The organism is Prosthecobacter sp., assembly GCF_044373815.1.
GTDB lineage: Bacteria > Verrucomicrobiota > Verrucomicrobiia > Verrucomicrobiales > Verrucomicrobiaceae > Prosthecobacter.
In genome coordinates this window covers 1-49,957 of the sequence record NZ_JBIPNG010000002.1, presented here as the reverse complement: position 1 = coordinate 49,957, position 49,957 = coordinate 1, and the positions used below count along the sequence as shown (strand labels likewise).

The window sequence follows — 49,957 nt, the reverse complement described above, 5'->3', positions numbered from 1 at the left end:
GCAGCGCCCGGTTTCGCGCGGGTACATTCTCTTCGAGCTGGTGCTGGCGCTGACGATTTTTGCCATCGCGGTGCTGGGGCTGGCGAAGTCGCTGAACCAGGCGCTGGAGACGGCGAACCTGCTGAAACGTGACCAGCTCATCCGCATCGGCATGCGCAACGTTTTCGAAGAGCTGCGGAACAAACCGCTGGCCAAGATGAGCACCACCATCGCGGACACGACCTACGGCATCACCTATACGACCAGCACGGAAGCCTTGTCCTTGAAGACCACCAGCGGCGGCGTTTTGAGCGACATGTACAAACTCACCATCCACGCGACTTCGTCTTTCGACGGTGTGCCGCAGGAGGACACCCTCGACGTCTATGTTTACAAGCCCGCCCAGCCCTAGACGGAGCTCCGCCTTCACGCTGATCGAGGTGGTGATCGGCATCACGATCCTTTCGATGATCACGGCCACGCTGTTTGCGATCATCCGCGGCTCGGTGCGCGGGGCATCGGAGATCGAGCACATTCAGCGTGAGAGTGATTCCATGAACCGGTACATTGAACTGTGCCGGCGCACGTTTGCCACGCTGCCGAGCACGGCGACGCTGGCATTGAAACTGGTGCAAGGCACGGACCCGGTGATTCAGGAACTGACGATCACGGGCTCGCCGGACTGCTTTCCGTTTGGCAACAATCCGATCACCTCCAAGGACACCATCCTGAGCCTGCGCCCCTATCCGGATGCCGCCGTGGTGGACGACAACCAAAAACCGCTGAACAACCTGAGCCTCTCGCGTGAGGACTTGATCCCGCAGACCGGGGACATGAAGTCCGGCATTCAACAGTCCACGACGGGAATCTATGCGCCGGACACGGAGGGGCGGTACTGGATGCCGCTGCTGCCGGATGTGGTGTCGTTCAAATGGCGCTTCTATGTGGAGAAAGAGGAGACGTGGTATGAGGAGTGGAGCAAGTCGAAATGGCCGGACCTCATCGAAGGCCAGCTGGTGATGAAGAACCGGACGCTGCCGGTGCGCATGGTTTTCAGCCTGCCGGTGCTGACACTCGTCGCAGGCAAGGCCCCGGCGAACACTGGAAGCACCAACAATCAGCAGGGGGGCAATAATGGCCAGGGCGGCCAAGGGCAAGGTCAGGGAGGTGGCGGCGGACGTGGTGGCCAGGGAGGCGGCGGTGGTCCTGGAGGAGGTGGGGGTGGTCGCGGCGGTCCTGGCGGTGGTGGTGGACCGGGCGGAGGCGGGCCTCCCGGTGGAGGTGGCGGAGGGCCTCCCGGCGGCGGTGGACCCGGAGGAGGGCCACCACCCGGTGGCGGAGGAGGAGGCGCCGGGCCATGAGGACACCTGTACACGCAACTTTTTGCAGCGCTCGTCCGGCTTCGGCTCAGGGTTCTGCGCTCATGCTGATGATCTGGGCCATCCTGCTCATGTCCGTCACGGTCATGGGGGTGGTGGAGTACATCACCTACAGTGCGGAGGAATCCAAACAGGCGGCGTATGATTTCCGTGCCCTGCACCTTGCGGAGAGCGGTATCGCCGTGGGTCTGCACCCCAGTACTCGGCGGGGTGACATCGTGATGAAGCAGAAGGTGGGGCCTGACAGCGGCTTTGATGTGGTGATCAACTACGAAGGAGCGCGGCTTCCGATCAACTATATCACGGATGAGCGGCTGCGTGAGGCGATCTACAATCTCTTCATCTACTGGCAGCTCAATGCGGAAGACGCCGGTGTGGCGGCGGATTCGCTGGCGGACTGGGTGGACAATGACAGTACTCAGCGCGCCAACGGTGCGGAGGCCGAGTATTACAAGAGCCTGGGCATCTATGATGCGCCGCGCAATCAGGGCTTCATCCGAGTGGAGGAAATGATCCTGGTGCGTGGCATGGATGCAGTAGACCGCAAAAAACCGGACTGGCGCAATTTCTTCAGCATCTACGGCGAAGGCCAGATCGACCTGCGCACGGTTTTCAAGGATGTGCTGCTGGCCATTACCGGGGCTTCAGAAAACGATGTGCAGCGCTTTATCAGCGAACGGGATGGTGGTGATGGCATTCCGGGGACTGAGGATGATCGGCGCATCCGTGCGCCGGAAGCTTACCAGATTCTCGGCCTCAACGGGGACCGGCTGAACGAGGTGAGCGGCATCGTCAATGACAGCGACACGACGCTGCGCCGCATCACCAGCATCGGCTGGGTCGGGACGAAGCGCTCGAAAATCATCCTTGTCACCCGGCGCGATCAGACGACGGGGGCGGTGACCTATCTCGGAAGGATTGAGGAGTAAAACGACTCGACAACCAGAGCATCACCGGACATTCGATAATCGTCATTCAATCACGCAACTTCCCACGCAATCGCGCGTTCTACCCAGCCCTTCACGAATGTCACTCGCCGCCACTACCCTGCTCCTCCCCGCCCCTGATGCCTCCTGGCGTGTGTGGAAGCCGCGCGCGACCTCAAGTGCTGAGACGGTGGAAAGCCCGGCCGAGGCTAAGCATGTGAGCAAACCGCTGCTGATCGGACTGCCCGCCTCGGCGTGCCGGACGATCGGGCTGATCCTGCCGCAGACGGATGCCGACCTGCTGGAGCAGATCATTTCCACCCAACTGGAACGCCGCGGCTTCAAGCTGGAGCAGGACGCCGTGGGCAGAAACTACCGCTGGCATCTGCTGGGCCAGAACGGCGGGCTTGCGATCGTGAGTGTGGACATCCTGGCGGAGCCATTCCCGGAAGCCCTCGCCGCCTCCCACGCCAGCGACTACACCGCCGCGCTGAGGCTGGCGCAGCTGCCTGCCGGCCATATCGTCATCATTGAAGAACAGGGAGATCTGGTGCTGGCGGCCAGTCATCAGGGCAAGCTGTACCACAGCCACATTTTCGCCAAGGCACCGGGTGCTGAAGAGGCGCTGACGCTGGAGATCACCCTGGCACGGCTGACTTTGGAATCCGAACTCGGGCCGGGCACTATCGACGGGGTGGCGCTGGTGGGAGCGAATTTTGACAAGGGGCTCACCACGCGCCTGAGCTCCATTTTGGACCTGCCGGTGCGTGTGCTCGCGGACCTGCCGCCCAATGGGGCTCTGGAAACCCGCACTTGGACCAAGATGCTGCCCTCAGGAGTGCGGACGGCGATCAGCACCAGCACCCAGCGCTCCAAGATTATCCGTGCGCTCGTGCTGGGGGGCATGCTGTATGCGTCGCTGGCATTCCTGGGCTTTGCTTATTTGCATTTTCAGGAAAACCGTGCGGAAAAACTGGCTGAAGAGGTGGAGCTCACGAGCGAGCCAGCGGCGGCGGTGCGCAAGGCCAATGAACGCTGGAAGGTTCTGGCACCGGCCATCGAGCCGCAGCGGTATCCGCTGTTTCTGCTGGGTGAGATCAATCGCATCATGCCGGGCAGCGGGATCGTCATTCGCAAGTTTGAAGTGAAGGGCAAGGAGATCGACATCCGTGGTGAAGCACGGGATGCGCAGCTCGCGTTTCAGTTCATCGAAGACTTCAAAAAGAACCGCATCCTGAGCCGTTATGAATGGACGAATCCCCGGCCGGAAGTCAAAGGCACCACGGCCTCCTTCCGCGCCCAGGGCAAGCTGCCGTAACGCACCCGTTTCCAAATTCCATGGCACTCGCCCTCACCCAACGTGAAAAGAAACTGCTCGGAGCCTGCATTGGCGCGCTGGTGCTGATGGCTACGTTCATCATGCTGAAGCAGTTTCTGGACCGCCGCACGGCGGTGCTGGCGCGCATCACCTCGCTGGAAAATGAGAAGAAGGAGAACAGCCACTGGATGGATGACCGGGAGTTTTGGGACAAGCGCTCGGCCTGGATGGAGCAGCACATGCCCACCACGGAGAGCCTGGGCACTGCGCAGGCCAAACTGCTGGAAGAGATTCAGAATGTGGCCCTCGACTACCAGCTGCAGGTGCAAAAGCAGCAGCTGCTGCCGGATGCCGCCGACAGCAAGACGAACGCCTCCGTGTATCGTGAAGTGGCCGTCGAAGTGCGGCTGCGCGGTGATCAAACCACGCTGCTGGGCTGGCTGGCCAGTTTGCAGTCGCCGGAAAAGTTTCAAGCCATCAAGCAGCTTGAGCTGGAGATCGACGCCAAGGCTAAAGAAAAGACCCCCCAGGCCTTGTGCAACCTAGTCCTGGCGCGCTGGTTCAAACCTGAAGCCGGATTCCAGCCATGAAAACCCTTTTCACCACTCTGCTGATGCTGAGCGCGGCACTGAGCCTGCGCGCCCAGTCGATCGTACCAGCGGCGCCTGCGGATGCGCCGCTCACGACTTCGGATCTGCTGGCACTGCCCGGTGACGAACTCCTGACGCCGGAGCAGCCCGTGGCCGCACCTGCGGCCCCCGCAGCACCCGCCGGACCGGTGGATCCCGACCTGCCGCAGCCTTTTGATGCGACATCCTTGAGCGCGATCATTCAGAACTCCCCGTTCACCCGCATCGTCAGCATCTCTGATTCCCTCGTGCTCACCGGGATGGCCTACGTGAATGGCAAACCAGTCGTGACCATCTTTGACAAGAACGAGAAGCAGTCCCTGGTCGTCAGCGAAGAACCCAATCTCAAAGGCTGGAAACTGATTGAAGCACTGCCCACCAGCAACATTGAGCGCGCCCAGGCCAAGATTGCCATCGGCGGGGAAACCTTCAGCATCCGGCACAGCGTGCTGGACAAAAACGACCTGACGAAGGGCAAAAGTGACAAGGGCGACAGAGGCCCGCGCAGTGATTCCTCCGGCGGAGACCGGCTCAACCGCGGCAACCGCGGCCCCAGCGAGGAAGACCGAAAAAAATACGAAAGTCTCTCCGACAAAGCCAAGGAAAAGTTCCGCGATGCCATGCGTGAAAAGTTCAGCGATGAAAAGTTCCGCAACGCTCCTGAGGAGGAGCGCCGCAATGCCATCCGCACCATGTTTGAAAAGATCCAAAAAGATGACGGCGGGGGCAAATAACACGCCCCGCTGAAGCCCACACCTGCCACTCACGCCACATCCCTTTCGCATGCATCGTTGTCTTCCTGCCCTCACCACGCTTCTGTTTGCCATCTCCGCCGTTGTGCGCGGGCAGAGCATCGTTCCACCAGCCCCACCTCCGACGCCCGCAGTCCCTGCGGCAGCCCCGACGGAAAAGCCTGCGGCCACGGCCACGACCACAACAACAACCACGACCACCACACCGCCCCCCCTTCCCGCACCCGTTGCAACGCCTGCACCCGTGGTTCCCGCTGCAGACGGCACAGCCCCCCCAGCGCCACCCGACGGTATGCGCCCTCCCGGCGGCGGACCTCCCGGAGGCGGCTTCCCAAGTGGTGGACGTAGCGGTTTTGGCCGCCGTGGCGGCGGCTTCGGTGCACCGGGTGGTGGTTTTGGAGGTCCTGGAGGCATGAATGCCGACGGTGCCGGTGGAGCAGCGGGAGAAGCCGAGGCCTTTGTGATCACCGGAGACAACGTCATGATGCAGTTTGCCAACAATCCCGTGGCCGACCTTCTGGCGATCTATGAAAAGCTCACGGGCTACACGCTGATCAAGGACACCAACATCTTTGAAGGGGCGACCATCAGCCTCGTCACCCCCAAGCAGGTTCCCAAGGCCGAAGCCATCAAGCTCATTGAGGCCTCACTGCTCGCCAATGGCTACGCCATCGTCGCCGAACCTGGCAGCAACAGCGCCAAGATCCTGCCAGCACGCAATCAAAGCGCGAATGCCGTCCAGTTCTCCCATGGGGTGCGGTTTTACACCAGCGCCAAGGACATTCCCGACGGTGAGAGCATCGTGTCCTACTTCATGAAGCTGGACTACCTCGCGCCTGAGGACGCGGCCACCATGTTTTCCGGCCACGTCGGTTTGGGTGCTTATGGTCGCATCACCCCGGTCACATCCCCGCCCGGACTGCTGATCACGGAAAGCGCGACGATCGTCAAACAGCTCATCGGCATTCGTGAAGCCATTGATCTCGGTGACACCGGCTCCACGCTGGTCACGAAATTCATTCCCATCAAATTTGCCGATGCGGCCGTGATCGCCCAGATCATCCAGGCCACCTTGAATGCGCAGGCGCAGGAAAAGGAAACGAAAGGCGTGAACACCATCCGTGGCTCTGCTGCCAGTGATGGACGGGAAAAAGGCGGCGACAACAACGCCCCAAGGCCGCCCTCGTCAGCACCAAACAGTTCGTCACAATCATCAAATTTTAATGCGCTGAATCCCCAGCCCAGCACGCAGGTGGTCGCAGACACGCGCTTGAACCAGATTCTCGTCGTCGCCGCGCCGCAGGACTACACCTACGTCGCCAGCCTCATTGCTGAATTTGACAAGCCGCTGGACAGTACGGAGCCGTATGAGCGCAAGCTCAAGTATGCTGCCGCCCTGGATGTCTTGAGTGCGCTGGTGGACCGGCTGCAGGAGGTGAACACTGGCTCCACCCAGCTGCCCGGCGGTGGCAGCATCCAGCAGCAGCGCCAGCAAGTGCTGGCCACGAACAGCAGCCAGCTCCTCGGCGGCCGCACGACTCAGGGCACACGGGGTGGTGTGGTGGGCAACACCGCCTCCTCATCAAGCGGCTCTGACACCGCCAGTGCGTCCACTGGAACCACTGGCACCACATCGGCAGCAGGCAGCACCGGAGGCTCACGTGCTGACGTCGTTTCCGGTCCCACGGAAAACAATGCCCCAGTGTCTGTGCTTGTCGGCAAGTCCCGCATTGTCGCAGACCCGATGTCAAACACCATCATCGTCATTGGCCGGCAGGAAGAGATCAGCAAAGTCGATGCGCTGCTCGACAAACTCGACCGCAAGCCCTCCCAGGTCTACCTCGCCACCGTCATTGGCGAACTGACTCTCACCGACACGATGACCACCGGGGTGGATTACATCTCATCTCTGACCAACAAGAACTTCAGCGCCAGTAGCATCACCAACCGCACGGACATCCTTGGCACGACGGGCGGCGCGGGACGCGCCATCAATGACTTGCGCAACAATGCGATTACCGCGCCCTTCGGTCCCACCTCAGGCCTGAACCTCTATGGAGCCGCCGGCAGCGGTCTGGGGATCTTCCTCAACGCGCTGCAGACCAACAGCAATTTCAAAGTCCTCTCCAGGCCCTCCATTTTTGCCCTGAACAACAAGAAGGCCGTCATCTCTTCGGGTCGCAAAGTACCCTATCCGGCGAGCACCGTCACCAATGCCGCCAACCTCAACGGCACGGTCACTTCCACCACCAGCTACCTTGATGTGGTTCTGAAGCTCGAGGTCGTGCCGCTGATCAACACCGATGGGGAGGTCACTCTCACCATTTCTCAAATCAACGACACTCTCATCGGCACCCAGCTCATCACTCCGAATTTGGTCCCAATCATCGGCACTGAGCAGCTCGTCACCTCAGTCACCATCCCGGACCGCAACACGATCGTGCTCGGCGGTCTGATCTCCGAGGAGAAAAACCTCGGCCAGAACGGCATCCCCTTCCTCGGCAAAATCCCCGGTCTGGGCAAGCTCTTCCGCACGGACACCAACAGTGTGACCCGCAAAGAGCTGATCGTATTCATTCAGCCGCAGGTCGTGACAGACACTGACAGCGTCCGTGAGACCTCGCTGAGCGAAGACATTCGCACCACGTCGGGGGCTCAGGCGGCCCAGCGCTTTCCACAAGTCCCGCCGCCGCCTGTGCCTGAGCCAGTGGAGGTTCCAGCCAAGAAAAAGAACCTCTTCCAGCGGATGTTCAGCCGCGATCCGAAGCCGCAATGATTTGGTGGGGTAAAACCAGCCAAGATCGAGACAGGACTCCTTGACCAGCGGGGCTCTTGACCTTTGACTGGGTGCCTTGCACTTCGAGATCAAAACCCTTCATCTCAACGAGCCTTTTCGCATCGCCCACGGCACCTCGGCCACACGCCAGGTGCTCCGTGTCTCGAATGGAGAGCTCGTCACAGAGGCCCCGTTTGTCCCCTACTATGGAGAAGATCCGGCGCTGACGCTGGCCATGCTCAATCAAGCCGTACTGCCGGAAGTACTGCCGCGCACAGCAGGACTGGCGCTCAATCTGCTACGCCACGACATCATCGGCCACCAGACGGGCCGGACGCTGGCAGCCTACGCCGAGTCAAAACTGGGCATGCCCGTGCATCACACTCCTCCCGGCTGCCGCTCCTTCAGTATTCCCGAGGATCTCGACGTCTTTGCGGACAAAGTTCGCGAGATCGCCACCCAATTTCCCGTGCTCAAACTCAAGCTCGGCTCCGGTGATCTAGGTCTGGACATTGCCATCGTCTCCGTCGCACGCTACGCAGCGCCGCATGCGAAACTGCTGCTGGATGTGAACGGTGGCTGGGACATGGCCGAGGCTCCGCTCATGATCGAGAAGGTCGCGGAATACAGTCCGACGCTGATCGAGCAGCCCATTCATCACCGTCTTGGTGTCGATGGCTGGGAAGAACTGCGGGCGCTGCTTCCTGGCAATCCCCCACCGATCTTCGCGGATGAAAGCGTGCAAACGGTGGAGGATGTCATCGCACTCGCGGATTTCGTGGATGGCGTGAACATCAAGCTCCTCAAGAGCGGCAGCTTTGATGCATCTGTGGCCATGATCGGGGCGGCGAGAGAGCAGGGCCTGCAAGTCCTGCTGGGCTGCATGATCGAAACCAGCCTGGGCACCACGGCAGCGGCGCATCTGGCCCCGTGGGCCGACTGGATCGACCTCGACGGGCATTTCTACGTGGCCGATGACGACTTCACGGGCATCACGTATGATGCCACCGGCAACCTCATCATGCCCAACCGACCCGGCATAGGCGCTGTCCCACGATGAACGTTTCTCTTTTACAATCCTCCGCCGAAAAACATCTCCCGGCTGCGCTCGACTTCCTGCGCCGTCTCGTGGCCATCAACAGCTTCACCTCCAATTCTGAAGGCGTGGATGAAGTGGCCCGGCTGACGGCAGCAGCTTTTGCACCGCTGGGTTTTGAGGCTGAACTTGCGCCCTGTGTCACTCCCGGCACCGGCCATCACCTCTTTCTCACGCATCGCGGTCAGGGTGGAGAACCCATCGTGCTCGTCACGCACTCAGACACGGTGTTTCCACCCGAGGAAGAACGGCTGAATGATTTCAAGTGGGATGAGCGCCCCGAGGAAGGTCGCATCTATGGGCCGGGCACCGTGGATAACAAAGGCGGCACCGCCTTGATCTGGCTCATCCTGCAAAGCCTGCGAGATGCGGCCCCCGATGTTTTCGAGCGCACGCACTGGCTCGTGGCGGCAAATGCGGCTGAAGAAATCATTGGTGATGATTTTGGCCGTGTCACCGCTGAACGCTGCGGAGGGAAGGCGCGCGCGGTGCTGGTGTTTGAAGGCGGGCCGGTGGATGAGCGCGGCTGGCACATTGTCACCTCGCGCAAAGGGCGCAGCACGTGGAGGCTCAGCGCCGAAGGCAAGGCCGCACATGCAGGCAGCAAGCACCATGAAGGCATCAACGCCATCGATGCGCTCGCCCGTGTGCTGCCGGACATCGCCGCGCTGACGAATGCGGAGGCTGAACGCACGGTGAACATCGGCATGGTTCAGGGTGGCACGGTTGTGAATCGCGTACCGCATGAAGCTGTCGCTGAGTGGGAATGCCGGGCTACGGAGCCTGCGGCATTGCAGCATGCGGATGATTTTTTTGCAGAACTCAGCGGTACGGCGGCCAACGGAGCGAAGCTCACGGCGGAACGCGTCGGCATCACCGCTGCATGGCCCGGGGGCGTGGAGTCTGAAGCTTTGTTTCACCTCTGGCATGAAGCCGCTGCGATGATGAATCTAGCGGCGGTCTCCGTGCCACGCGGTGGCTTGAGCGATGCGAATCACCTGTGGCAGCTCGCGCCGACGCTTGATGGCCTGGGTCCGTATGGCGGCAACGCCCACTGCTCTGAGCGCAGTGCTGACGGGAGCAAGCTGCCTGAGTATGTGGAGCCGGGTTCGTTTGTGCCGAAGGCTGTGATGAATGCGCTGGCGCTGGTGAAGCTTGTTACAGCCCCTTAGCCAGCGTCTTCACGCGCAGGAGAAACATGTCTGCCGTGATGTAGAGAGTGCTGTGGTCTGCGCCGCCGAAAGCGCAGTTTGCCGTGGCCTGGCCGGTGAGGATGCTGCCGAGGTGTTTGCCGTCTTTGCTGATGATCAGGACGCCGCCGGGGCCGGTGGTCCAGATGTTGCCATTGGCGTCCACCTTCATGCCATCGCAGCCGCCTTTGCGCTCGGCACTTTTGAGAGGCTGGGCATTGAAGAAGACACGGCCGTTCTTTGCGGTGCCATCGTCTTGGAGATCGTAAGCCATCACGCGGGTGTTCTTCGGATCAGACACAGCGACGTAGAGAGTCTTTTGGTCGGGGCTGAGCGCGATGCCGTTTGGGAAACGGAGGTCTGCGATCACGAGTGAGACTTTGCCAGCAGGAGTGACGGAGTAGATGCCGTGCTGTGGGAGCTCTGGGGCCTCGCCTTTCTTCAGGCCGTAAGGAGGATCGGTGAAGAAGATGGTGCCGCTTTTCGCAATGACGAGATCGTTCGGGCTGTTGAAGCGCTTGCCTTCATACTTCTCCGCCAGAGAGGTGAAGGTGCCGTCTTTTTCCAGACGTGCGATGCGGCGCTCGCCATGCTGGCAGAGGATGAGATTTCCCTGAGCATCGACATGGAGACCGTTCGAGCCCTGACCTTCTCCGCTGAGGCTGCCACTGGGTTTCAGCACGACCTTGGCTGCGGTGTCGCCTTCTTTCCAGCCGAAGACTGTGTTCTCGGGGACGTCTGAAAAGACGATGCCGCCATCCCGCCAGACAGGGCCTTCGGACCAGTTGAAGCCTGATGCGAGCACTTCGATTTTTGCGTTCGGTGCGATCAAGGCATCGAGAGCGGGATCGAGTTTTTCGATGGAGCCGTGGAATTCTGGGACGGGTTCAGCGGCGAATGCTGCCAGAGAGGTGGCAAGGAGCAGGGAGAGAGGGCGAAGAAGCATGAGAGTGGTTGGGTAGGAAGTCTTTTAAACGGGCTTGTACAACCAGAACATTTCTGACTTTGTGATTCAAGCCGATGTTATGGATCTTGCTCTGACTCGACCACCCAAGCCAAGTCTCAAGTCTGATATGAGCCTAATGACTGCGCAGTCCGAAGCGGAGCTGCTGGTCATCAACGGCTCCAACCACTGAGGTGTTAGTCCAAACTGTTCTGATCAATCTGCGTGACAACTCCCTTCGCAAATCGAATGACATACTCCCATCCGCCGAAACCTGAGTCAAAGCAGTAGGTCAGCGGGCTATCGGCTGCAGCATCTGCCGCGACTCCGTAACCGCTGATCGTCTTCGGATCTCCGAGAATCGCAAGAACCTGTGCACGGGAGAGTCCGACAAGCCTGACGTTTTTGAAGATCCGATGAGCGGCCTGGATAGCTTCTCCGCTGGAGGCATTGAGCACGGGTGCCGACAGGCGGTAGGTGGATCGAATCAAAACGCGATCTCTCTCATAGCCCTCGTAGGTGGGCGCATCCGCCCCCAATGCCAACTGGGTAAACACAAGAAGCAGTGCACTGAGTGTCGTTTTCATCGCAGGGTCTTCTTCCTGATTACGATTTCAGCGTTCGTTTCTTGGGCGAATCAAACTACAACGCCAGCCATGCACTCACCGCGCGGCTGTCTTCGAGGTGCGTTTGCCGAGGCAGATGAGGCTTTTGTCGGTGCGGATGAAGATCTGACCTTCGCTGAGTGCGGGGGAGGCGAAGATTTTTTCCTTGAGTTCGCTTTCGGCGAGGAGCTTGTAGGTTTTGTCGGGCTGGACGGTGCGGAGGATGCCGAAGTCGTTGATGAAAAAGACGTGGCCTTCGGCGCTGGTGAGGGAGGCGTGGTGCTCGCGCATGCGCTCCTCCCATTGGATCTCACCGGATTTCGCATCGAAGCAGTGGGCGACGCCGGAGTCTGAGACATTGAGGAGATGGCTGCCTTCGATGAGCGGTGATGGGACGTAGGAGACGCCTTTGTTGGTGCGCCAGACGATGTGGGTGTTGGTGACGTTGCCGCTGCCGTCGGGCTTGATGGCGAGGAGGTGATGCTCGGGGAAGCCGCCGGTCATGTAGAGGAGGCCGGTTTGTTCGCTGTAAACGAGTGAGGCGACGAACTGCTCAGTGGGGCCGTCGATGATCCAGAGCAGCTTGCCGGTGCGCGGATCATAGCTGGTGACGCACATCGTGCCAGAGAGGACCATCTGCGTGCGGCCGGCGATGTCGCGAATGAGCGGGACGCAGTAGCTGCGGGTGTTGTTGGGGCGGGCGATGCGCCACAGTTCCTTGCCGTCGGTTCGGGCGAGGGCGACGATGTAGCCGTCGCCATCGTGGTCGCAATTGACGATGACTTTGTCTTCAAAAACGATGGGGCTGGAGCAGAAGCCGTGCTTGCTGGAGAAGAGGCCGGGGCGCACCTGCCAGATTTGTTTGCCGCTGAAATCATGCGCGGAGATGACGACGGTGCCCTTTGGCACTTCGCCTTTGCCGATGACACGACCGGCATTCACGGCGCGCGTGGCGTCGGTCTCGGTGTTGTCGAGGAAGGCGGTGAATACGTGCTCGCCGTCTGTGGCGGGAGTGCTGGAGGCCTGGCTGTTGAGTTTGTGAATGCTCTCGATGGGTGCTTTGACCACCGTGGACTGCCAGAGCTGTTTTCCTGAAGCGCGATCGAGACAGAGCAGGACGCGCGATTCGTTTTCAGGCAATGCGGCGACGATGAAGACGCGATCCTGCCACACGATGGGCGAGGCGTGCCCACTGCCGGGAAGCTCCACCTTCCACGTGACATTGCCTTCTGCGGAGATCGGAAAGCCGGTGTCTTTGGAGGTGCCATCGAGACGCGGGCCGCGCCACTGCGGCCAGTCTTCGGCGGGGAGGAGCGAAGGGGTGAGAGCGAGGAGCAGGGAAAGCGTGCGAAGGGAGATCATGCAGGGTAAGGCAAACGGCGGGAAGTGGGGGGAGCTTGCGCGGATAAAACACCTCAGACTCTCGCCCTTCACTATTGCTCAGCTCTGACGCGCGCGGATATCCAGCAGTTGCTTCATCACGTGGTTGATCTTGCCGTTCCATTCGGTGGTGCCGAAGGCGTCGTGGAGGGTGCGGTAGAGGGTGTAGAGTTCGGCGTAGACGGCCTGGTTTTCGGGGATGGGGTAGTAGACCTTCTCACGGGTGGCGGTGACCTGGGACTGAAGGGTGTGGATGTCCCCTGCCCCGGCGGCGGCGGCGGCGGCACCGAAGATGGCGGCGCCGAGAGCACAGGTCTGCTCGCTCTGGCTGACTTTCATGGGCTTGCCAATAATGTCGGCGTAGCACTGCATGAGGGTGGCGTTTTTAATGGAGAGACCGCCGGTGTTGATGACTTCCTCGATTTTAACGCCGTATTCTTCGACGCGTTTGATGATGGTGAGCGCACCGAAGGCGGTGGCCTCGATGTAGGCGCGGTAGATTTCGTGCGCCTCGGTGTGGAGGGTCTGGCCAAGCAGGAGGCCGGTGAGGCGGACATCGACGAGCACGGTGCGGTTGCCGTTGTTCCAATCGAGCGCGAGCAGGCCAGTGGAGCCGGGCTTTTTCCCGAGCATGGCCTTCTCCATGTTCACGAATTTTTCGCCCACGGTGATGCCGTAGGTGTCGGGTACGAGGTGATTGACGAACCAGAGGAAGATGTCGCCCACGGCGCTCTGTCCGGCTTCGATGCCGTAGTAGCCGGGGAGCACTGAGCCATTCACAATACCGCAGACGCCGGGGATGTCGGCGAGAGGTTTGCTGGTAGGAGCGATCATGAGATCGCAGGTGCTGGTGCCGAGGATTTTGACCAGCGTGCCTTCCTTGATGCCCGCGCCGACGGCGCCCATGTGCGCATCAAACGCGCCGACGCTGATGGCGATGCCTGCTTTGAGGCCGAGACGCTGGGACCATTCGGCGCAGAGATCGCCGGCCTTCACATCGGCGGTGTGGGCCACGGAGTAGAGGCGGTCGCGTAGATCGGCGAGCGCGGGATCGAGCCGGGCGAGGAATTCTTTGTCGGGCAGGCCGCCCCATTCGGTGCTGAACATGGCCTTGTGCCCGGCGCTGCACACGCCGCGCTTGAGCGTGAGGGGATCGGTGTTGCCGGTGAGGACGGCGGGAATCCAGTCGCAATGTTCGACGAAGCTGTATGCTGCCTCGAAGACCTGGGCGTCCACGCGACGGAGACGCAGGATTTTGCTCCACCACCACTCGCTGGAGTAGATGCCACCGCATTTGGCGATGATGTTGGGCCGCATTTCATGGGCGAGCTGCGTGATCTCGGCTGCCTCGGCGTAGCCGGTGTGGTCTTTCCAGAGCCAGACCATGGCGTTGAGGTTATTCTTAAACTCGGGCATCAGGCCCAGTGGCGTGCCGTCTTTGTTCACCGGAATGGGTGTGCTGCCGGTGGTGTCGATGCCGATACCGATGACCTGCGCGGGATCAAAGCCGGGGACATTTTCCTGCGCCTGCTGCAGGGCACCGCGCACCACGGCTTCGAGACCGTCGAGGTAATCCTGAGGGTTTTGCCGGGCGACGTGCGGGTCTTTGGGATCGAGCAGGATGCCCATCTCTCCGCTCGGGTAATTGAACACGGTGGAGCCGACTTCGGCACCGTTGTCGAGGTCGATGAGAAGGGAGCGGCAGGAATTGGTGCCGTAGTCGATGCCGAGGGAGTAGCGCTTCATGGGTTGGGTTGGAGCAGTCTGCGGATGTTTTAGCGGGTTCATCCCGCAGTGCGAGCCAAAACCGGACAAGGTTTGTGACCGGGGCGTGACGGTTCTTGATGCATGAGAAGAGAAAGACCGTGCGCGGCAGGCCGTTTACCACCGCCCTATGACCCACCGTCTGCTTTCTTTCGCCGCTGTTTTCTCCCTCACTGCCGCCCTCCATGCCGAGGATGCTTTTGTCCCGCTGTTTGATGGCAAAACCCTCACAGGCTGGGAGCAGCACAGCGGCAAGGCGGAGTACCGTGTGGAGAACGGTGCGGTGGTGGGCAAGACGGTGCCGGACACGGGAAACTCCTTCCTGTGCACGACGAAGAAGTACGGGAACTTCATCCTGGAACTCGAGTTCAAGGTCGATCCATCGATGAACTCGGGGATTCAGTTTCGCAGCAACTACTACACCCAGGAGACGGAAGTCGAGATCGCGGGGAAAAAGAAGAAATTCCCGGCGGATCGTGTGCATGGCTACCAGTTTGAAATTGATCCGAGTGCGCGTGCCTTCACGGGCGGCGTGTATGACGAAGGCCGCCGAGGCTGGCTCTTTGATCTGAAGAACAACGAGGCGGCCCGCAAGGCCTTCAAGCAGGGTGATTGGAACCAGGCGCGCATCGAGTGCCGTGGCCGCAGCATCAAGACTTTCATCAATGGCGTCCCAGCAGCGGACTTCACTGATGACCTGACCGCCGAGGGCGTCATCGCCCTGCAGGTGCACGGGATTGGCAAAAAGACCGAAGCGGTGGGCAAGGAAGTGATGTGGAAAAACATCCGCATTCAAGAACTCAAGTAGAAACATCTTTCGAGTTCATCCGGGAAACGAGTTGGAAAACTCGCGTCCTTCTGTGTACACTGCCACCACAACCATGAAAACCAACCGCGCTCTGCTTTTCATCTCCTCTCTGCTTCTTTCCACCAGCCTGCTGAAGGCTGAGATCAAGGAAACCGTCGTCGAATACAAATCCGGAGACGTGCTCTGCGAAGGCCTGCACGTCGTCGATACCGCCAAGACCGGCAAGCGGCCTTCTGTGCTGATCATTCACCAGTGGACCGGCCTGAGTGACAACGAGAAGATGCGGGCCCGCATGCTGGCGGAGCTCGGCTACAACGTTTTCGCCGCCGACATTTATGGCAAAGGCATCCGCCCACAGCCGCCAGAAGCTGGCAAGGAGGCCGGGAAGTACAAGTCCGACCGCAAGCTGTACCGCGAACGCATGCTTTCCGCTCTGGAGGTGCTGGACAAGGACCCTCACACCGACATCTCCAAAGTCGCCGCCATCGGCTACTGCTTTGGCGGCACCGGGGTGATCGAGCTGGCCCGCAGCGGCGCGCTGATCAAGGGCGTGGTGAGTTTCCATGGCGGGCTCGATTCTCCGACTCCTGCCGACGGCAAAAACATCAAGGGCAAGGTGCTGGCGCTGCATGGCGCGGACGATCCTTTTGTGAAGGCCCCGGACATCGCTGCGTTTGAGCAGGAGATGAAGGACGCGAAGGTGGACTACAAGCTGGTGAGCTACCCGGGCGCTGTGCATGCCTTCACGCAAAAGGCTGCTGGCAATGACAACAGCAAAGGCGCGGCGTACAATGAGGCCGCCGACAAGGCCTCCTGGGAGGAAATGAAGGCCTTCTTCGCACGCATTTTCAAGACGGAAGGCTGAAACGAGGAGGCCGACCATGAAACGATTTCTGCTGCTGCAAGCCACTCTGGCCTTTGCCGTGCTGACGGCAGCGGAAGAACCCACGAACTTCATCCGGTTCGTGGAGGAGGATGAGAGCGACAGCCTGCAAACGGCGGTGGTGAGCTATGAGTCGCCGCAGAAGGTCAAAGTGGATCTCGTGGGTGCCATCCACATCGCTGACAAGGCGTATTTCGATGGGCTGAACGTGCGGTTCAAAGGCTATGAGGCGGTGCTGTATGAACTCGTCGGCCCGTCCTTTGAGGAACGGGGCAAGCCCGAGGCCAAAAAGCAGGCGGAAAAGCTGCAGTGGGTCGGCCAGCTGCAGACCATGATGCGTGACACGCTGAAGCTGCACGGCCAGCTCGAAGGCATCGACTACACGGCGAAGAATTTCGTGCATGCGGACATGGACATGTCCCAGTTCACGCAGACGCAGACCGAAAAGCAGGAGAGCTTCCTTTCGCTCTACCTCAAGGCCGCGCAGGCGCAGAAAGAGGTCAACGAAAAGCGCGGGGTCAATTCCGATGCCGCCGGGATGGTGATGCTGCTGAAGATTCTAACCATGAAGGACAGCAGCACGGAGCTGAAGCGCATGATCGCGCAGGAGTTCGACAGTGTGGAGGACATCATGGCGGGCATGGAAACCGGCGACGGCACCGTACTCGTGGGTGAGCGGAACAAGGTCGCGCTGCAGGTGCTGGACAAGGAGATTGTCGCCGGTAAAAAGCGCATCGCCATTTTTTACGGCGCGGCACATCTGGGAGACATGGAGGAGCGCCTGCTGAAGAAGGGCTTCAAGCGCACGAAGGTGGACTGGCTGAAGGCCTGGGATCTTCCTTACGTAAAATGAAATGAGGAAGGCCGAAGCCTTCCTCATCACAAATTCAAAGCTGAATTACAGCGGTCTTATTTCTTAGCGCCGGCGGCTTCCAGACGGAGCTGCTCAAGGCGGGAGAGAACTTTGGGAGCGGCCGGAGCAGCAGGCTTGGGGGCTTCCTTGGGCTTGTTGGCGGCGAGAACCGGGGCTGCAGGTGGCGGAGTGACCACCTTGCGAGGGGCATCGATGCGCAGGATGGAGCCAAGCGCAATGCGATGGATCGTGGTGGCGTTGGTGCCCTTCACAGGAACATCGACACGCACAAACAGGTTGGCCTGCTTGCCGATGGGCGACTTGTCGTTCGTAATCACCTTGAAGGAAACTTCCTTGGTGTCCTTGGTGATCTTGGCAGGCTCGATCGGGATGGTGTCTGGAACGCCCAGAACCTGAGCGGTGGCCTCGCCATCGAATGGCAGGAGCTGCTCAAGCTTCGCAACCATGACTGCTTCCTTGCCCTGCTCAACGGCGACGAGCGGGATGGCCGGTGCATTGATGTAGGCGGGAGCGGTGACGACTGCCGTGAATGGGGACGCATTGTAGATGCGACCGCTGCCGGCATCGGCCTCGCCCATGACGGTGAAATTCCAGGAACCGGCTGGTGTTCCGCCATTGGCATCCAGTTGGAAGACGCACTCGTTCTGGCCTTCCGCAATGGTCTGCTCACCAAGGGCGCTGACGCCGTTGGGCTTCCAGATCATGAGCACGCGGATGGGGGCCTTGAAGCCTTCCTTGCGCTTGGAGACGACCTTGAGTTCGAGAATGCCGTTGTTCACCAGAGGCACGGCAGGCTTGACGATTTCGAGGGAATAGGGAGCCTCCTCCACGACGGCGACGGGCAGGCGGTCTTCGATCTGGGTGTAGTAGACGACGTTGCCATTGCGCACGATGTCGAACTCCTGGCGCAGCTTGCCACGTGTCTTGGTATTCGGATCGACGGCATTGAGAGAGATGGGGACGACCTGATGACCGAGGGGTGCATCCGCAGTGGCTTCAAAGAGCAACGGCACGCTGCCGAGGTCTTTCGGGGCCATTTCGGTGAGCAGTTTCACGCCCTGTGGCATGTTCTGGACGTCAAACTTGAAGTCGCCGCCGACGTTGTTGCGGCTGACGTTGACGAGCGTGGCATAGCGTCCGCCTTTGGGAACAGCGATGAACTGGCGGTAGTTGTTGTCGTTCACCGAATACTGAGGTGAGGCAAAGAAGACCTCAGGCTCTGCGGCGATGAGTTCGAGGCGATAGACGTAGTTGGCACCGCCGCGTTCCAGATGATCGGCCACGCGCACGAAGTAGTCGCCGTCGGCAGGAATGGCGATCTTGAACTTGCTGTCGAGACGGCGGCGACCACCACCGTCATCGTTACCGCTGATGGATCCGCCTTTGGCGTTGTAGATGTTCACCACGCTGTCGAGCGGGGAGCCGAGGCTCTGCGCAAAGGCCTGCACTTCGAGGGTCATGCCTTTCTTGAGCGGCACTTTGAAGAAATCCACGTCACCGGGTTTCTCGATGATACCGTTGAGGGCAATCGGGGAACCTGGGGCGACTGAGGCCTTCGCCTGCTCGTCGTTGGGCTCGGCTTCGAGCACGTTGTCATAGTTGACCAAGCGGAACGGATTGCCGGAAGGTGCGGGCTCCTGGGACTTCGAGAAGAGCATGTAGTCAGGGTCGATATCAGCTGGCAGCTGGACCTCTTCTTCGAATGAGCTGTCGCGCTCGATGAAGCGCACCTTGGTCTTGGAGCCAATTTTGCCACCGGCAGGATACACCACATCAGGACGACGGAAGCTGCCGACGTGCAGGCGGTAGTAGGAGTTGCCACCGCCACGGTAAGAGGATTCGCGGATCATGACGGTGTAGTCGCCATCTTCTTCAGCCACATAGGAGCAGTAGCCGTCCTGGCGGTGCAGGATGGTGTCGTCAGAGATCACCTTTTCGAAGCGGTCCTTGTCAATGATGGCCAGGAAGGGGTCAAACACGGTGTAGCCGAGGCGGAGGCCATCCACTTCGACGGACAGGCGCTGGCCTTTCTTGAGGCTGACGCGGTAGTAGTCCACGTCCTCAGTCTGCACGACGCCTTCGACCGTTTGATTGAGCTGGATGACTTGAGGAGACTCGAAATCGCTGTTGGGCTCCTTTTCATCCACATTCGGGAAGATGCCCACGAAGAACTGGCGGGCGTGCGACATGCCGGACTTCGTGCGGATGCGCATAAGGTGATTTCCCGGCGGCACATCCGGGGCGATGCCGATGGTGAGCTGCACCTTGTTGGCCTCCACCTTGTCCACGCTCTTCTGGGTGAAGCCGGGGGAGAAGAAAATCATGCTCTCAAAGTCTGCCAGCTGGGTCCCCGTGACGGTGAGCTTGACCTCGGTGCCACGCTGGCCGCCGTTTGGCGCCGTCGTGTTGAAAGTAGGGTACGCCGCAAAGGCACTGGTGGCACAGGCTGCGGTGATGAGGATCAGATTACGGATGGTGGACATGACAATGAAGTAGGGGTCGATAGGCATACGCCCCAGAAAAGGCGAAAATTACGAACTGCGTGAAGTTCCTGCGGACATTTGGCGCACCAGATGCAGGCAGTAAAGCAGCGGCAGGGCCCCAAAAAGGCCAAAAGAACAGTCCACCAGCCGCCAGTAGAGAGGGATGCCGCGAATCTCGCCACAGATCAGCGCCAGGGGAAAAACTGCGGCACAGGCCAGCAGTCCTACTTTCAGGACCCAGGCATTGGGCAGCGGATCGCGCCAGGGCCCAGCGATGAAAAAGACCGCGATCATGAGGTGGCCGAACGCCAGCCAGTCCGTGCCGTAGGCGACGAAGGGAAACTGTGCCTGGGTGACCTCCAGCCCATGCCAGACATAGCCGATCCAGTAAGACAGCCCACTGTGACTGGCGTACTCGGCGTGATGCTGGATGCCGAGCCATGAGGCCATCAGCCGCAGTTCATGCAGCAATGGGAAGGCCGTGAGCCCGCTGAGGATCAGGCCGATGATAAAGAGGCCCAGAACAAGATGGTAGCGACGTTGGAGGGAATTCATGCGGTGCGTGCTCTGCGGCCCGTTGCTTCAAGGCTCGCGCAGGGGCTGCTTGCTCTGAAGTGTCTGGTTGTTTTTTTGAAGCGCTTCGCGATTGGTTTCAGTGCTCAGTTCCATGGCCTTGCCTGACCATTTCAGCGCGGCATCGAAATCGCCGGTTTCCGCATAGGCCGCTGCGAGGGTGTCCAGGCAGTCGGCATCCTCCCAATTCGTGAATTCACATGTCCGTTGAGCGATCTCAACCGCCTCACGTCCGTTTCGAAGCTGATCTTCCGGGCATGTCGCGAGCAGCCACGCCAGGCTGTTCACCACCGCGACATCATCCACCCATTTCATGGTCGTTCTCAAAATCTTCTCAGCTTCCGCATACTCCTTTTGCTGGATTCGGATGTTGGCTGCCGTGCTGGCCGTCCACGCGTGTCGCGGCTGGCGCTGGTGATAATTCTCCAGAGAAACCAATGCGTTGGTGATGTCGTTCTTTCCCAACAAGCGCACGGCGCGGACGAAATGCCAGTTGTCATGCCAGGGGGCCCAAAACAGCGGGATGACGGCGCCCAGAAGCATCATAGCCAAGACTGCAAAGGCCACTTTCCCGAATCTCCGCCAGCCTGTGGCCAAGCCGCTAAGAACATCTGCCACCAAACCGCCCAGATGAGCGAAGTTGGCCACGGGCATGACCTGCGAATGAGTCAGTGCAAAACAAAGAACCAGCCAGACGAAAAAGAGCGTGGTCGTGTTTGAGTTGATGACCCTGCGGAAGACTGGATGACGATCACGCCCGACCAGCATGAAGCCGAACACTCCATAGACCATGCCGGACATCCCGATTCCGAGCTGCCCCATCACAGCAAACTCCGCGAGGCTGGCGGACAACGTCGTCACTAGAATCAACCTCGCATAGCTGACACGTGACACCTCCTGCTCAAGCGCACGCCCAAGATGCCACATCCAGTAGCAGTTGAATGCCAGATACAGGACATCGGCATGGAGAAACGACGAGGTGAGGAGGCCCCACAGTTTCGAGCCCTGCCAAAGTTCGACATCCGTGGCGTACAACCATGGATACACTTCATTTGGCAAGGTCATCCGCAGCCCGGTGCAAGCCACACTGAGCACCATCCATGTGATCGTGATCCAAGGGAAAACCCTGGCCTGATCAGCAGTTGCTTCTCTTGTTGGCTGTTCGATGGCCTCCATGACTGAGATCAGGTGAGGATGCGCTGTGTGCCGAGTTTACTCCACAGGCAGCCAGCGAGCGCCATCCACGACCACATAGCCGTCCGTGCCTTCGTTGGAAATGGTGATCGCGGTGTCGTTGCCGCACACGTATTCACCGAGGTCGATCCAGAACAGGCCTTCGCCTGCCTTGGGCGATTTGAGGTCGACTTTCAACTTCTTCACGCCGCCTGCGTACTGGACTTCCACAGGTGCATTGCTGGCACGGTTGCTATTTGGCGGGGAGGCCAGCATGAGGCGGTATTTGCCGGGCTTGGTGAGCTTAGGTTCAAAGCGAAGGCTGCACTTGCCGTCTTTGGCGTTGCCGTCGTGGCTGTAGCCGTCGCCGAGGAAGGACTTGGCTGCGCCGCTTTCTGACCACACACCGGTCACCTTGGCATCGGTGTCATCCATGATGATGCCTTTGAGTGATTTCGGATCAATGCCGCGCAGGGTGGTAGGGCCGTCGAAATGCAGGATCTGGCCGTCTTTGAGAATCTGCGTCTTGAGCTGTTCATAAGGCACGTCCTGGACCGGGATGCCGGCATCCATGGCCAGCGCCGCTGCGGTGGCCGCGCTCTGGCCGAGGATCATGAACACGGGCTCCATGCGGATGCTGCCGTAGGCGATGTGGCTGGCGGACATGGCCACGGGCACGAGCAGATTGCTCCCCTGCCCTTTCTTGGGAACCAGGGAACCGTAGGCGATCTCATAGGGGCCTTTGGTGCTGACTCCGATGTCGCCTTCATTCTGTACATTGCCTTCCGGCGTGATGTAGCGCTGGATGTTGTGGGAATCGATGCCGTAGCTGCCCATGCCGACGCTGTCCGGAGTGGGGCGTTTTTTGAGCAGTTCGTTTTCGGTCATCACATAGCTGCCGATCATGCGGCGTGCTTCGCGGATGTAGAGCTGGTGGCTCCAGTTGCCGTTGTCGGCGAATTCATCTTTGGGGAGGCCCCAGGTCTGAAGTTCTTCCTGCACCTTCTTGGGTACGCGGGGGTCGTTGGCGACGAACCAGAGCAGGCCCTGCTGATACTGGCGGTGCTCGGCGATGATGGCGCGGCGCTTCTCGTAGCTGCCTTCGGGGTAGTCGTAATTGTAGCCGATGTTGTCGAAGCTGAAGGGGCCGTGATTGTTGGTGTCGGTCTTGTGGTTTGGAATGGGGTCAAACTTCTCGAAGAACTCACCCCAGCCTGCGTTCAGCACGCGCAGCAGGATTTCGTACTGGCCCGCGTCATAACCTTCCGGCTTGGGAAAAGGGATACGGTTGCTCGGATCATTCGTGTAGCAGGAGCGGAAGCAGTAGGCCTGCACGCGTTTGTCGCCGGCACCGTACTCACCCGGAGACTCCGTGCTCACGCGTGGCAGTACGCCGCTCTTGGGATCTCCCGGCACCTTGTAGGCGCTGATCGGTTCCTTCACCGCGCCGAAGTGGTGGCGGTGATGCAGCACGCCGACCTGAATGCCATTCCACTTCTCGTCATAAACAGAAGTGGCCTCACGGCCCACGTGATAGTCCACGCTAGCCGCGGCCATCAGATCGCCCTCGTAGGTCGCATCGATGAACATTTTTCCGGCGTAGGTCTTGCCGCTCAGGGTGGTGATGGAGGTGATTTTATCGCCGTCTTTTTTCACGCCCTTGGCGCGGTCCAGCCACTCGTCGCGCACAACTTCGAGACCGAACTCCTTGACGTAGTCTTCAAACACTTGCTCTGCCACATGGGGCTCGAAGATCCACATGGTGCGGTTCTCGCCATCCATGGCGGGAGTGCCCTGGCCTTTGCCGCCGTATTCGGATTTCTTCTGCTGCACCCAGGCTGAGTCCTTGTCGTAGTGCAGCCAGACGCGATGATAAAAGTCGCGGGAGAGTCCGCCGATGACGGCTTTGTTGCCGGTGTCGGTGAAACCGAGGCCGCCGCTGCTCAGGCCGCCAAGGTGTTTGTCAGGCGAGACAACAATGACAGTCTTGCCCATCTTCTTGGCCTGCACAGCAGCGATGATGGCGGAACAGGTGCCGCCATAGATGACGATGTCATGATCGGCTGCATGGAGTGCCTGGCCGGAAAGCAGGAGGGAGGCTAGAAGGGTGCGCAATTGCATGGCTTGAGATTGGGGTTGGCTGAGCCGGTTCAATTCCATCGCCGCATGAAAGGAATCGGCAAACAGAATGTTTCGCCCTCATCCGCCCGCACTTTTGCACCAGCCCCTGATCACTGCCAGCCGCCGCCGAGTGCCTTCAGCATGGCCACGCTGGCCATGAGGCGCTGGCCTTCCACCTGAGCGGAGAGCAGCTTGGCATTGAGCACGGTGCGGTTGGCATCCACGACTTCAAAGTAGCTGGCGAGACCTTTCTGGTAGCGCAGTTCGGCCAGACGCTGAGTCTCCTGCGCGGAGGCGATGGCTGCATCGAGCGCCTGGCCCTGCTTGGCATAGGCTCTCGCATCGATCAGGCTGTCTTCGACTTCCTGCAGGGCCACCAGAATGCTCTGGCGGTAGTTGGCCAGAGTCTCTTCATACGCCGCCTTGCTCGACTTCAAATTCGCCCGCAGCTTTCCGCCCTGAAAAATCGGCAGGGTCATGCTGGGACCAATGGTCAAGATGCGGCTGCGCTGATCGTAGAAATGCTCGGCACCGATACTTTCCAGACCACCGCTGCCGACGATGCTGAAGGCCGGGTAGAACGAGGCCGCAGATACCCCCACCTGGGCATTTGCCTCGCGCATTTTCTGCTCTGCCGCACGGATGTCAGGACGACGCTGCAGGAGTGTGGAAGGCAGCCCGCCGGGGACTTTCGGCGGCCGTGGCTGGCTGGTGACCTTGGCGATGTGGAAGTTCGAAGGAATTTCTCCGCAGATGACCGCGAGAGCGTTTTCGGCATTGCCGCGCTGGCGCTCCAGTGCGGCCAGATCATTGCGGGCGAGCTCCAGTTCCGTCCGGGCGCGGGCCACGTCCATTTCGTTCGCCAGACCGCCTTTGAAGCGTGATTCCTGAAGCTTCAGCGCTTCTTCGCGCCAGGTCTGCGTGCCAATCACGACCTGCATCTGACGATCCAGCGAATGGGTCAGGAAGTAGAGCCGCGCCACTTCCGCAGCGAGGGTCAGACGCTTGGCGGAGAGGGTCTCCATGGCAGCAAACTGGGAGGCTTTGGAGCCTTCCACACCACGACGCACACGGCCCCAGAGGTCAAATTCCCAGCCCAGTTCGAGCAGGTTTTGAAACCGACGGCGTTGCGTCTTGGGCAAAGAGACACCGGGGGGAAGGTTGGCCCCGAAAGAGCTTTGCGAAAGGCGCTCATAATTCATCCCATTTTTCATGTCGAGCTGGGGGAACCAGTCCGCCTGCTGCACGCCGACGAGTGCGCGAGCGGTTTCTACACGTGCCAGGGCACTGCGCAGTTCCTGGTTGTTCTCCATCGCACGCTCTTCCAGCCGGTTCAATTCAGCGGAGCCAAACAGCTTCCACCATTCACCGGGGACAGGGATATCCGCCGTGCTTGCCGTGCCGCCATTCTTCCACTTGGAAGGCATCAGCACATCCGGCAGCTTGAAGTTTGGCCCGACGCTGCAGGAGGCACACATCAATGTGGTCGTGAGGCAGAGAATTCTAAAGTGGTTCATGCGCGCCTATTCATGGGGTGAAACGTTCTTAGTGCAACCATCAAGACACAGGTTCATCCCCAGCTACTGAGGCAGGCAGCCTGCCACTTTCTGCCGCCAACTGGCGAGGACATCGTTTGCCACCTCATGCGCTTCCTCAGCGCCGACGTGCTCGGTGACGGCATGTGCAGCGGGCAGCCAGGGTGGAGTGGAGACTTCACCGATGTGATCGTGCTTTTCGGCACGCAGGAAGGCGCGCAGCTGCACCGTGAGCTGGTTTGTGCTGCGGTCATGGCTGGCGACCGCCTCTGCACAGACTTCAAACGGAACCCCTTCAATTTCAAGGATGCGGATGACTTGAGTGGTATCGAGCAGTGAGTGAATCATATATTTAGGTTCCTGAGCAATGCCGGGGTGTCGCTGCCTTGTTTACGCTTATTTTTGCGAAGGTTTACGCGCCAAGCCCTCGTTATGACGCAGCCATGCGTTTTCTTCTTTGCTGCCTAGCCCTGACCACCCTCGCCACAGCTGCTGACAAGCCGCTGAACATCCTCTTTCTCTTTGCCGATGACTGGGGCCGCTATGCGAGCATCTACGCAGAGCACGAGAAATTTCCTTCGCCCAACCAGGTGGTGAAGACGCCGAACATCGACCGCATTGCCCGTGAGGGCGCGCTGTTTCGCCGGGCGTATGTGAACGCCCCGAGCTGCACGCCCTGCCGGAGCTCCCTGCTTTCCGGCCGCTATTTCTTCAACTGCGGACGCGCCGCCATCCTGAACGGTGCGGTGTGGGACCCGGCGATCCCGAGCTACCCGCTGCAGCTCAAGGACCAGGGCTACCACCTCGGCAAGTCCTTCAAGGTCTGGAGTCCCGGCGAGCCTGCGGACGCGCCGTATGGCGGGCAGCAGTTTGCGTATCAGAAGTCGGGTGGGCGCTGCAATCAGTTCTCGGAAGAGGTCACCAAGATGGTCGCCAGCGGCGTGCCGCTGGAGGCAGCCAAGCAGCAGATCTACGACGAGGTGCGGGGCAATTTTGACAGCTTCCTGGCCGCACGTCCCCAAGGCGCGCCGTTTGCCTTCTGGCATGGGCCCACCAACGTGCATCGGAAGTGGGTCAAGGGCAGCGGGCAGGCGCAGTGGGGCATCAATCCGGACGACCTGAAGGGCAAGCTGCCCAAGCACCTGCCCGATGTGCCTGAATTCCGCGAAGACTTCGGCAGCTACCTCGGGGAAATCCAGGCCTTTGATGCGCAGGTGGGAGTGATCCTCAAAAGGCTGAAAGAAGCGGGCGAGTATGACAACACCGTCATCGTGATCAGCGGCGACCATGGCGCCCCCGGATTCCCCGGCGGCAAGTGCAACCTCTATGACTTTGGCGTGAATGTGACGCTCGCGATCCGCTGGCCGGGACAACCGGGCGGACGGTATATTGAGGACTTCGTAAACCTCATGGACCTTGCGCCCACATTCATGGAAATCGGTGGTGCCAAAATTCCTGAAGGGGTGAATGGCAAGAGCCTTGTGAACCTGATGAAGTCCGGCAAATCCGGCCAGATCGAGAAGGAACGCGACTACGTCATCACCGGTCGTGAGCGCCACGTGAGCATCGCCCGTGAAGGCAACCTCCCATACCCACAGCGTGCGCTGCGCAAGGACGGCTTCCTTTACATCCACAACTTCAAGCCTGAGCGCATGCCCATGGGCGACTACAAATCGCTGACCGACAGCTTTACGCCTTCACAGGACGCGCTGGAGAATGACACTTATGCCGCTTTTCCTGACATGGATTCCTCTCCCGCCAAGGCCTGGCTGATCGAGCATCGCAACGACTCGCAGTACAAGTGGTACTTTGACTATGCTTTTGCCAAGCGCCCCGAAGAGGAGCTGTATGACCTCAGCAAAGATCCTGACTCCACGATCAATGTGGCCAAGGAACCTGCCTATGCGGACATGAGAGCCAAGATGTCGGCAGAGCTGCAGGAGAAACTCAAGGCTGTGGGCGATCCGCGCGTAACGATTGATCCTGTGCCGTTTGAGAACCCGCCGTTTACGCTGGACACTAAGTCAGACAAACCCGGCAAGGGCAAGAAGGGTAAAGGCAAGGCGAAAGCGGAGTGACTCACGCAGGCGACTACTCCCCCTGCTCTTCCCAGAACTTCCGCAGTTCGCGGAGTTGTTTTTTGTCTGGCTTGGCGACCACTTCGTGCGCGCGGGGCTGGATGAGTTCGCGCTCACGGCGCAGCTCGCTGGCACGCTGGATCCATTCGATGGGCGTGAGGTTTTCGCAAAACTCGGGAACTTTGGGTGGACCGAGGCGCTGGGGGGAGAAGGCGATGACGCGGAGGCGCAGGCGGAGATCGCCGCGCACCACTTCGAGGACGTCGGTGGGTTTGAGATCGCGGGAGGCTTTCACGGGCTGGCCGTCGATGGTGACGTTTCCCCGGGCGCAGGCTTGCGTGGCGAGGGTGCGGGTTTTGAAGACGCGCACGTGGTGCAGCCATTTGTCGGCACGCTGGCTCATGCAGCGGTCTGGTAGGTGCGTTCGCCAAAGATGGCGCTGCCGACACGGACGATGGTGGCGCCTTCTTCAATGGCGATTTCGAAGTCGTGGCTCATGCCCATGCTGAGGCGCGGGAGGGGGGCGCCGCCGCGTTGTTCGAGTTCGTCCCGGAGCTCGCGCAGGTGAGTGAAGTAGGGGCGGCTTTTGGCAGGGTCGGCATCGAAGGGAGGAATGCACATGAGGCCCTGGATTTCGAGGCGCTTGAGCGCATACAGTACTTCGAGGCTGGCGCGGAGCTGTTCGGCGCTGAAGCCGTGCTTGCTGCTTTCGGCGGCCAGATTGACCTCGATGTAGACCTGGGGGAGGAGGCCAAGTTCTCCGGCGATGCGGTCCACATCCCGTGCGAGATCGAGCGAGCCGATGCTGTGGATGGCCTTCACATGCGGGAGGACTTTGCGCACCTTGTTGGACTGGAGATGGCCGATGAGATGCCACTGCAGGTTCGCGGGAAGCTGCGGGGCTTTGGCGAGGATTTCCTGCACTTTGTTTTCACCAAAGAGAAGCTGACCGGCATCCACGGCTTCGCGGATCGCTTCGACGGGGAAGGTTTTGGAGACGGCGAGCAGCTCGATCGAAGCGGGATCACGGCTGCAGCGCTGGGCGGCGGCGGTGATGCGGTCGCGGATGGCTTGCAGGCGGTCGGAGAGGGCGTTCATATCTTGGCAAAGAGAAACGGAAGATGGGCAGGCCGCGCAACGTATTTTCGCGCTCCACCTATTCATTCCACATGCAATCACGCCGCCATTTCATCCGTCAGTCCGCCGCCACGCTGTTCGCCGCCCCCTGGATCACCACCGGAATGCGTGCCGCTTCTCCGAACGGCAAGCTGCGCCATGCGGCCTTCGGTGCCTCGGGCATGAGCATGGCGGACATGAGCGCGATGTCCAACCACCCCATGTGGGAACTGACGGCAGTGTGTGATGTGGACACCCGCAACTTTGCCAAGGCCCAGGAAAAGTGGCCGAACATCAAGGTGTATCAGGACTGGCGCGAGCTGCTGGAAAAGGAATCGGCAAACATCGACAGCGTGAACGTTTCCACGCCTGACCACATGCACGGCAGCATCGGCCTGGCCGCCATCGCGAAGGGCAAGCATGTGTATGGCCAGAAGCCGCTGGCGCACAACCTGTGGGAGTGCCGCCAGATGGTGGAGCGTGCACGTGACAAGGGTGTGATGACGCAGATGGGCATCCAGATTTCCTCGGCGTTCACGGAACGCCATGCGGTGGCGCTGATTCAGATGGGGGCCATCGGCAAAGTGAAAGAAGCCCATACGTTTTCGAACAAGAAGTGGGGTGACCTCGAAGTGCGCCCGACGAAGAGCGACCCCATTCCAGAAGGCTTTGACTGGAACAAATGGCTCGGTGTGGCAAGCGAGCGCAGCTACATTCAGGGCTACGATCATCCAAGCAACTGGCGCAAACGCCGCGACTTCGGCACCGGCACGCTCGGCGACATGGGCTGCCACATGTTCAGCGGCTGGTTCCGCTCGCTGGATCTCGCCGCTCCGATCTCGGTGAAGTCCAGCGGCCCCGTCCCCAACAAGGACAACTGGGCCATCAATGCGGTTGTGGAATACACCTTCAAAGGCACGAAGTACACCGCTGGCGAAACCGTGAAGGTGACCTGGACCGATGGCGATGCGCGTCCGCCGGCAGAAGTCATGGCTTTGGTGGGTGATGTGGCCAAATTCCCCGGCCAGGGCACCATCTATCTGGGCACCGAGGGCGTGCTGCTCTCCCCGCACGGCTCCACGCCGCTGCTGTACCCACGCGAGAAGTTTGCCAAATTCGGTGCCTATCCCAAGCTCGAACCCCGTGACCACTGGGCCGACTTCATCGACTGCTGCCTGAAGGGAGACAAGAAGCCCTCCGCCAACTTCGATTACGCAGGGCCGCTGACCGAGGCGGTGCTTCTCGGCTGCCTTGCGAGCGCCTTCCCGAATGAGAACCTCATCTGGGATGCGCCTGCGCTCAAGATTCCGAACAGTGCCGATGCGGACAAGATGGTGCGCCGCGACTACCGCAAAGGCTGGGAGATCCTGTAAGGAGAGACGGAATTCAGGCAGGACTGACGGCAGGTCGCCGTCAGCTTCGGTTTAATCCTCGTCATCGTCATCACGGGAACCATTCACGGAGCGTTTCTTCTTCACGGCGGAGATGTTGCGGTGAACCCAGACGCTCTGGACCATGCCCATGAGGAAGAGCGTCACGACGACAAAGGTACCACCGTAGCTGATGAAGGGCATGGGGAGGCCGATGACGGGCAGCATGACGAGATTCATCCCGGCATTCTGGAAGGTGTGGACAAAGAACATGGCCACCACGCCCACGACAATGAGCCGCCCCAGTTGATCGCGGGCGCAAAAGGCCACGAAGACACTTTGCAGCAGCAGCAGCGCCATGCCTGAGAGCAGGAGCACTGAGCCGCGGAAGCCAAACTCCTCCGCAATGACGCCGAAGATGAAGTCGTTGATGGATTCGTGCGGGAAGAAAGTGCGGTGGATGGAGGCCTGATCGGGAACCTTCTTGGATTCAGGCCCCTTACCTTCCAGTCCCCCTGTCGAAACCGCGATCTGCAGATGCTTGGCCACCCAGCCTTCGTTTTGGAGATCCACCTTGTCGAGCTGGTTGGTGGCCATGTACCAAGTGGAGTTGATACGAGCCTGCTGGTAGGGCTTGAGTGCAAAAACATACACCAGCGGCACCACACTGGCGACACCGAGCAGCATGGTGATCATGTAGCGAAAGGGGATGCTGCCGACGAGCATCATCGACAGGAACACGGGCCCCCAGACAAGACCGGAGCCCAAGTCTTCCTTGATCACCATCATGGCGGGAATGCCGGCCACCATGCCGGCAGCCATGATGCGCAGCCATGGACGGCGAAAGACCGGGATCATGCGCGGCAGCTCACCAAAAATGACGCCCAGAATCAGAATGCCGGACATGATGGCAAACTGCGAGGGCTGCACCATCATGCCGCCCACTTTAATCCAAGCTTTGTTACCACCAATCTCCACCCCGAAGGCCAGCACCGCCACCAGACCGCCGATACCGGCGATGTACATCGGCACACAGGCCCAGCGCACCCACTTGTAGTCCAGCAAGGAAGCGGCAAAGAAAAACGGCAGACCGATCATCACCCAGCGGATCTGATCCCGCCACTTGAGCGCCAGATCCGCTTCGTCCTTGTAGGCCGAGGCATTGAAAATGGCGTATACACCGAAGACGATGAGTGCGGCGATGTTGAGCACCAGCAGCCAGTTCATGCCGAGGAACTTTTTAAAGAGAGGAGTCATTGGATCAGAGCAAGAAAAGTTTGGGTCGAGTGAACACCACTCGCGCTAAATGAGCACGGGGACGGCTTCGAGCAGCTTCTGGGTGTAGTCATGGCGCGGGTTCTCGCAGATCTCGTCCGCGTTCCCCTGCTCGACGATCTTGCCGTGATGCATGACGACGATGTGATCACTCATGTGGCGGACGACCGCGAGATCGTGCGCGATGAAGAGCAGCGTGAGATCAAGCTCCGCCTGGATGTCCTTGAGAAGATTGAGAATCTGGGCCTGCACGCTGACATCGAGGGCGCTGACGGGCTCGTCACAGATGAGGAAACGCGGCTTCACGGCCAGTGCGCGTGCGATGCCGATGCGCTGGCGCTGGCCGCCGCTGAATTCATGCGGGTAACGCTGCAGCGCATCTTCGGGCAGTCCGACCTTTTTGAGCAGCCCGGCGGAGACCTCACGGCGCTGATCCCTAGAAAGTTCTTTGAAGTGAATCTGCAGCGGCTCGCCCAGAATGGACTCGACGGTCATGCGCGGATTCAGCGAGCCGATGGGGTCCTGAAACACCATCTGCATCTCTTTGCGCAAGGGGCGAAATTCGTTCTCCGTCATCGGCAGCACTTCCATGCCGCGATAGTTCACGCTGCCGGAGGTGACCGGGGTGAGCTTGAGCAGGGCACGGGCCACGGTGGACTTGCCGCTGCCGCTTTCACCCACCAGACCGACGGTGCTGCCTTCCTCCACCTCGAAGCTGACCTTGTCTACGGCCTTGATGACATCCGTGGTACGGCCAAACCAGCCCCCGCGCACGGGGAAGTGAATTTTGAGGTCTTGAACGCGAAGCAGCTGCATGGTGGAAACCGCAATTTTAGCACAGCTGGTAAAACGCGCTAAAGTTTCATTGCGTGAAAGCTTGAAAGTGTCAGCATTCCTTCCCTGATGAACGAACGCTATGAATTGCTGGCTCCCATCGCCGAAGGAGGCCTGGGGGCTGTTTTCAGAGCACGGGACCCCCAGCAAGGCCGCGAGGTGGCGATCAAACGGATTCTAGCCAACAAGGTGGCTGGCTGCGGCACAGCGGTGGACGCCCTGATCCGCGAGGCCCGGAAGCAGTCGAAGGTGCAGCACCCGAACGTCGTGGCCGTTTACGATTTCGGCGTGGATACCGAAGGCGGGTTCATCGTGATGGAACTGGCCCAAGGCGAGACTTTGGAGGACGTCATCCAGCGTGGCGCTTTGACGGCGGATGATTTTGACACCCTAGTGCGCCAGACTCTGGACGGAATGTGCGCCGTGCACGCGAAGGGAATCCTGCACCTGGACCTGAAACCCGGAAACCTGATGATCCACCGGCTGCCAGACGGCGGCCTGCAGGTGAAAATCCTCGATTTTGGGCTGGCGAAAAGTACCCCGCGGGCGGGAGAGCCAGCCCTGAAAGCCTGCGAAGGGCTGCTCGGCTCCATTCATTTCATGGCGCCGGAGCAGTTTGAGCGCGCCCCCGTGGACGCGCGCACGGACATCTATGCTCTGGGCTGCATTTATTACTATGCGCTGACGCAGAAACATCCCTTCGCCGGCGAGACCAAGCCGCAGGTGATGGCGGCCCATTTGCACCCCCGGACACCGCCGCTGGGCACACTGCGGCCCGACCTGCCCGCCCGCACCGTGAAGTGGGTCGAATGGCTCATCAACCGCGCCCCCGCCAACCGGCCGGCCTCCGTCACCGAGGCGCTGCGGGTTTATGAGGAAGTCACCAAGTCGGGTGCATGATTCCCCGCCCCGCCAAAGCCGGTGCGCCAACCCGGAAGTAATCACGCCAAAGACGAAAGCCTCTTGCCATCGCACGACGTGCCGCCATGATGACGAAACCTGTTTCTTGCTCCCCATGTCGCGTGTCCTAACTGCCCTTCTTTTTGCCGCCGCCAGCTTCCTGCTCTGCTCCTGTGGCATGATCAAGAGGATCATTCCACCGATGCCCAAGCTGCCAAAGATTGGCCTGCCCAGTCTGCCGAGCCGAAACACGGTGGCCAAGCTCGTCCCTGGCATGTCGGAGAGAGATAAAGTGAACTCTGAAGATCCGGATGTTCCGTTCAATTCACGCGGCACCCTGGGCTTCGGCCACACCGTGCGCCTCGAAATTTATGAAGGCACACGCAGCCCGGACCGCATCTACCGCGGCATTGAGATGATCAACACCGAAGGGCTGCTCACTCTCGGCACGGTGGGCACTGCTCGTGTCGGGGGCCTGACTCTGCCCAAGGCAGCGGAAGCCATCGCCACGGTATTCCGGCTGGCAGGTCGCAACACCCGGGAGATCACGGTGCAAATCATCTCCGTGGAAAACACCCCGGTCATCTCCCTCAACGGCGATGTGATGGAGCCTGAATTTATTCCGGTCTTTAAAGACATGAGCGTGAGACAGGCCGTCACCGTCACCGGTGGTCGCAAGCCCGGCTCCACCTCCCGTGGCTTTTACATTTCACGTCAAGGCCAGCGTCACTTCTTCACTTCACTGGAAGCAGCGGATAAAAACTGGAAGCCGCAGGCTGGTGACATCATCACACTTTCTCCCGACATCTGATTTTCGCATCATGCTCGAATACACCGGCAGTGGTCCTGCCACCGCGCAAAGCCCCCTGAGTTCTCTCGTTCAAACCGCCGCCATCCTCCGCATCGGGACCGGATTGCTGCTCATGACACGCTACGGCATCAATGCCGTGCAAAACGCCTACCATTTCTTCTTTCAGGAAAAGCCCTGGGCCTGGGTCCCAGCGTTTCATGAGGCAGGCATGCCCTACGCCCATTTGCTGGCCCCAGTCGTCGCCCTCCTCATCGTGGCCGTGGCCTTGAGCTGGATCATCGGCTTTTTAACCCGGCTGTTTGCCTTCATCTTTCTGCCCGTGGTCATCACGACCCTGGTGGTACTGCACAACACTGACTCCCCACGAGTTGAGGCTGCGTGGCTGTACCTGATCATCACCGTGACGCTGCTCCTGTTCGGATCGGGCACCGTTTCCGTGGACCAACTCTTCCGCCTCGGCCAGAGCGGGCCTAAAAAACGCCGCTGATGGCCCGCATCGTCCACAGTTCCGACGCTGCCGCCGTGACTCCCGCTGTGGAGCGCGTCCTGGCCATCGACCCGGCGCTGCGGAAAACCGGCTGGGCGGTGGTGGAATGCGCAGCCGGGCAATTGCGCGCGATTGAATGGGGCGTCATTCATAACAAACCGGCCCTGCTTCCCTCCGGCTGCCTCGTCGCCATCCGTGCCGGATTGATCGAAGTCATCGCCCGGCATTCACCGACGGTGTGCGCCATTGAGTCCACCATCTTCGTGCAGAGCTACAAGACGGCCATCGTGCTGGGCACCGCACGCGGAGCCTGCCTCATAGCCGCAGCCGAGCACGGCCTGCCGATCTATGAATATGCCCCGCGAGAAATCAAACAGGCCGCCGTGGGGCGCGGTGCGGCGCAGAAAGACCAGGTGGCCTTCATGATCCGCGCCCAACTCCGCCTGCGTGAAACGCCGGAGGCCGATGCCGCCGACGCCCTTGCAGCCGCCATCACCCATTTTCAAAACAGTGCCGCCGCCCGTGCAACGGAACGTGAGACGAGGCGGGTGTGAGGGAACGGGACGCGCGCTACTTTTTCTTCTTGGTCAGCGGCTTTTTGGCCGAAGTCTTCTTCGCTGCGGTCTTTTTGGCTGACGTTTTTTTTGCAGGCGCTGTGGCGTTCTTCGCCTCGGCGAGCTTCAGCCTCTTCTTTTTGATATCTTGCTCAGCCTTCTCCATCCTCTTCAGCAGCTTCGGCCACTGCTTTTCTTCCACGATGAAGCCGACACAGCGGTCTGTGCCGCAGCGGCAGGGATGCTCGTCCCAGGTGTCCACGTCAAAACCGTAGTTGTAGGTCAGCTCCTCGCCGGCCTTGATCTCGCGCAAGGAGTAGATCCAGATGCGGCCGCGGATGATGTAGGCCTCGCAGTTGGGGGCGCAGGAGTGATTGATGTAGCGTGCAGGGTTTTTCCCTTTGGCTCCATCAATGTCGTAGCGCTGGTTCAGGGTGAACACGTAGACGGCGGCGCCACCGGTCTTTTTGGACTTCTCGACAAGCGCCTCACCACGGCGGGTGGACTCCGCCTTGGTGATTTTTTCACCTATGTATTCGATGATCGGCGCATCGTTGGGAATGTCACAACGGGCAAAAATGCCGCGGTTATGGATGGAGGAGGAGCGAACGGTCCAGTAGCGTTTCGTGGGAGCTTGGGGCATGAGGGCAGGCGATCAACGGAAAATCGGAGCGCATGAAGTGTGCCGGGTGCCTCCAATGTCAAGGGATGAGGCCGAATGTTTCCCAGAGGCGCCAGATGAGTGAGCTCCACTTTCCGGTTGCTGCCGGGGTGCGGTGGGGCTTATTGCGCGCCCTTCAACCGACCTGACTTCCCATGCTCGAATTTTTCCGCCGCCACCGTGGTGCCTTCCTCATCACCCTGACGATCTCCATCATCATCTCCATGTTTTACTATGGAGTTTCCCAGACAACCGCAACTCATGAGAAAAAGCTGCTCCCAACGGACGTCGCTCTCACGGTGTTTGGCAAGGATTACAGCGTGGCCGATGTCCAGCGTGCGCAGCGCTCCGTGCAGTTCACCCAGTATTACCTGCAGGCCGATGAGCTGTCCTCGATCCTGAGCATCATCCCTTCCTCGGGCGGTCTGGACGCTTTCGCCAATTTCTTTGTGGCACGTCATATGATGGAAGAACTCGGCATCCGCCCCAGCAATGCCGAAGCACGTGCCGCACTGGACAAACTCCCTGCCCTGCAAAACAACGGCAAGCTCGACGTCTCCCGTGGCCAGATGCTGGAGCAGCTCGCCTCTTCCATGGGTTTCGACAGCGAGGCCCTGCTGGACATCATGAAGGACATCGTCGGCCTGCGGAAACTGCAGGAACTGGTGACCAGGAACTACACCGCCTCCCCGCTGGCCGCTGAGAAGCAGTATGCCAGCAGCTATCAGACTTTCAAAGGCTCCAAGATCACCTTTGAAACCGAGACCTTCAAAAAGTCCGCCACCGTGACCGATGAAGAGATCAAGAAGTACTACGAAGAGAAGAAAGAAGAATATAAGACCGTGGAAAAACGCGCGGTGAACTTCGTCTTCTTCGAAAACGCCAAGGACCTCGACAAGAAGCCGCTGGAAGAGCGCCAGAAGGCGCAGAACGATGTCGTGAAGCGCGTGAATGCCTTCAATGATCTCACCGTCAAGGAGCACAAGAGCTTCGCCGATGCGGCCAAGCAGACGAAGGAAAAAGTCGAAACCATCCCTGCTTTTGCCCAAGGCAGCCCTCCCGACGCCCTCAAGTCCGAAAGCGACTTGGTCGAACAGATCTTCGCCCGCCCCAAGGATTCGAAAGCTCCTGCGGAAGCTGTCGAAGGCATCAAGGGCTGGTACGTGTTTGACGTCACCCAGATTGAAGAGCCCAAGCAGCAGACGCTGGCCGAGGTGACTGGCAAAATCAAAGAGGTGCTGGTGGGACAGAAAGCTGATGAAGCCCGCACCAAGGCTGTGAATGAAGCACGTCTGGCTTTGAGCGAAGGCTTGAAGGCAGGCAAGAAGATCGATGAACTGGTGAAGGCGCAGAAACTGACCCTTGAGGCCCTGCCGGACATCGACATAGCCAACCCACCGCAGGAAGTCCCCAACAGCTTCTACATCGCCCAAGAGGCCGCGATGACCGCCGTCGGCGGCGTTTCGCATGCCGTGGATGTGGACAATGGTAAAGCTACCGTGCTCGTCTACGTCAGCGCCAAGGAACTCCGCAAACGCCCTGACGCAGCCGAACTGCGCAAGAGCCAGGTGGAATCCATTTCTGATCAGGAACGCCGGAGCCTCTTCCAGGCCTGGTTCAAGAAACAGCACGAAGCCGCCCGCATCGCCTACGCCAAGCTGGGCTGAGGCACCTCCTATCGACGCGCATGAGCACCACGCCATCCAGCGTCGAAGAACTTTACGATGAAGCCAGCGGGCACGTTGCCCTTGGCGAACTGCCGGAGGCCATCGCCCTGTACCGGCGCTGCGTCGCGCTGGAGCCGGACCATTTTGAGAGCTGGCACGCCCTGGGCATGGCGCTGCTGCGCAACGGTGAGGTGAAGGAAGCCATCGGTGCCGGTATGATGGCGACGACGCTCCAGCCCAATGACCTGCTGGCATGGACGGCGCTCTCGCAGATGTATGTGACCAACAAGCAGATCGCCGAAGCCGAGGACGCGAAGGGCAAGGCGCGCATCCTCTCTCTGGGCGGCAAGGTGGTGAAGTAGGTTGCCCGGGGGGGGCGGCGTCAGCCCGCCGATAAGTACGATGGGCACTCCTGCCCGTCGCCCAGCGCCACCGCAAACACACTCCAACCTCAAAGCACCTCATCGCCACCATGACCGTGGCCCTCCCTGAGGGAAAACTCGCCCAGTCAGTGCGTCATGAAGCCCCAAAGCCTGACGCTTGGGCACTCGTCAGCCAGTGTAGGTCATCACACGCTGATCGACGGACAGGAGTGTCTATCGTACTTCCAAGCACGCTGCCCCACGCTTTCCACTCGCGCAAGAGAGTCACGCATGCTAAACCGCGCGCATGTCCTCCCCACTTTTCAATCTCTCTGGCAAAGCAGCACTCGTCACCGGCGGCAGCAAAGGTCTTGGCAAAGCCATGGCCCGTGGCTTCGCCGAAGCCGGCGCGGATGTCTTCATCTCCAGCCGCAATGCCGAGGAACTCACCGCCGCCGCCGCTGAAATCGGCGCGGGATTAAACGTCAAAGTCGAATGGATGGTGGCTGACATGGCCGACCGCGCAGCCGTCAAAGCACTGGCCGTGGAAGCGGAGAAGCGCCTCGGCAAAATCGACATCCTCGTCAACAACGCCGGCATTAACAATCCGCAGGCCATCGACGAAATCACCGACGAAGTGTGGGATCGCAATGTCGAGGTGGACCTCACCGCCGTGATGTCCCTCACACGCGCCGTGGTGCCCGGCATGAAGGCGCGCAAGTGGGGCCGCATCATCCACATCTCCAGCGTCCTCGGCGTCGGCGGTCGCTTAAAGCGGAATGTCTACTGCGCCTGCAAGGCCGCGCTCATCGGCCTCGCCCGCGCCAGTGCGCTCGATCTCGGCCCATTTGGCATCACCGTGAACTGCCTCTGCCCCGGCCCCTTCCTCACGGACATGCCCGGCAAGCTGCTCAATGACGAGGAGAAGCAATACTTCGCCGACCGCACCGCCGTAAAGCGCTGGGCCGCCCCCCGTGAACTCGCCGGCCCGGCATTGATGCTGGCTAGCGAAGCCGGCAGCTACATCACCGGCCAGGGCATCGTGGTGGACGGTGGAGCTGCGGTGAACGTGCTGTAAGACGGCAGCCTTTTACTTCGATGGCGTGAGTGCCGCTTTGGCAGCTCCCTGCTCCGCCTTGCCAAAGAACATCAAGTGCTGCCAGGGCAGACCGTCATACTCGCGCACGAGTTTGAAGCCGTTGGCGTTCATCTCCTTGTTGATCTGCGCCTTGGTCATTTTGTGCTCGGGTTTGATCGGCACGCTGTCATCTTCGGCACGAAATTCCACCAGCACGAGCTGCCCGTCAGGTTTCAGCGCGGCACGCATGCCGGCGAGCATTTGCACGGGGTGGGAAAATTCGTGGTACACATCAACGAGCAGGATCATGTCGCAGGTGTTCGGCGGCAGCTTGGGATCGTGGTAGAGGCTGTTGATCGGGACGATGTTTTTCAGGCCCTTGCTCTCGATGTTCTGCTTGAGCATTTCGATCATCTCCGGCTGCACATCCACGGCGTAGACCTTCCCTTTCTCGCCGACCATCTCGGCCAGCGGCAGGGTGTGGTAGCCATTGCCGCAGCCCATGTCACACACCACCATGCCGGGCTTCACGTTGAGTTGCTCGCGCATCTGGGAGGGGCCTTCCTCCGCCTCGCGGACGCGGCGCATCAGCCACTCGGCGCCCTTCCAGTGCATGGTTCGCGCGATCACACGGCCCTGGTATTCCGTCAGCGCTGGAGGAGCCTCCTGGGCGGGCAGGTGGAATGCAGTGAGGAGGAGGAGAGGGATAAGCAGGCGCATGGTGAAAGCAATGAACGGTGGAAATCGTGCAAATGTAGCGAAATGCACTCCTAAAGACTTTTCCAGACTCGCACTGGAAATACCGGGGCGACTACGTATCCTCTGCACACCATGACTCGTCGTTTCATCGCCCGCCTGCTGCTGCCCGTGCTCGGAGCCGCTGGCATTGCCGTGCTCAACGCCCAGGAAGCGCCTGTGCGCACGCCGGAGAAGAATCCCATCCCGGAGGATGTGGTGGGTGATGAGCACGTCCGTGAAGAATACGGGGTGAACCAGTTCACCACGCCGTCCATCCGCAAGCTCTTCGACATGCTGAACAACGTCGGCAAGCTGCGCTTTGACGACCTGAAGCGCCCCTTCACCGACAAAACACCGGCCGACCGCATCATTGTGGCCATGGGCTTGGGCACGCTGATCGCCGACGGCTTCCTGATTGTGCAATGCGAGCGTGTGGAGGAGATGGAGGCCGTCGGCCGCGCAATGATCAAATACGGCAAGGCACTGGGTGCGGGCAACCGCATGAACAAGCACACCGGCAGCCTGTTTGAATACAGCCTCAAGGGCAACTGGCAGGATCTGCGCGTGGAACTGGCCAAAACCCAGGCCGACGTGGAGGCGGAGATGGTCATGCTGCGGGATGTGGATATCGCGCATCTCATCAGCCTCGGCGGCTGGCTGCGTGCGCTGGAGATCGCCACCAAGAGCATCAGCGACAACTACGCAGAGGAAAAGACCCGCCAGCTCACGCGCCGTGACATCGCCGAGTATTACATGATGAGCCTCGACAGCCTGCACCCGAGCATCATGAAAAACCCTGCGCTGCAGGAGCTCCGCAAAGGCTTGGAATCCATGCTTCCGCTGCTGGATGTGCCAGAAGGCAAGGCCCTGACTCAGGAAGAAGTGAAGACTCTGCACAAGAAAGCCTCCACCCTCTGCCACATCATCACCGATAAGATGAACGGCTGAATCCGTTCCCGTTACGTAAACCTTTCTCATGGCCAATCTCACTCCACAGCAGCGTCAACTCGTCGAACAATGGGCCGCTGAAGGTGCCAATCTCAATCAGATCCAGGACCGCATCCGCAGCGAATGCGACACCACGCTCACCTACATGGAGACGCGCCTGCTCATCATGGAGCTGGGTGTCAAAATCCAGGACAAGCCACGTGAAGTCCCGCCCGAGGAAAAGCCTGCGCCGCCACCACCTGAGCCCGCTGCCGATGGCACCGTGCCTGTGGCCGATGAACTCGCCTCCCCCGATGCAGGAGCAAGCGGCGGCCTCAAAGTCTCCGTGGATGAAGTCCCGCCTCCGGGCGCCGTCATCAGCGGCAGGGCCACCTTCAGCGACGGCGTCACCGTGCAGTGGTTCATGGATGAGCAAGGCCGTTTTGGCATGCGTGGCCCGGCCCCCGGCTACCAGCCGCCCGCCGCTGACATTCCCGCCTTCCAGGCCGAACTCGACAACATCCTCCAACTCCGCGGCTTCTGACCCGCCCTGACTGCCTGACGTTCCCATGCTTCTCATCATCGACAACTACGACTCCTTCACCTACAACCTCGTCCAATACTTCGGCGAGATGGGAGCCGTCATGGAAATCCGCCGCAACGACCAGGTGACGCTGGACGAAATCGAGAAGCTCAAGCCCGACCACATCTGCATCTCTCCCGGCCCCTGCACGCCGAAGGAAGCCGGCATCAGCTGCGCCGTGATCGAGCGTTTTGGCAAATCCACCCCGCTCCTCGGCGTCTGCCTCGGTCATCAGGCCATCGGCCACGTCTTCGGCGGCGATGTCGTCCGCGCCGGACGCCTCATGCACGGCAAGACCTCCTTGATCAATCACAAGGGGGAATCCGTCTTCAAAGGCCTGCCTCAGCCCTTTGAAGCCACGCGCTACCATTCACTTCTCGTCAAACGCGACACCCTGCCCGACTGCCTCGCCATCACCGCCACAGCCAGCGATGACGAATCCGAAATCATGGGCCTGCGCCACAAGGAGCTTCCCATTCACGGCGTGCAGTTTCATCCCGAATCCATCCTCACGCAGGAAGGCAAGAAGCTGCTGAAGAACTTTTTGGAGATGTGAGAAACCTATAAATCTCCGCATCGGAAGCAGCACTATGTCAAAGCTTGGTGGACTTATTAACGGGCAAGACGTGACCTTCGACACACATCAATCTGGAGACAATCAAGATATTAATTGGCGCAACGTGCACCTTGAAAAAAGGCTTCATCGCGGTGGTGGAAAGGCAAGATTTCATCTTTTTAAAGATGCCTCCAATTCGTCGGGGATGAATAACACGGAGTTCACTCAGGTGAACAGAGAGGTCAGAAGGGCGTTCAAAAGAAATCCTCTTTTGAAAAAGAAGCTGGCTCAAGAAATCGTGAAGACATTATCTAGGTTTAGCAGTGACACGGCAACAATTGCAGATGCCAAGCTGGCCGCTCAAAACTTGGCCAAATACTTCACCTTGGGTAAGCAATTTCTCAACGCCGTGGATCACGAAGCAGAAGGTCGACTGCTTTCGTTAACAACTGTCCATCTGAATAAGGCAAAAGGCACAAAACATGAAATTATTCAGTCGGCAGACAAAGTGAAAATCCGACAAGTCTTCCCTACCATATTCACTGAAAAACTTCCTGAAGAGTGATTCACCACTACACGGCAAAGATGCCATGAACGACGAAGAACATCTCCGCCGTTTTGAGGATCACTCCCTGCCCAAGGAACAATGGAATCACCGTGCCCACCTGAAGGTGGCCTACATGTATCTGAACCGTTTCTCCCAGCCCGAGGCCTTGGAAAGGCTTCGCGTTGGCATCCAAGCCTACAATACCGCTCAAGGCATCCGGGACACACCCACCGGCGGCTATCATGAAACCATGACGCAGGTCTGGCTACAGCTCGTTTCCACCGCGCTGCGCCAGTTCGGCCCCGCAGCCACCGCTGACGCATTCTTCGACGCTCAAACCCAGCTCTGCGACAAACGCACGCCCCTGCTCTTCTACTCGCGCGACCTCCTCATGTCGCCCGAGGCAAAGCGTTCCTTCGTGGCACCGGATCTCGCGCCGCTGCCCCAGCCGCTGGACAAACCCGTAGATGGGTAGATGCCTCAGTATGAGCATCGAGACCGCCCGCAGCTTTCTATTGGGGTGCCTCGGCATCAACTACGGCATCCTCATGTTGTGGTTCATTGCCTTCACCGTGGCCCATGATTCAGTGTACCGCCTGCACGCCCGATGGTTTCGCATTTCAGTGGAGCAATTCGACAGCGCCCATTACACCGGCATGGCGGTCTACAAGATTGGCGTCCTCCTGCTCAACCTGGTGCCTTATCTCGCGCTGAGGATGATTGCCTGAGGGCAGTCCAGGCATCTTGCCACAACGAGTGGTATAGTAGCAGTGTTTGCGAGGGTTTGACATCTCGGCATTGAAAATCAGACACGAAGCCAGGAAGCGCGCTCCCGGCTCCGAATGATCTCCCGGGCGGCTTGTGAGCAGGATAAGACACAAAACAAACAAAAACAGGCACGGAAGGCCAGCGTTTGTTTATCCAGCAACTTCACACTCATGCACCGGATTCTCGTCTTTCTACTGCTCTTCCCTGCGTTGCTCGCGGCGGCCCCCACCTTGCCTGATGATCATGCGCAGCGCATGGAGCGCGGCCTGAAGTCGTTTCAGGGGGAGGTGGCTGGGCTGCTCAAGGAGCACTGTCTGCGCTGCCATGGGGGTGAGAAGGTGAAGAGCGGCCTGGACATGGCGACGCGCGAGGATCTGCTGCGCGGGGGCGCGCATGGCACGGTGGTGGTGCCGTTTGATGCGGCAGGCAGCGTGCTGGTGGAGCAGATCAATCATGCCAAGGAGCCGCACATGCCGGATGATCGGCCGAAGCTTGCGGCGGAGGTGATCGCGAAGATCACGGCGTGGATCAATGATGGCGCGCCGTATGCGGAGCCGCTGGTGGCGGGAAAGAAGCCGAAGCGCGATGCCTCGGTGGTGACGAATGAGGACCGGCAGTGGTGGTCGTTTCTGCCGCTGAAAAAGGTCAAGGCGAAGTCCATCGACGAGCTCCTGCTGAAGCAGGCGAAGGGCATGACGTTTAATCCGCCGGCGGACAAGGCGACGCTGGTGCGCAGGCTGTACCTGGACCTGACGGGGCTGCCGCCGCCGGAGGGGGCTGATGCGGGCGATTTGAATGAGATCACCGACAAGCTGCTGGCGTCTCCGCATTATGGTGAGCGCTGGGCGCGGCACTGGCTGGATGTGGCGCGCTTTGCGGAAAGCACGGGCTTTGAGCAGGACTACGACCGGCCGTTTGCATTTCACTACCGCGATTTTGTGATCAAGGCGATGAACCAGGACATGCCGTATGATCAGTTTGTGAAGTGGCAGCTCGCGGGGGATGAGTATGAGCCAAAGAATCCGCTGGCGCTGGCGGCTACGGGCTTTCTGGGTGCGGGGGTGTTTCCCTCGCAGATCACGGCGAATGAGGTGGAGCGCACGCGCTACGATGCGATGGACGACATGCTGAGCACCACGGGCGGTGCGATGCTGGGCCTGACGGTGGGCTGCGCGCGCTGCCATGACCATAAGTTTGATCCGCTGCCGATGCGTGACTACTACCAGATGCTGAGCACCTTTACGACGACGACGCGCAGCAATGTGGATGTGTGGCCTGACCGCGTGACGGCGGCGGTGACCACGGTGGCGAAGGACAAGAGCACGCCGCTGCAGGCGGGTGCCACGCGCATGATGATCTGCGGCGAAGGCTACGACCCCATCGTGATGCACACGCAGGGCGGGCCGTTTTTTGACAAGACATACTTCCTCAAACGCGGCAGCACGGACATGAAAGATAGCGAGGCGCAGCAGGGCTTTATGCAGGCGCTCTCGGTGCCTGGTGATGCGAAGCGCTGGCTGTGGCAGCCGCCTGCGGGGGCGAAGTTTTCGGGGCGCAGGCGCACGCTTTCAAACTGGATCACAGATGTGGATCATGGCGCGGGGGCGCTGCTGGCGCGCGTGATTGTGAATCGACTGTGGCAGCACCACTTTGGCACCGGCATCGTGGCGACGCCGAATGATTTTGGCAAGACGGGCACGCCACCCACGCAGCCGGAGCTGCTCGACTGGCTGGCGGGAAGGCTCATCGCGAATGGCTGGCAGTTGAAGCCGCTGCATCGGCTGATTGTGAACTCGCAGGCGTACCGGCAAAGCACGCAGCGCAGCGCGGAAAAGGAGGCGGCGGATCCGGCCAATGCGCTGTGCATGCGGCGCGTGCCGCAGCGTCTGGAGGCAGAGGCGATCCGTGACTCCATGCTGGCGGTGAGCGGCACGCTGGATGAGACGATGTTTGGCCCAGGGACGCGCGATGAGAACAGCAAGCGGCGCAGCATTTACTTCACCATCAAGCGCAGCCTGCTGATGGGCAGCATGGTGGCCTTTGATCTGCCGGAGCCGCTGGTGAGCCAGGGCAGCCGCCCGACGACCACGGTGGCACCGCAGGCACTGATCCTCATGAACAGCCCGCAGGCGCGCTCGTGGGCGGAGGGGCTGGCCAAACGCATCGCGAGTGCGGGCGATGTAAAGCAACAGATCCTGCGTGCTTATACCATCTGCTTTCATCGTGCGCCCAAAGCGGATGAGCTGGCCCAAGGGCTGGCCTTTATGCAGAGCGGCGCCACTGCGGCAGACTACTGCCAGGTGCTGCTGAGCCTGAATGAAATGGTGTATGTGAACTGAACCCTGGATGACTGACAAGATGAAAACGACCACTCCCCTTTCCCGCCGTCACTTCCTGCAGCGCGCTGGCGGTGGCTTTGGCATGCTGGCTGCAGCGGCGATGCTGGATCGCGAGAGCCGCGCTGCGGGTGCGCTGAATCCCTTTGCGCCGAAGCAGCCGATGCACCTTGGCAAAGCGAAGTCGATCATCTGGATTTTCACCAATGGCGGTCCTTCGCAGGTGGATACGTGGGACTACAAGCCGGAGTTGAAGAAGCGCGATGGCAAGGCACTGGATGGCTTTGACCCGAAGACGGGCTTTTTCCCTGGCTCGGTGGGACCGCTGATGGCATCGCCGTTTGAATGGAAGCAGCATGGGCAAAGCGGCACCTGGGCGAGCGAGATTTTCCCGAAGACGGCGATGCACGTGGACAAGATGTGCTTCATCCACTCGTGCTGGACCGGCTCAAATAATCACTCGCCCGCGCTCTTCATGATGAACACGGGTGCCACGCGCATGGGCTACCCATGCGTGGGCTCGTGGGTGAACTACGGCCTGGGCAGCGAGAGCGATTCCCTGCCCTCGTTTGTGGTGATGAGTGATCCGATGAATCGTGGTCTGCCCAAAGGGAGCGCGGCGAATTGGGGTGCGGGATTTCTACCGAGCATCTACCAGGGCACCTGGCTGAAGCCGAAGGGCGCACCGATTGAGAACTTGGCGGTGCCGGCTTCGCTGACGACGAAGCGGCAGCGCGCGCAGCTGGACCTTCTGGCGCAGTTGAATCGGAACGCGCTGGCGGAGTCGCCCATCGAGAGCGAGCTGAATGCACGCATCGAAAGCTTCGAACTGGCCTACCGCATGCAGACCGCCGCGCCGGAGGCCTTTGATGTGAAGAACGAGCCGGAGCACATCCAGAAGCTCTACGGTTTGAACGAGAAGCACTGCGGCCACTTCGCCGCGCAGTGTCTCACAGCGCGCCGCATGGTGGAGCGCGGTGTGCGCTTCATCCAGATCTACTCGGGCGGCATGGAGAACCAGCAGAGCTGGGACGGGCACAATGACATCGCGGGGAATCATCGCGGCTTTGCGCTTGAGAGCGATCAACCGGTGGCGGCGCTCATCGCCGATCTGGAACAGCGTGGGCTGCTGGATCAGACCCTGATCATCTGGGGCGGTGAATTCGGTCGCCTGCCCATCTCCCAAAAAGCCGCGAAGCCGGGGCGTGATCACAATCCGCATGCGTTCACCGTGTGGATGTGCGGCGGCGGCGTCAAAGGCGGCTACCACCACGGCGAGAGCGACGAGATCGGCTTCAAGGCCGCTGTGGATAAAGTCAGCGTGCATGACCTGCATGCGACGATCCTCGCTGCCGCAGGATTGGATCATGAGCGGCTGACCTTCAAGTTTCAGGGGCTGGACCAGCGGCTGACGGGTGTGGAGAATCCGAAGGTGGTGACGAAGGTGTTTGGGTGAGGTGTTTTCAAAATATCAGGCACGGAAAAGAGGCCAGGCGATGGCGGCGCGCCAGAAGCCAGTGCAGCAGATCCCATCCGCGTGGCGTGTGTGGGTGACAGCATCACCGAAGGCGTCGGCACTCAAAATCCAAAGCAAGACAGCTATCCAGCGAAGTTGCAGGAGGTTCTCGGCGCGGGTTGGAACGTCCAAAACTTCGGTGTGGGTGGCCGCACGATGCTGAGAAAAGCGGACCCGTTCGATCACCGCCCTGCTCTCGCATCCAACCCGGACATCGTCATCATTGCTCTAGGCACCAACGATTCCAAGACAGCCATCTGGTCCGGCCATAAAAACGAGTTTATCGGCGACTACGTGGCCATGATCAAAGAGTTCCAGGCACTGCCGAGCCACCCTAAAGCATACGCCTGCCTACCACCGCCCGCTTTTCCTGGCAACTGGGGCATCACCGAAGACGTCATCCGCGACGAGGTCATCCCGGCCATCAAACAAGCCGCTCAAATGGCAGGCATTGGATTGATCGATCTGCACACTCCGCTGCTGGAAAACAAGCTTTGGTTTCCTGACACCATTCATCCGAATGGAGAAGGAGCCAAACGCATCGCTGAGCTCGTGGGCGCGGCCATCCAAGCAAAGTAAAGCGGTCGCTCGAAGAGAGGGATCAACTTGATCCCTCCACGAGGCGCTTTCAAACAGGGGGATCAAGATGATCCCCCTCCTGGAGCTGTCTTACGACACCAAGGGCAGCAGCTTGCCGAGGAGATCGCTGATCTTCACACGCTCCTGTTCGCCGCTGTCGCGGTGGCGCAGGGTCACGGTATCCAGCAATTCGGGGCCTTTTTCGCCGAGGGAGTCGAAGTCGATGGTCACGCCGAAGGGCGTGCCGACTTCGTCCTGACGGGCGTAGCGGCGGCCGATGGAGGCGGTCTCGTCGTAGAAGCAGTTCATGTGCTTCTTGAGCAGTGCATAGACCTCACGCGCCTTGGCGACGAGTTCGGGCTTGTTCTTGAGCAGCGGGAAGACGCCGACCTTGATCGGAGCCACACGCGGATGCAGCTGCAGGACGGTGATGATCTCCTTCTTGCCCTTCTCATCGACCTTTTCGGTTTCGGAGAAGGCCTTGGCGAGGACAGCAAGCGCCATGCGGTCGAGGCCGGCGGAAGGCTCGATGACGTGGGGGACGTAGCTGCCTTTGAAGAGGCGCTCGAACCATGCACGCACAGCAGCCTCGGACATCGGCGCGCCCTTGGTCTTGGCGGCTTCAGTGGCGAGACGCTTCTGGATTAGGGCTTCCTTTTGCTCGTCGGTGAGTTTCGCAGCAGCGGTCTTGAGTTCTTCGTCGAAGATTTCCTGGGACTTCGTGCTGGCGTTTTGATGCGCAGACAAATCGAAGTCGCCACGGGCGGCGATGCCTTCGAGTTCTTCGGTGCCGAAGGGGAATTCGCAGAGGATGTCCACGCAGGCGCGGGCGTAGTGGGCGAGGTCGTCGGAGGTCTGCCAGTAGTACTCCAGCACATCGCCGAGGCCGATGCCTTCGTAGAACTTCGTGCGCTGATCGACCCAGTAACGGTGCCACATCTGCCAGCCCCAGTTGGGCTTCGGCTCGCTGAGGTCCGCGCCTTCGCTCCAGGCAGCGACTTCGCCGCTGATGATCTCGACGGCTTCGTCGGGCTTGATGAAGAACTCGAGTTCCATCTGCTCAAACTCGCGGCTGCGGAAAGTGAAGTTCTTCGGTGTGACCTCGTTGCGGAAGGCCTTGCCGATCTGGCCGATGCCGAAGGGCACCTTCACGCGACTGGAGTCATACACGTTCTTGAACTGCGCAAAGATGGCCTGCGCGGTTTCGGGGCGCAGGTAGGTGACGTCAGCCTCGGTCGCCGTCGGGCCGAGGTAGGTCTTGAGCATGAGGTTGAAAGGGCGCGCCTCGCCGAGAGCACCGCCGGTTTCAGGATGGAAATCGACACTGCCATTCACGGCATCGATCTTCTCTTCATTGAGCAGTTCGATTTCCTCGGGCTTGCCTGCGGATTCACCGGCGTTCTGCGCGATCAAGGCGCGGATGCGTTTACGGAAGCTTTCGATGTGCTCACCATTCTTCATCAAGGCGGACACCGTGCGGTCCCAGCGCCAGCCGGTGGGTGAGGTGGCACCGCTGTATTTCATGACGACGCCGTCCTGCGGCTCCACATGGTCCGCACGCACGCGCTTGTTGGTCAGCGAGCACTCACGCATGAGGTCGGCAAAGGTGTCCACGTGGCCGCTGGCCTTCCAGATGGCCGGGTTCATGAGAATGCTGGCGTCGAGGCCCAGGACGTCTTCGCGCTCGCGGGTCATGGTGTTCCACCAAGCGCTGCGCAGATTGCGCTTCAGTTCGGCACCCAGCGGGCCGTAGTCCCACACGCCGCCGCAGCCGCCGTAGATTTCGCTGCTTTGATAGATGAAGCCGCGGCGCTTGCAGAGGGAAACGATCTTCTCCATTTGCGCGATAGAGTTCTTGGCGTCGGTGGACATGGTAGGTGGGACGATTGAGTGGATGAGGTGTGCCGAATGACTGGATTGCCACCGGCGAGGGGGCGCGAAAGGAGCACCAGCATGCCTGTGGTGCAACGTTTTTCAGGCCCACAGCTCCCCTGCGCGCAGCCATTCCTTCACCAGGTCCCGAAACGCCAGCACCGCCGGATCGTCCCCTTCCTTGGCCCACACCATCACCAGCGGGATGGTCTGCTGCGGCTTGAGCGGGATGAGGGCGAGGTGCCTGCTGACGGTGCTTTCTGGCACAATGCCGATGCCCGCGCCCGCCTCAACGTATTGCAAAATCGTGCCGATCAGACTTGGCGTGTGCTTCACGCGCGGCGTGAAACTCGCCGCCTGGCAGCCTGCATGAATGGCATCGTGCGAGCCTGCGCCCTCACGACGAGCCAGGATGATCAGGGGCTCTCCCGCGAGCTTTTTCCATGGCAGCAAGGTCAGCTTGGCCCAGGGATGATCAAGCGGCACGGCGGCGCAGAATTTTTCCTCCCGCAGGAGCAGCGTTTGCAAACCGAGCACTTCATGCGCGAGCACGGGACGCGTCAAACCGACGGACAGGCGGCCTTTCGACACCATCTCCCAAACACGCTCCGGCGTGCGCTCTTCCAGGATCACCGTCACACGTGGGAAGCGTTTGCCGTATTCCTTAAGGAGACGGGAAAGGAACATGCGCGTGGGCGGGCCGATGTAGCCAAGCCGCAGCTCGCCTTCCTCGCCTTTGGCTGTCCGGCGCACGCGCCTCAGCGCCTCGTCCAGGCGTTCGAGAATCAATCCTGTCTCGTGCAGCAGCACGGCACCGGCCGGTGTCAGTCGTGGTGACCGGCGCTCGCGCTCGATCAATTGCGCGCCAAGCTCGCGTTCCATCTCCTGCACCGCCCGGCTCAGCGCCGGTTGCGCGATGCGCAGCCGCCGTGCCGCCTTCGAGAAGCTCAACTCCTCGGCCACCGCCTGAAAATATCGCAGATGTCGCAGTTCCATGATTGAAGGCAGTCTGCCGTTGCATGTCTCCGATGCAAATCAGGGTTGCCGCTATCTTGACACACTTTTTACTGTTCGGAATGAGTCCGGTCTGATAAGCAGTGAGCCAGAATTCGTCTTGATGTCGCCCACGATCCCAAATTCTGCCCCGCTCGCTTT

48 protein-coding genes are annotated in these 49,957 nt (G+C 60.1%); 30 read left to right on the top strand and 18 right to left on the bottom strand.

Annotated elements, in window-relative coordinates; genetic code table 11:
* From ACIREA_RS00450 to ACIREA_RS00410, 9 genes are all read left to right on the top strand, one after another.
* Positions 1-391, top strand: a 391-nt coding sequence (locus ACIREA_RS00450; RefSeq protein ID WP_397379422.1) for a hypothetical protein, incomplete at its 5' end; no start/stop codon positions are given.
* Positions 366-1,340, top strand: coding sequence for a type II secretion system protein (locus ACIREA_RS00445; RefSeq protein ID WP_397379420.1), 975 nt, complete (start codon positions 366-368; stop codon positions 1,338-1,340). The genes ACIREA_RS00450 and ACIREA_RS00445, both read left to right, overlap by 26 nt.
* 62 nt (positions 1,341-1,402) lie before the next feature.
* On the top strand, positions 1,403-2,287 hold the full coding sequence (locus ACIREA_RS00440; protein ID WP_397379418.1) for a hypothetical protein: 885 nt from the start codon (positions 1,403-1,405) through the stop codon (positions 2,285-2,287).
* A 97-nt stretch (positions 2,288-2,384) separates the two neighbouring features.
* A complete protein-coding gene (locus ACIREA_RS00435; protein WP_397379416.1) occupies positions 2,385-3,602 on the top strand; it encodes a hypothetical protein in 1,218 nt (405 codons plus the stop codon).
* Between the two features lie 20 nt (positions 3,603-3,622).
* Positions 3,623-4,192, top strand: coding sequence for a GspMb/PilO family protein (locus ACIREA_RS00430; RefSeq protein WP_397379414.1), 570 nt, complete (start codon positions 3,623-3,625; stop codon positions 4,190-4,192).
* Positions 4,189-4,965 carry a hypothetical protein gene (locus ACIREA_RS00425; RefSeq protein WP_397379412.1) on the top strand — a complete coding sequence of 259 codons (777 nt, stop codon included), beginning with the start codon at positions 4,189-4,191 and terminating at the stop codon, positions 4,963-4,965. Before ACIREA_RS00430 ends, ACIREA_RS00425 begins: the two co-directional genes overlap by 4 nt.
* Before the next feature lie 49 nt (positions 4,966-5,014).
* The gene (locus ACIREA_RS00420) at positions 5,015-7,759 is read left to right on the top strand and encodes a type II secretion system protein GspD (RefSeq protein WP_397379410.1); all 2,745 of its coding nucleotides are present in this window, start codon (positions 5,015-5,017) and stop codon (positions 7,757-7,759) included.
* 76 nt (positions 7,760-7,835) lie between these two features.
* Positions 7,836-8,819, top strand: coding sequence for an enolase C-terminal domain-like protein (locus ACIREA_RS00415; RefSeq protein WP_397379407.1), 984 nt, complete (start codon positions 7,836-7,838; stop codon positions 8,817-8,819).
* Entirely contained in the window at positions 8,816-10,027 is a 1,212-nt protein-coding gene (locus tag ACIREA_RS00410; RefSeq protein ID WP_397379405.1) for a M20/M25/M40 family metallo-hydrolase, read from the top strand. The genes ACIREA_RS00415 and ACIREA_RS00410 overlap by 4 nt, the downstream gene beginning before the upstream one ends.
* On the opposite strand, the gene ACIREA_RS00405 is transcribed toward ACIREA_RS00410, so the two are convergent.
* The 4 genes from ACIREA_RS00405 to ACIREA_RS00390 all read right to left on the bottom strand — a co-directional run bounded on the left by ACIREA_RS00405 (position 10,014) and on the right by ACIREA_RS00390 (position 14,719).
* The gene (locus ACIREA_RS00405; protein ID WP_397379402.1) at positions 10,014-10,991 is read right to left on the bottom strand and encodes an SMP-30/gluconolactonase/LRE family protein; all 978 of its coding nucleotides are present in this window, start codon (positions 10,989-10,991) and stop codon (positions 10,014-10,016) included. The genes ACIREA_RS00410 and ACIREA_RS00405 overlap by 14 nt on opposite strands.
* Positions 10,992-11,185: 194 nt before the next feature.
* Positions 11,186-11,575, bottom strand: coding sequence for a hypothetical protein (locus tag ACIREA_RS00400; protein WP_397379399.1), 390 nt, complete (start codon positions 11,573-11,575; stop codon positions 11,186-11,188).
* Positions 11,576-11,650: 75 nt separating this feature from the next.
* Positions 11,651-12,955: a PQQ-binding-like beta-propeller repeat protein gene (locus ACIREA_RS00395; protein WP_397379397.1), complete on the bottom strand. Its 1,305-nt coding sequence runs from the start codon at positions 12,953-12,955 to the stop codon at positions 11,651-11,653.
* Positions 12,956-13,033: 78 nt separating this feature from the next.
* Entirely contained in the window at positions 13,034-14,719 is a 1,686-nt protein-coding gene (locus tag ACIREA_RS00390) for a ribulokinase (protein WP_397379394.1), read from the bottom strand.
* Positions 14,720-14,867: 148 nt separating this feature from the next.
* Between ACIREA_RS00390 and ACIREA_RS00385 the strand changes: the two genes are divergently transcribed.
* From ACIREA_RS00385 to ACIREA_RS00375, 3 genes are all read left to right on the top strand, one after another.
* The gene (locus ACIREA_RS00385) at positions 14,868-15,545 is read left to right on the top strand and encodes a DUF1080 domain-containing protein (RefSeq protein ID WP_397379392.1); all 678 of its coding nucleotides are present in this window, start codon (positions 14,868-14,870) and stop codon (positions 15,543-15,545) included.
* 73 nt (positions 15,546-15,618) lie between these two features.
* A complete protein-coding gene (locus tag ACIREA_RS00380; protein WP_397379390.1) occupies positions 15,619-16,410 on the top strand; it encodes a dienelactone hydrolase family protein in 792 nt (263 codons plus the stop codon).
* Positions 16,411-16,426: 16 nt separating this feature from the next.
* Entirely contained in the window at positions 16,427-17,281 is an 855-nt protein-coding gene (locus tag ACIREA_RS00375) for a hypothetical protein (protein WP_397379388.1), read from the top strand.
* 56 nt (positions 17,282-17,337) lie between these two features.
* On the opposite strand, the gene ACIREA_RS00370 is transcribed toward ACIREA_RS00375, so the two are convergent.
* The 6 genes from ACIREA_RS00370 to ACIREA_RS00345 form a co-directional block, all read right to left on the bottom strand.
* The gene (locus ACIREA_RS00370; RefSeq protein WP_397379385.1) at positions 17,338-19,812 is read right to left on the bottom strand and encodes a PPC domain-containing protein; all 2,475 of its coding nucleotides are present in this window, start codon (positions 19,810-19,812) and stop codon (positions 17,338-17,340) included.
* A 21-nt stretch (positions 19,813-19,833) separates the two neighbouring features.
* On the bottom strand, positions 19,834-20,340 hold the full coding sequence (locus ACIREA_RS00365) for a hypothetical protein (protein WP_397379382.1): 507 nt from the start codon (positions 20,338-20,340) through the stop codon (positions 19,834-19,836).
* A 27-nt stretch (positions 20,341-20,367) separates the two neighbouring features.
* Entirely contained in the window at positions 20,368-21,423 is a 1,056-nt protein-coding gene (locus ACIREA_RS00360) for a rhomboid family intramembrane serine protease (protein WP_397379380.1), read from the bottom strand.
* 147 nt (positions 21,424-21,570) lie between these two features.
* Positions 21,571-23,652, bottom strand: coding sequence for an FAD-dependent oxidoreductase (locus ACIREA_RS00355; RefSeq protein ID WP_397379377.1), 2,082 nt, complete (start codon positions 23,650-23,652; stop codon positions 21,571-21,573).
* A gap of 110 nt (positions 23,653-23,762) precedes the next feature.
* Positions 23,763-25,169, bottom strand: coding sequence for an efflux transporter outer membrane subunit (locus tag ACIREA_RS00350; RefSeq protein ID WP_397379375.1), 1,407 nt, complete (start codon positions 25,167-25,169; stop codon positions 23,763-23,765).
* Positions 25,170-25,232: 63 nt separating this feature from the next.
* On the bottom strand, positions 25,233-25,535 hold the full coding sequence (locus tag ACIREA_RS00345) for a hypothetical protein (RefSeq protein WP_397379372.1): 303 nt from the start codon (positions 25,533-25,535) through the stop codon (positions 25,233-25,235).
* Positions 25,536-25,630: 95 nt separating this feature from the next.
* Between ACIREA_RS00345 and ACIREA_RS00340 the strand changes: the two genes are divergently transcribed.
* Positions 25,631-27,265, top strand: coding sequence for a sulfatase (locus ACIREA_RS00340; protein WP_397379370.1), 1,635 nt, complete (start codon positions 25,631-25,633; stop codon positions 27,263-27,265).
* Between the two features lie 13 nt (positions 27,266-27,278).
* Here the strand turns inward: ACIREA_RS00340 and ACIREA_RS00335 are convergent, their stop codons facing one another.
* Positions 27,279-27,668 (bottom strand): RNA-binding S4 domain-containing protein, encoded by a 390-nt coding sequence (locus ACIREA_RS00335; RefSeq protein WP_397379368.1) that lies wholly within the window; start codon positions 27,666-27,668, stop codon positions 27,279-27,281.
* Positions 27,665-28,363, bottom strand: a complete 699-nt coding sequence (locus tag ACIREA_RS00330; RefSeq protein ID WP_397379366.1) for a YggS family pyridoxal phosphate-dependent enzyme — start codon at positions 28,361-28,363, stop codon at positions 27,665-27,667. Before ACIREA_RS00330 ends, ACIREA_RS00335 begins: the two co-directional genes overlap by 4 nt.
* 71 nt (positions 28,364-28,434) lie before the next feature.
* Here ACIREA_RS00330 and ACIREA_RS00325 point away from each other — a divergent pair, with 71 nt between their 5' ends.
* Positions 28,435-29,754 carry a Gfo/Idh/MocA family protein gene (locus ACIREA_RS00325; RefSeq protein WP_397379363.1) on the top strand — a complete coding sequence of 440 codons (1,320 nt, stop codon included), beginning with the start codon at positions 28,435-28,437 and terminating at the stop codon, positions 29,752-29,754.
* Between the two features lie 51 nt (positions 29,755-29,805).
* Here ACIREA_RS00325 and ACIREA_RS00320 read toward each other — a convergent pair whose 3' ends face one another.
* Together ACIREA_RS00320 and ACIREA_RS00315 are read right to left on the bottom strand one after the other, a co-directional pair.
* Positions 29,806-31,008 carry an FtsW/RodA/SpoVE family cell cycle protein gene (locus tag ACIREA_RS00320; protein WP_397379360.1) on the bottom strand — a complete coding sequence of 401 codons (1,203 nt, stop codon included), beginning with the start codon at positions 31,006-31,008 and terminating at the stop codon, positions 29,806-29,808.
* Between the two features lie 45 nt (positions 31,009-31,053).
* Positions 31,054-31,842, bottom strand: a complete 789-nt coding sequence (locus ACIREA_RS00315; protein WP_397379358.1) for an ABC transporter ATP-binding protein — start codon at positions 31,840-31,842, stop codon at positions 31,054-31,056.
* 87 nt (positions 31,843-31,929) lie between these two features.
* Between ACIREA_RS00315 and ACIREA_RS00310 the strand changes: the two genes are divergently transcribed.
* From ACIREA_RS00310 to ruvC, 4 genes are all read left to right on the top strand, one after another.
* A complete protein-coding gene (locus ACIREA_RS00310) occupies positions 31,930-32,760 on the top strand; it encodes a serine/threonine-protein kinase (protein WP_397379355.1) in 831 nt (276 codons plus the stop codon).
* 115 nt (positions 32,761-32,875) lie between these two features.
* A complete protein-coding gene (locus ACIREA_RS00305) occupies positions 32,876-33,571 on the top strand; it encodes a hypothetical protein (RefSeq protein WP_397379352.1) in 696 nt (231 codons plus the stop codon).
* Positions 33,572-33,581: 10 nt separating this feature from the next.
* A complete protein-coding gene (locus ACIREA_RS00300) occupies positions 33,582-34,058 on the top strand; it encodes a DoxX family protein (protein WP_397379349.1) in 477 nt (158 codons plus the stop codon).
* Positions 34,058-34,612: a crossover junction endodeoxyribonuclease RuvC gene (gene ruvC / locus ACIREA_RS00295; RefSeq protein WP_397379347.1), complete on the top strand. Its 555-nt coding sequence runs from the start codon at positions 34,058-34,060 to the stop codon at positions 34,610-34,612. The genes ACIREA_RS00300 and ruvC overlap by 1 nt, the downstream gene beginning before the upstream one ends.
* A 16-nt stretch (positions 34,613-34,628) precedes the next feature.
* Here ruvC and ACIREA_RS00290 read toward each other — a convergent pair whose 3' ends face one another.
* A complete protein-coding gene (locus tag ACIREA_RS00290) occupies positions 34,629-35,255 on the bottom strand; it encodes an SET domain-containing protein-lysine N-methyltransferase (protein ID WP_397379344.1) in 627 nt (208 codons plus the stop codon).
* A 173-nt stretch (positions 35,256-35,428) separates the two neighbouring features.
* On the opposite strand from ACIREA_RS00290, the gene ACIREA_RS00285 reads away from it, so the two are divergent.
* From ACIREA_RS00285 to ACIREA_RS00275, 3 genes are all read left to right on the top strand, one after another.
* Positions 35,429-36,940: a peptidyl-prolyl cis-trans isomerase gene (locus ACIREA_RS00285; RefSeq protein ID WP_397379342.1), complete on the top strand. Its 1,512-nt coding sequence runs from the start codon at positions 35,429-35,431 to the stop codon at positions 36,938-36,940.
* Positions 36,941-36,960: 20 nt separating this feature from the next.
* On the top strand, positions 36,961-37,302 hold the full coding sequence (locus ACIREA_RS00280) for a tetratricopeptide repeat protein (RefSeq protein ID WP_397379340.1): 342 nt from the start codon (positions 36,961-36,963) through the stop codon (positions 37,300-37,302).
* Between the two features lie 307 nt (positions 37,303-37,609).
* A complete protein-coding gene (locus ACIREA_RS00275; protein ID WP_397379338.1) occupies positions 37,610-38,380 on the top strand; it encodes an SDR family NAD(P)-dependent oxidoreductase in 771 nt (256 codons plus the stop codon).
* Between the two features lie 12 nt (positions 38,381-38,392).
* Here the strand turns inward: ACIREA_RS00275 and ACIREA_RS00270 are convergent, their stop codons facing one another.
* Entirely contained in the window at positions 38,393-39,100 is a 708-nt protein-coding gene (locus tag ACIREA_RS00270; protein WP_397379335.1) for a class I SAM-dependent methyltransferase, read from the bottom strand.
* 111 nt (positions 39,101-39,211) lie between these two features.
* Between ACIREA_RS00270 and ACIREA_RS00265 the strand changes: the two genes are divergently transcribed.
* The 9 genes from ACIREA_RS00265 to ACIREA_RS00225 all read left to right on the top strand — a co-directional run bounded on the left by ACIREA_RS00265 (position 39,212) and on the right by ACIREA_RS00225 (position 46,930).
* Positions 39,212-40,066, top strand: coding sequence for a hypothetical protein (locus ACIREA_RS00265; RefSeq protein WP_397379332.1), 855 nt, complete (start codon positions 39,212-39,214; stop codon positions 40,064-40,066).
* 28 nt (positions 40,067-40,094) lie between these two features.
* Positions 40,095-40,589 (top strand): hypothetical protein, encoded by a 495-nt coding sequence (locus ACIREA_RS00260; protein WP_397379330.1) that lies wholly within the window; start codon positions 40,095-40,097, stop codon positions 40,587-40,589.
* A gap of 25 nt (positions 40,590-40,614) precedes the next feature.
* Positions 40,615-41,184 carry an anthranilate synthase component II gene (locus tag ACIREA_RS00255; RefSeq protein ID WP_397379328.1) on the top strand — a complete coding sequence of 190 codons (570 nt, stop codon included), beginning with the start codon at positions 40,615-40,617 and terminating at the stop codon, positions 41,182-41,184.
* Between the two features lie 34 nt (positions 41,185-41,218).
* Positions 41,219-41,749, top strand: coding sequence for a hypothetical protein (locus ACIREA_RS00250; protein WP_397379326.1), 531 nt, complete (start codon positions 41,219-41,221; stop codon positions 41,747-41,749).
* 25 nt (positions 41,750-41,774) lie between these two features.
* A complete protein-coding gene (locus ACIREA_RS00245) occupies positions 41,775-42,206 on the top strand; it encodes a hypothetical protein (RefSeq protein WP_397379324.1) in 432 nt (143 codons plus the stop codon).
* 10 nt (positions 42,207-42,216) lie between these two features.
* The gene (locus ACIREA_RS00240; RefSeq protein WP_397379322.1) at positions 42,217-42,459 is read left to right on the top strand and encodes a DUF6868 family protein; all 243 of its coding nucleotides are present in this window, start codon (positions 42,217-42,219) and stop codon (positions 42,457-42,459) included.
* 210 nt (positions 42,460-42,669) lie between these two features.
* A complete protein-coding gene (locus ACIREA_RS00235) occupies positions 42,670-44,838 on the top strand; it encodes a PSD1 and planctomycete cytochrome C domain-containing protein (RefSeq protein ID WP_397379320.1) in 2,169 nt (722 codons plus the stop codon).
* Between the two features lie 19 nt (positions 44,839-44,857).
* Positions 44,858-46,291: a DUF1501 domain-containing protein gene (locus tag ACIREA_RS00230; protein WP_397379318.1), complete on the top strand. Its 1,434-nt coding sequence runs from the start codon at positions 44,858-44,860 to the stop codon at positions 46,289-46,291.
* 90 nt (positions 46,292-46,381) lie between these two features.
* Positions 46,382-46,930, top strand: coding sequence for a GDSL-type esterase/lipase family protein (locus ACIREA_RS00225; protein ID WP_397379316.1), 549 nt, complete (start codon positions 46,382-46,384; stop codon positions 46,928-46,930).
* A gap of 90 nt (positions 46,931-47,020) precedes the next feature.
* Here ACIREA_RS00225 and ACIREA_RS00220 read toward each other — a convergent pair whose 3' ends face one another.
* Positions 47,021-48,802 (bottom strand): glycine--tRNA ligase, encoded by a 1,782-nt coding sequence (locus tag ACIREA_RS00220; protein ID WP_397379314.1) that lies wholly within the window; start codon positions 48,800-48,802, stop codon positions 47,021-47,023.
* 102 nt (positions 48,803-48,904) lie between these two features.
* Positions 48,905-49,798, bottom strand: coding sequence for a LysR family transcriptional regulator (locus tag ACIREA_RS00215; protein WP_397379312.1), 894 nt, complete (start codon positions 49,796-49,798; stop codon positions 48,905-48,907).
* Positions 49,799-49,957: the final 159 nt, after the last annotated feature.

Excerpts from the sequence above, each read along its gene's own strand:
- ACIREA_RS00375 (WP_397379388.1), top strand. The coding sequence starts at position 16,427 with ATGAAACGATTTCTGCTGCTGCAAGCCACTCTGGCCTTTGCCGTGCTG.
- ACIREA_RS00340 (WP_397379370.1), top strand. The coding sequence starts at position 25,631 with ATGCGTTTTCTTCTTTGCTGCCTAGCCCTGACCACCCTCGCCACAGCT.
- ACIREA_RS00445 (WP_397379420.1), top strand. The coding sequence starts at position 366 with ATGTTTACAAGCCCGCCCAGCCCTAGACGGAGCTCCGCCTTCACGCTG.
- ACIREA_RS00425 (WP_397379412.1), top strand. The coding sequence starts at position 4,189 with ATGAAAACCCTTTTCACCACTCTGCTGATGCTGAGCGCGGCACTGAGC.
- ACIREA_RS00355 (WP_397379377.1), bottom strand. The coding sequence starts at position 23,652 with ATGCAATTGCGCACCCTTCTAGCCTCCCTCCTGCTTTCCGGCCAGGCA.
- ACIREA_RS00285 (WP_397379342.1), top strand. The coding sequence starts at position 35,429 with ATGCTCGAATTTTTCCGCCGCCACCGTGGTGCCTTCCTCATCACCCTG.
- ACIREA_RS00385 (WP_397379392.1), top strand. The coding sequence starts at position 14,868 with ATGACCCACCGTCTGCTTTCTTTCGCCGCTGTTTTCTCCCTCACTGCC.
- ACIREA_RS00305 (WP_397379352.1), top strand. The coding sequence starts at position 32,876 with ATGTCGCGTGTCCTAACTGCCCTTCTTTTTGCCGCCGCCAGCTTCCTG.
- ACIREA_RS00235 (WP_397379320.1), top strand. The coding sequence starts at position 42,670 with ATGCACCGGATTCTCGTCTTTCTACTGCTCTTCCCTGCGTTGCTCGCG.
- ACIREA_RS00220 (WP_397379314.1), bottom strand. The coding sequence starts at position 48,802 with ATGTCCACCGACGCCAAGAACTCTATCGCGCAAATGGAGAAGATCGTT.
- ACIREA_RS00395 (WP_397379397.1), bottom strand. The coding sequence starts at position 12,955 with ATGATCTCCCTTCGCACGCTTTCCCTGCTCCTCGCTCTCACCCCTTCG.
- ACIREA_RS00260 (WP_397379330.1), top strand. The coding sequence starts at position 40,095 with ATGGCCAATCTCACTCCACAGCAGCGTCAACTCGTCGAACAATGGGCC.
- ruvC (WP_397379347.1), top strand. The coding sequence starts at position 34,058 with ATGGCCCGCATCGTCCACAGTTCCGACGCTGCCGCCGTGACTCCCGCT.
- ACIREA_RS00330 (WP_397379366.1), bottom strand. The coding sequence starts at position 28,363 with ATGAACGCCCTCTCCGACCGCCTGCAAGCCATCCGCGACCGCATCACC.
- ACIREA_RS00280 (WP_397379340.1), top strand. The coding sequence starts at position 36,961 with ATGAGCACCACGCCATCCAGCGTCGAAGAACTTTACGATGAAGCCAGC.
- ACIREA_RS00240 (WP_397379322.1), top strand. The coding sequence starts at position 42,217 with ATGAGCATCGAGACCGCCCGCAGCTTTCTATTGGGGTGCCTCGGCATC.
- ACIREA_RS00255 (WP_397379328.1), top strand. The coding sequence starts at position 40,615 with ATGCTTCTCATCATCGACAACTACGACTCCTTCACCTACAACCTCGTC.
- ACIREA_RS00430 (WP_397379414.1), top strand. The coding sequence starts at position 3,623 with ATGGCACTCGCCCTCACCCAACGTGAAAAGAAACTGCTCGGAGCCTGC.
- ACIREA_RS00405 (WP_397379402.1), bottom strand. The coding sequence starts at position 10,991 with ATGCTTCTTCGCCCTCTCTCCCTGCTCCTTGCCACCTCTCTGGCAGCA.
- ACIREA_RS00335 (WP_397379368.1), bottom strand. The coding sequence starts at position 27,668 with ATGAGCCAGCGTGCCGACAAATGGCTGCACCACGTGCGCGTCTTCAAA.
- ACIREA_RS00360 (WP_397379380.1), bottom strand. The coding sequence starts at position 21,423 with ATGACCTTGCCAAATGAAGTGTATCCATGGTTGTACGCCACGGATGTC.
- ACIREA_RS00250 (WP_397379326.1), top strand. The coding sequence starts at position 41,219 with ATGTCAAAGCTTGGTGGACTTATTAACGGGCAAGACGTGACCTTCGAC.
- ACIREA_RS00400 (WP_397379399.1), bottom strand. The coding sequence starts at position 11,575 with ATGAAAACGACACTCAGTGCACTGCTTCTTGTGTTTACCCAGTTGGCA.
- ACIREA_RS00265 (WP_397379332.1), top strand. The coding sequence starts at position 39,212 with ATGACTCGTCGTTTCATCGCCCGCCTGCTGCTGCCCGTGCTCGGAGCC.
- ACIREA_RS00390 (WP_397379394.1), bottom strand. The coding sequence starts at position 14,719 with ATGAAGCGCTACTCCCTCGGCATCGACTACGGCACCAATTCCTGCCGC.
- ACIREA_RS00345 (WP_397379372.1), bottom strand. The coding sequence starts at position 25,535 with ATGATTCACTCACTGCTCGATACCACTCAAGTCATCCGCATCCTTGAA.
- ACIREA_RS00310 (WP_397379355.1), top strand. The coding sequence starts at position 31,930 with ATGAACGAACGCTATGAATTGCTGGCTCCCATCGCCGAAGGAGGCCTG.
- ACIREA_RS00275 (WP_397379338.1), top strand. The coding sequence starts at position 37,610 with ATGTCCTCCCCACTTTTCAATCTCTCTGGCAAAGCAGCACTCGTCACC.
- ACIREA_RS00350 (WP_397379375.1), bottom strand. The coding sequence starts at position 25,169 with ATGAACCACTTTAGAATTCTCTGCCTCACGACCACATTGATGTGTGCC.
- ACIREA_RS00320 (WP_397379360.1), bottom strand. The coding sequence starts at position 31,008 with ATGACTCCTCTCTTTAAAAAGTTCCTCGGCATGAACTGGCTGCTGGTG.
- ACIREA_RS00435 (WP_397379416.1), top strand. The coding sequence starts at position 2,385 with ATGTCACTCGCCGCCACTACCCTGCTCCTCCCCGCCCCTGATGCCTCC.
- ACIREA_RS00325 (WP_397379363.1), top strand. The coding sequence starts at position 28,435 with ATGCAATCACGCCGCCATTTCATCCGTCAGTCCGCCGCCACGCTGTTC.
- ACIREA_RS00380 (WP_397379390.1), top strand. The coding sequence starts at position 15,619 with ATGAAAACCAACCGCGCTCTGCTTTTCATCTCCTCTCTGCTTCTTTCC.
- ACIREA_RS00420 (WP_397379410.1), top strand. The coding sequence starts at position 5,015 with ATGCATCGTTGTCTTCCTGCCCTCACCACGCTTCTGTTTGCCATCTCC.
- ACIREA_RS00245 (WP_397379324.1), top strand. The coding sequence starts at position 41,775 with ATGAACGACGAAGAACATCTCCGCCGTTTTGAGGATCACTCCCTGCCC.
- ACIREA_RS00290 (WP_397379344.1), bottom strand. The coding sequence starts at position 35,255 with ATGCCCCAAGCTCCCACGAAACGCTACTGGACCGTTCGCTCCTCCTCC.
- ACIREA_RS00300 (WP_397379349.1), top strand. The coding sequence starts at position 33,582 with ATGCTCGAATACACCGGCAGTGGTCCTGCCACCGCGCAAAGCCCCCTG.
- ACIREA_RS00230 (WP_397379318.1), top strand. The coding sequence starts at position 44,858 with ATGAAAACGACCACTCCCCTTTCCCGCCGTCACTTCCTGCAGCGCGCT.
- ACIREA_RS00365 (WP_397379382.1), bottom strand. The coding sequence starts at position 20,340 with ATGAATTCCCTCCAACGTCGCTACCATCTTGTTCTGGGCCTCTTTATC.
- ACIREA_RS00410 (WP_397379405.1), top strand. The coding sequence starts at position 8,816 with ATGAACGTTTCTCTTTTACAATCCTCCGCCGAAAAACATCTCCCGGCT.
- ACIREA_RS00270 (WP_397379335.1), bottom strand. The coding sequence starts at position 39,100 with ATGCGCCTGCTTATCCCTCTCCTCCTCCTCACTGCATTCCACCTGCCC.
- ACIREA_RS00215 (WP_397379312.1), bottom strand. The coding sequence starts at position 49,798 with ATGGAACTGCGACATCTGCGATATTTTCAGGCGGTGGCCGAGGAGTTG.
- ACIREA_RS00440 (WP_397379418.1), top strand. The coding sequence starts at position 1,403 with ATGCTGATGATCTGGGCCATCCTGCTCATGTCCGTCACGGTCATGGGG.
- ACIREA_RS00370 (WP_397379385.1), bottom strand. The coding sequence starts at position 19,812 with ATGCCTATCGACCCCTACTTCATTGTCATGTCCACCATCCGTAATCTG.
- ACIREA_RS00315 (WP_397379358.1), bottom strand. The coding sequence starts at position 31,842 with ATGCAGCTGCTTCGCGTTCAAGACCTCAAAATTCACTTCCCCGTGCGC.